Source organism: Candidatus Eisenbacteria bacterium (genome assembly GCA_035712145.1).
Taxonomy (GTDB): domain Bacteria; phylum Eisenbacteria; class RBG-16-71-46; order RBG-16-71-46; family RBG-16-71-46; genus DASTBI01.
This window is the reverse complement of the sequence record DASTBI010000190.1, coordinates 1-57,671: the sequence shown is the minus strand read 5'-3', so window position 1 is coordinate 57,671 and position 57,671 is coordinate 1. Positions and strand designations below refer to the sequence as shown.

The following is a 57,671-nucleotide window of genomic DNA, read 5'->3' as shown; positions in this document are numbered from 1 at the left end:
GTGCCACTTCGCGAGCGACGCCTCCTTGACGTGGTGGCGGTCCTGATCGCGAAGCCACGCGGCCTGGTACGTGAGGAGCCGCGCGGTATCGACCTCGACGGCCATGTCGGCCAGCATGTGGCGGATGGCGTCGAACTCGCCGATCGGACGATCGAACTGCCGGCGTTCGCCGGCATAGCGAACCGCGGCCTCGAACGCCGCCTGCGCGATGCCCAGCGCCTGCGCCGCGATTCCGATGCGGCCGCCGCCCAGCGTGGCCATGGCGACGCTGTAGCCCTTGTTGGGCTCGCGCAGCAGGTTCTCGTGCGGCACGCGCGCGCCGGCAAGCGCGATCTCCCGCGTGTCGGAGGCGTGGATGCCGAGCTTCTTCTCCTTCTTGCCCTTGGTCACTCCGGGAGTGTCGGCGTCGACGATGAATGCCGAGATTCCCTTCGAGCCGAGCGCAGGATCGGTGGAGGCGTACACCACCAGCACTTGCGACGGTCCGGCGTTGGTCACGAACAGCTTGGTTCCGTCCAGAATCCAGTGATCGCCATCACGGCGCGCGCGCGTCTGCTGGTTGGCCGCGTTGCTCCCGGCATTGGGCTCGGTGAGGCAATAAGCGCCGATCCACTCCCCCTTGGCGAGCCGCGTCAGGTACTTCTGCTTCTGCGCCTCGGTGCCGTAGGCGAGGATGGGATAGTTGACGAGCGAATTGTGCGCCGAGCAGATCACCCCATGGCTGGCGCACACGCGCGACAGCTCCTCGATCGCGATCACGTAGGAGACGTAGTCCATCCCCGCGCCACCGTAGACCTCGGGAACGAACAGGCCCATGAGTCCGAGCTCGCCCATCTTGCGGGTGGTCTCGGCGGGGAACTCGTGGGTCTCGTCGATCTCGGCCGCGATCGGGCGGATCTCGCTCTCGGCGAAGTCGCGGACCATCTCGCGGACCGCCTGCTGGTCTTCGCTGAGATCGAACGCAGGACTGGTGGATGTGACGAGCGTCTCGGAGCTCACGGTTTCAGCTCGTGTATTCGTAGAAGCCACGCCCGGTCTTGCGGCCCAGATACCCGGCGCGGACCATCTTGCGAAGCAGCGGGCAGGGCCGGTACTTGGAATCACCCAGCCCGTCGTGAAGCACTTCCATGATGCTCAGGCAGGTATCGAGGCCGATCAGGTCGGCAAGCGCCAGAGGCCCGATCGGGTGGTTCATGCCGAGCTTCATCACCGAGTCGATGGCCTCGCGGCTGGCAACGCCTTCCATCAGGCAAAAGACGGCCTCGTTGATCATCGGCATCAGCACGCGATTCGAGACGAAGCCGGGGTAGTCGTTGACCTCGACCGCAGTCTTGCCCAGCCGCTGGCACAGATCGGCGACGACCGCGTAGGTGTCATCGCTCGTGGCCAGCCCGCGAATCACCTCGACCAGCGGCATCACCGGGACCGGGTTCATGAAGTGCATGCCGATCACTCGGTCCGGCCGGCCGGTGGTGGCGGCGATCTCGGTGATCGAGATGCTGGACGTGTTGGTGGCGAGGATCGCGTCCTTCGCAGCGATTCCATCGAGCGACTGGAACACCTTGCGCTTGAGCCCGGCGTCCTCGCTCACCGCTTCGACCACCACACCGCAGCTCGCGGCGGCGTCGATCGCGGTGCCCCCGTGGATGTGCCGCAGGATCGCCGGGGCCTGATCGGTTCCCCAGCCCTGCTTCTTGGCCACGCGCTCGAGGCTCTTGGCGATGCTGGAGAGCGCGCGGTCGACCAGCTCCGGCTTCACGTCGATGAGCTCCACGTCGAACCCCGAGGTGGCGAACACCTGGGCGATGCCGTTCCCCATGACGCCGCCGCCGATCACGGCCACACGGCTCACTTGGCTCGAAGCTCCCGCTGCCACCGGCGCCGTCTGCGTGCTCAAGCGCGCTCCACCGCGAGCGCCACGGCGTTGCCACCCCCGAGGCAGAGCGTCGCCATGCCGGTCTTCTTGCCACGCTGCTCGAGTGCGTGGAGCAGCGTCACCAGCACGCGCGCCCCGGACGCGCCGATCGGATGGCCGAGCGCGACCGCGCCACCGTTCACGTTGACGCGATCCCAGTCCCAGCCCAGGGCCTTGCCGTCGGCGATCGCCTGGGCGGCGAAGGCTTCGTTGGCCTCGATGAGGTCGAAGTGTCCGATCTTGACGCCCATCTTCTTCAAGAGCTTCTCGACCGCATCGACCGGAGCGAAGAAGAGGTCCTTGGGCTCGCCGCCCCCGGTGGCATACGCGATCACGCGAGCGAGCGGCTTGGCTCCGCTCTGCTTCACGCGCTCGCCGCTCATCAGGATCACGGCGGCGCCGCCGTCGTTGAGTCCCGGCGCGTTGCCGGCGGTGATGGCGCCACCCTTGTCACGCGTCACCGCGGGCAGCTTGGCCAGCGTTTCTGGAGTGCTCTCCGGACGGATGGACTCATCCTTCCCGATCACCACCGGATCACCCTTCCGCTGCGGGATGGAGACGGGCACCACTTCCTTCGAGAAGTGACATTCCGCCCAGGCCCGAGCCGCCTTTTGGTGGCTCGAGGCCGAGAACTCGTCGATCTCGCCGCGCGAGAGGCCCGCTTTCTCGAAGGTGTACTGGGCAAGCTCGATCATGTGGCAGTCGTTGAACGAGCACCAGAGGCCGTCCATCACGACACCGTCCTTCATCACCGTGTCGCCGAGCTTCTGGCCGGTGCGGCCGCTGAACAAGTAATGCGGCGCCGTGCTCATGCTCTCCATGCCGCCGGCCACGATGCAGTGCGCATCGCCCGCCTTGATGGCCTGGGCGCCCATCATCACCGCCTTGAGCCCCGAGCCGCACACCTTGTTGATGGTGACGGCGCCCACCTTGGGGTCGATGCCGGCCTTGATCTGGGCCTGGCGCGCGGGCGCCTGGCCTTGACCGCCCTGCACCACGTGGCCCATCAGCACCTCGTCGACCTGGTCGCCGGCGACGGAAGCTCGCTTCATGGCCTCGCGGATCGCGATGGCGCCGAGATCCGAAGCCTTGAGAGGTGAAAGCCCGCCGAGAAAACGGCCGATCGGAGTGCGGGCTGCTCCGACGACGAAGACTTCCGGATAAGAGGTCATGGGAGCACTCGTGGATAGGATTGGGCGGAGCCGGGGCCTCCCGGGCACGGGTATCGAGCAACCGGCGAGAGAAACGCATACTACACCAAGCCCGAGGCACTGGGGAATCACGCGCCGAGCCTGTATGCTGTCCCGTCTTCCGCTCCCTCGAGCGCCCTTCGAACTCGACTCTCGGACCGGCGCTCGTTCCCGTCTCGATCTCCGAGGTCCGATTGTCATTGGCTCGCGGCGCGCGGCTCGCGTCGCTCGTGATCGTTGCGTCGCTCTGCAGCGCCTCCGCCCGCTCCGAGGAGTCCGTGCTCGTGTTCGAGCGGCTCTCGCGGACCTCCACCTTGAGACCACCTTCGCAGGGCGGTCCGGTCGTCGTCGATTCGACGAGGAGCGAGGTCATGGTGGCGCTCGGCGACCATCGGTTGGTCGCCTACGAGCCAACCTCGGTGTGGATCTACGACTTCGCGCGCAAGCGGGTTCAGCGGGTGAACACTCGCGATCAGGTCTACAGCGACTGGTCACTTCACTCCTTCGTCGCCTTCAAGGAAATGGAGCTCCAGGAGCGGCTCGCCACGCGACGGCGGATGGAGAAGGCCCGTCCGGGAACCGAGCCCTCGGTGCTCGAGATGGAGGCGTTGTTCTCGATTCAGGCGCCTCCCAAGAGCCGCGGCCGCCGCGAGACGCTCGCCGACTCCGTCCGGGACGGCCGTCTGACGGTCTGGATCAACGGCCGCGTGAGCCTCGAAGCGATGACGACCGACACCGCCTTCGCGCCCGGCCGCGCGCACATGTTCGATCGCTATCTGGCATTCCAGGCCAATATCCATCCGGACGCGCGCCGCGCCTTGATGCGTCTCGGGAAGGTCCCGCGGCAGATCATCTATCGCTATCGGGATTTCAACCAGGAGACCGTCGTGATGCTCCGCCTGGTGCGCATCGCCTCGGCTCCCGAAGCCAACGATCCGGCGGCGATGGCGAAACGACTGGACCTCGATGATCCGCGGTACCGCGAGCTCGACCAGCGGCTTGCCGGGTGCAAGAGCTGCAAGGGCCTCGGCGACTGGGTCCCGGAGTCGCAGCGGTTCGAAGCAGCCGCGCTCGATTCGGGGCGTTTCCTCGAAGCGGCGCTGGCGCGTGCGGAGCGCGTGATGGGGGCTTGCGAGCGGGACTCCGCTTGGTCGCGCGAGATCGAGCGGCGCGTCCGAGGCGACTCCGCCATTGCCGCATGCCGCGCGGGACTGGCATGGCGCGACTCCGCGAGCGCCGCCGCGGCGCTGCAAAGGCTCGATCGCGTGAACGGCTCGGGACTCGAGCGGGCCTACGTGCTCGATTACCTGCGTGGCCGGGCTCGCATCGCAACGCACCACTACGATCTCGCGGCCTATCTCATGATGGGGGCGCTGGGCGGCAATCCGTGCATGGCGGCCGGCTGGCTCGACCTGGCAGACCTCTACATGCGCTCATACCAGCCGGTGCTCGCCTGGATGTGCCTGGAGGCGGCGGAGGAAGTGGGCAGTCCCGGCCGGTGCGAGCCACGGCTCGCCCAGCGCGCGAAGCGTGAGCGCGAGCTGGAGAAGCGCTACCCCGAGCTCTTCGAGTAAGACTCGCGCGGACGAAAGATCGCGATGCTGGCGGTCTGACCATGCAGGTGGTTGTGGTCACCGATCGGCCCGATCTCTCCCGCGGCAAAGAACCCGGCGATCGGCACCGGCCCCCCGAGCGCCTCCTGCAGGGTGCCGATGTCGCGATGCGGCTCTCCGAAGAAAGCCTTGCCGCGTCCATTGCACGAGAACATCAGCGCCGCGTGCGCCTTGGAATCGAACGCCTGCGGCGAGAGCAGCATCTCGAGATCCTCGCGCGCGATCGCGGCGTCGCGCACGTGCAGGCGCACCTGCTCCTTCTCGGCGACCCGGTCGCCGACCGCGATCGCGCCGCGATCACGATCGGCGCCCAGCAGGTTGCGGATCAAGTAGTCGCCGCGGCCCGCGGCGGCGCCACGCGCGGGCCGTCCCATGTAGAGGCCGTGCTTCAGATGGGTGTGCTCGGACTCGGGCAGCGAGCGGAGCACCTGCTCCGTGCGCTCGAGCGCGGGCTGGCCGTCGAGCTCGAGGATGATGTTCTGCTCGGCGCGCGTGACCGCGAGCGGCGGACCGATCGGACGGCATCCCTGCGACACCACGACGTCCACCCGCAGCGCGCCCCGCAGCGCCACCGCGACGCCCCCCTCGTGCGCAGTCCAGTCGTTGAGCACCAGCACGTTGGAGTGCGGCCGCACGCCCGCGCTCGCCATGCCGCCCACCACGCGCACGCCGGGCGCGTGGCGGTTGAAGGCTCGCAATGCGCGCTCGATGTCGAGCGAGAAGGGGTCGCCCAGCAGGAGCACCACCTCGGCGCGCTCCAGCCCGCGCGTATGGCGCGCGAACTCGAGCGGATCTTCGATCGCTTCGCCCCACGTCGGGGCGTCCAGGATGAATGGATTCACCTCGACCCCGGGAAGCCGCGCGGCGATCAGCGTCAGCGCGGGCCCCTGCTCGATCTCGCGATCCGTGCTCACCACGGCCTTCGCACTCACCCCGATCCTGCACCGCGGCGACAGCGCGCGCAGCAGCGTGTCGGGGACCGCCTCGGGAGGCGTCGCCAGGTGGCGCGTGAAGAACACCATCGCCAGATCCACCGGTCCGGGTCCCAGGCCTTCGACCACCCGGGCAGCGGCCTGCTCCACGGCGGCCACCGGATCGGGTTCGAGAGAGTGGGAGGCCGCCCAGAGCACGGTGCCGTTCGACGGAGGCGGGACGATCAGGTCCCGGAAAGGATCTCGCGGGCGATCACCATGCGCTGGATCTCGCTGGTGCCCTCACCGATCTCCATCAGCTTCGCGTCGCGGTGCATGCGCTCGACCGGCACTTCGCGCATGTAGCCCATGCCGCCATGGATCTGGATCGCCTTGTCGGTGATCCAGTTCGCGGCCTCGCTCGCGAACAGCTTGGCGATCGAGGCTTCCTTCACGAAGCTCTTGCCGGCGTCCTTGAGCAGGGCGGCGTGATAGATGAGGAGCCGCGACGCCTCGATCTTGGTGGCCATGTCGGCGAGCATGAACTGCACCGCCTGGAAATTGGCGATCGGCTGGTTGAACTGGCGGCGCTGCTTGGCGTAGGCGACCGCGTGCTGGTGCGCCCCGCGGGCGATGCCGAGCGACATGGCGCCGATCGAGATGCGGCCCCCGGTCAGCGTGCGCATGAAGGCCTTGAAGCCGCCGCGCGGGTCGCCGAGCAGGTTCTCGTCGGGAATGAAACAGTCCTCGAAGTAGATCGCCACCGTGTCGGAGCCGCGGAGGCCCATCTTCTTCTCGCGCGGGCCCGCGCGATAACCCTTGGTCGAGGTATCGACGATGAACGCGGAGATCCCATCGGGCCCGATGCCCGGTTCGGTGACCGCGGTGAGGGTGACGTACTTCGCGACGCTGCCGTTGGTGATGTAGATCTTCTCGCCGTTCACCTTCCAGCCGCCGGGCACCTTCACGGCGGTGGTGCGGGTTCCGGCGGCGTCGGAGCCGGCGCCCGGCTCGGTGAGGCCGAAGGCGCCGATCACCTCGCCCTTTGCCATCGGGGTGAGGAACTTGATCTTCTGCTCCTCGGATCCGCTCCCGAAGACCGGTCCGCATCCGAGCGAGACGTGAGCGGCGAGCGTGATGCCGGTGGACGCGCAGACTCTCGAGATCTCCTCGACCGCGATGATGTAGGAGAGCGTGTCGAGTCCGGCGCCGCCGTAACGCTCGGGATACGGCAGGCCCATGAAACCCAGCTCGCCCATCTGCTTCACGATGTCGGCGGGAAATTCTTCCTTCTCGTCGATTTCCCGAGCGCGCGGCGCCAGGACTTCGTCCGCGAACTTGCGGGCCATCTCACGGACCTGATGATGCTCTTCTCGCAGGCAGATCATGGAACGGGCCGCCGAACTCCGGGGTGGAGGGAGCAAGAGTGGTCTGGACTTGGGCCGAAGACTATGACGGCAAAGCGCTCCCGAGACAAGCGCGCGATGTCGCGTGAACGGCCTCGGTTAGACTCCGCCGTCATGACTCGCACGCACCTGGCCCTCGCGATCTGCGCGGCCGCTTGGGGGATGCTCGCCGGCTGCGGAAGCTCGGAACGGCCGGTCACCGCAGTGACGATCGTGGCCGATCCCGGGCCCTTCGCCTCGGTGGAGGAAGCGGCTTCGCCCCTTGCGCATGTGAACTGGGCGGACACCGATCACCGCGACGACGACGCCAGCACTCTCGGCTTTGCCGCGCGAGAGCTGCAGGAGGCACTGCCTGGTTGTTTCGCGTTGCCTTTCAGCTCGGTCCGAGTGGCGCCGACGCTTCCCGATACGGGCGACGCGATCGTGTTGAAGGTGGATTCGACACGCGCGGAAGCCGGCTCATTCCGCACCCGGTCCACCGAGCAGCGAGGCCGGCGGCTGATCACGATCGTCGGCCAGGATCGCGCGGGCGTGTTGGCCGGCACCTATGACCTGCTCGAGCAGCTCGGAACGACGTTCCCGGGCCACTTCGAACGCGACGCCGCCCATCCCGTGGAGCAGCATGTCGTCCAGCCCGGGGCTGCAAGAGCATGGCCGCGAAAGCTGGAGCGGTCCGCGTCGCCGGCGGTGCCGATCCGCGGTTTCTGGGCATTCGAGCCGCGCGGGAATTTCGAATTCATCCTGTGGATGGCGCGCAATCGGATGAATCAATGGACATCCGCCGACACGGCGCTCATCCCATGGATGAAGAGGCTCGCGATCAAGCTCACCGGGGGCGGCCACACGATCCAATCCGACTTCCTCTCTCCCGCGCGGTATTTCTCCTCGCACCCCGAGTGGTACGGGCTCCACGGCGGGCGACGCAGTCCCGACATCCGTGGCGAGTCGGGCGACAATTTCTGCACCTCGAACGCCGAGGCGCGGCGGGCGCTGGCGGAGGCGATCGCCGGCTCGCTGATCGGCGGGTCTCTCCGGCACGTGGACGTTCTCGAGGTATGGCCACTCGACATGGGCCGGTGGTGTGAATGTGACCTGTGCGCCGCGCAGGGAGCACCGACCGATCGCTGGCTCACGGTGCTGGCCGACGTGGCCCGCGCGGTGCGTGACGCGAGGGCCCGTGGGGCGCTGACCCGCGCGGTCGAAGTATCGACCATCGCCTACCACGAGACCTTGCCTCCACCGACGCGATCCCCTGAAGGCGACCTCGCCGGTGTGCAGGTGACGTTCTGTCCTTACTTCCGCTGTTACGCGCACGCGCTGGCCGACTCCACGTGCACCGAGGTCAACCGCAGGCTCTACCGGGCATGGGTGGGCTGGACCCAGTGGGCCACGGGACCGCGCGGAGTGTCGCTGGGCGTCTGCGAGTACTTCAACGTGGGCGCCTTCAAGTCCCTCCCCCTGATCTTTCCGCACGTCATGGCGGCCGATCTCGCGACCTACACCCGCGAGACACGGCTCGAGCGATTCGAGTACATGCACGCGCCGACTCGCCTGTGGGGCGCCTGGACACTGAATCACCATCTGATCTCGCGGCTCGCGTGGAACTCCGACCAGAACGTGGACTCGCTGATCGCTCGCTTCGCCCGCGGCTACTTCCCGGCGTCGGCGGACGCGATGCTCGAGCACCTGCGCTGGCTCGAGATCGCGAGCGCCAACATCCTGGCCCTGCAGCATTGCGCCGGCGTCTATGGCACGAGCGCAGGAGGACGGCTGACTCATCCCGAGGCGCCTGTCTTTCCTCTGCGGCATCTCCAGTCGAAGGAGACGCGGTCCGCCACCAATGACGGCCCCGATCTCGATGAGATCGAGCGCGCGGTGACGAACGCACGGGCGGCGCTCGATCGCGCACGGTCGCTTGCCCGCGATCGCATCGAGCGCGCGCGCCTCGAGGATGAATCACGGCGTTTCATCTATGGAGAGGCGATGCTCACCTTCTATATCGGGTTGATCCGCACTGCCGAACGCGAGCGCGCGGGAGACGAGTCCGGCGCCAGGGCGGCCTTCGCCAGCGCCGATCGCGCCGCCACGACCCTGCGCGCGGTCAAAGACCTCGTGCAGGTTTCCGCGTCCCACGCCAACGCGGGAGACGGACTCGAGGCGAGCGGAGTCGTTACGACCTACGAGGCGCTCCGCCGCCGCTACGTCCAGTAACTCAACGCATCCACACCACTCGGCGAACCCGCTCGCCTTGCTCGGTCCACAGACGAACCAGGTAGACGCCGGCAGGCGCCAGGCCACCGGTCGTGCGCTCGCCCTTCCACACTCGCTGGTGTCGGCCTGCCTCGAGCGAACCCTCGTGCAGGGTGGTGACTCGCCGGCCCGCCAGATCGAGCACGTCGAGCCTCACCCGACCGGTGCGAGGCAGCGCGAAGCCGATGTTCGCCACACCGCGACTCGGCGTGGGCAGGATGGCAGCGAGCTCGAGCGCCGAGGGAATCTCGGGCACGCCCACCAGCGAAGTGATTTGGAACGCCTCGCTCACAGCGAGCACCCCGATGACTTCGGGATCCGCTTGGGAGCCCGATTCGACCTGCGCGATGGCGAGGCGCGCCGCTTGACTGACGGCGTTGGGTGCATGCCACAGGAGCGTGCCGTCGTTCTGCTGCTCGGTCGCGTCCAGCGTCCAGGTCGCTCCGTCGTCCATCGAGTGCAGCAGGGCGACCCAGTTGGCGCCCTCGAGGAGCTCGTACTCGACCACGATCTCGGTGCCCGCCACGACCGACGAGTTGCCGCGCGGCACATGGATCTTGGGACGTCTCACCGCGACGACGTCGCTTCCATGGAAGAGTCCACCGCCCGTGAACGCGCCGTTGATATGGACCGGAACCGCGTCTCCGGCAGGCAGGATGGGATCCAGGTCCTCGCGGCGGAATTGGACCTCGAGATCGGAGATGCCATTCCGATCGTGGTCTCCGATCACCGGCGTGAACGAGGGATCGATGCTCACCACGCCGTTGAGCCGAATGCTGGCGGCCACGATGTCGGCCGGCGTCTCGGGACCGGCCGGCTCGATGTAGGTTGGCACGGCGTGACCGAGATGGTTTCCGCCCAGGCGAATTCGATCAATTCCGAAATCCACTTCGACCAGCGTAGAGGCGATGAACGTCGCGTGAATCGTGTGGTCGGCGCTGACATCCTCGAACGTGTAGGAGCTGACCGCCCCGACCGAGACGCCGTCCACGAGCACGTCCAGGATGCCGAAGTTCTGGGCCGGCACGATCTGGAACTGCCGGTCGGCCCCCTCCGCGACGGGAACCGTGCCGGATGGGGTGATCGAGCCCCCGGCGGCGGCCGACGCCGTGATGGAGTGAACCGGAGTGACGTTGCGCAACACCGAGAACTCGGCAACGGTGAATCGGGTCGAGAAGAGGAGATCCAGCGTGGCGTCCTCGAGCGGCGCGAGCACGACTTCATCGGCAAAGCCGCGCAGGTACACACCTTCGAGTTCGAACGTTCCGTCGCCCAGCCCACGCGCCACCTCGAGCGGCGCACTGCACGCACCACCGCTGCGGCGAATGATCGCGTCGGGGATCCCGTCGTAATCGACGTCTCCGAACTCGTCGAGCAGGACATATTGAGAGGCGAAGGTGAGGACGGGCGGTCCCAGTGCGCCGCCGCCGAGGCCCTTCATCGAGACCAAGCCTGTTTCCGTCCCGATGCATACGTCCTCGACGCCGTCTCGGTCGAGGTCGCCTACCCCGATGACATCTCCGGTCGTGAGCGGACCGTTGAAGCTCACGGGATCGGCGAAGGTGCCATCGCCATTCCCATGCGCGGACGTGATCCCGCCATCGAGACCGGCAAGCACGAGATCGAGCGCGCCGTCCCGGTCGAGGTCCGCGAAACGAAGCCCACGGAAGAGATCGCCCAAGGCGCGGCTCCACGTCTCCGTGAGTGTCCCGTCCGCGTTGCCTTTCAACACCCGCACCATGTCCAAGTCGTCGACCAGGACATCGGCTCTTCCATCGCCGTTCGCGTCCCCGACTCCGAAGGCCCCGACGAGACTGGGCACCGGCGTGCTCACGGGTGTGCCAAAGGTGGTCCCGACTCCGTTGGGAACCACCACCACCCGGCTGTCGCTGCTGCTCTGGGCAAGGATGGCGACGAGATCGAGTCGCCCGTCGCCGTTGATATCCGCGAGGCGCAGCGGGCGCGGCATCGGGGTCGAGATCGGGATCAGGGTCGCTGACGAGAAAGTGCCGGCAGCCGATCCCGTGCGGAGCCATAGCGAGTCACCACGGACCAGCGCCGCATCGAGGTGAGCGTCCTCGTCCAGCTCTCCTACCACAAACGATGTGGATGGGGTCTTGAAAATGGGGAATTTGTAGCCGGCACCTCCTCCGCTCTCGATCGTGTAATCGCCGACGGGCGTCAGGAGTGACACGGACACGGCCTGGCAGCTGGCGCCCACCAGATCGGCCTTTCCATCGCCGTTCATGTCCGCCGCCGCGAGCCCCGGACCACCGAATGTGGGATTGCTGCTCCAGGCCCCGATTTGCGGAACGATGCAGTAGATGTCGGTGCCGATCACGAAGTCCCCGACGCCCTGTCCGTTCAGCTCCATGATTCGAAACGCGGAGCTGACCGGCAGACTGGAATGAAAACCGGCGACACCGCCAACGAAGCTTTGACCGTCCCAGCGCCAGGAAAAGTAGCGAGGGGCGCCGCGAAAGCCCCCCGGCCCGAGGATGGGACCGAGATCGAACAGGCACACCTCGGGCACTCCGAACTGGCCCCTCGGGTTGATGCGCATCGGTCCGGGTCCGCCGGGCTGGCCGCTCGGGAGCGCGATGAGGGGACTCAGGCCGCTCCCGGTGTCCAAACCCACCAGCACCGTGGGGAAAAGACCCGACATGGCGAGAACAGCGACGTCGAGGTCGCCGTCGGCATCGAAATCCGCCACTTCGACCTGGCGCGGCGTTCCCTGCGAGATCGATGAAAGCATGACGTAGGGTTGGAACGTGCCGTTGCCATTTCCCCGCAACCATCCGAGCTCGGCCGGCGACGTGAGGGCCACCAGGATGTCGCGGCTGCCGTCGTCGTCAAGATCCGTCAGCTGGGCCTGCGCCGGCACACCCGGAAGCGAAACCGGCTGTGACTGAAATCCCGCGGCGAGCGACAGCACGACCGACAGCGAGGCGGCGCCTCGGTTCGTAACGATTACGTCGGCGCGCCCATCGCCGTTCAGATCGCCCACGGCCAGGGGGCCGGGACTGGGACCCGTCGACGCCTCTCCCGCGAATTCGAGGTGCCCATTGCCCAGGCCGCGAAGGAGCTGGACCTTGGCCAGCGCGGCGTCATCGATGACCACATCGATGTGCCCGTCCCCATCGAGGTCACCGGTCGCCAGCTCGGTCACCGAGCCGGTGATGCGACTCAGGATCGCGCCGTTCTCGAAGACCCCCGCGTCGGCGCGCGACACGAGCAAGCCGGAAGCGAGAGCGAGGTAGCAGGAAGTGAGGAGGGGCACGGACCGCAGGAGCGCTCGTGGGGAGCAGGTCATGAGATGCCTCCTTGGGGATGGAGCTGGATGTCATGGAAATGATAGGCCCGTGGCGCAAGACCTCCAATCGCTGATTGGGACGCTCGAAGGGCTCGGCTGAGTACTTGGGGGTCTGCTTCAGCCTTCGGCGACGGGGGTCGGGATGAGTGGCGGGCTCTGGGCGAGTCGCCGGCCAAGGGCATGAGCGCGCTCGAGGAGCTCGGGCGCGCGAGCCGCGACGCTGCCAACGTCATTGTCCTCGTGAACGAACGCCAGCGTCTCCTCCCACTTCACCCCGATCCACTTGAAGAACCCGCGGACGCAGCGCTCCGCCATGTCGTAGCGCTGCCGCGGACCGCTGGTGGTCACGAACGCGCCGCGTCGCGTGCGCGCCCATCGCGGCCGGAAGGTCCCGTCGCGCATCAGCATCGTGATGCAGTTGCAGCGATCGATCACGAGCTTGAGCTGGGCGCTCACCGCGTCGAAGTAGATCGGGCTTCCCACGACGACGGCATGCGCACGCTCGAGCCTCGGAAAGATCAGGTCCATGTCGTCGTGGAAGATGCAATAGCCGCTCGTGGGCTCGGGGCCGCAGGACTGGCAGGGCTTGACCCACAGCTCGTTGCAGTAGACCTGCTCGGCCTCGCCTCCTCCTTCACGAAATCCTTCGCACACCTGTCCGAGCAACAGATCGATGCTGCTGCCACGAACCGGGCTTCCATTCAGCGCGACGAGATGGGCCACGGAGGCATGCTACCACCCATTTGAAACCGGCTCCGGACTGCAGGATGTACTTGAAACGCCGTTCGCCCGTCCGGATCATAATGGCGGCCGAAACAGGAGGACTCCCCCAATGAATCCGAGGCCAACTCTCCTCTTCGCTTCGATTCTCCTCTTGTCGTTTCCCGTGCATGTCAGCGCATCCGACTGGGGCATCTCGGGCGTCCCCATCGCCACGGGCCCCGGCGAGCGAACCACGGCCAATCTCTGGCGCTCTGGCGTTGCGGCCATCGACGCCGCCGGCGGCGCCTTCGTGGCATGGAAGGATTCGCGAACCGAGCCCTCGAGGATCTTCGTTCAACGGGTCACGGCTTCAGGAAGTCCTGCCGGGGGCTGGCCGGCCAGTGGGCTCGCGATCACGCCCGCGGTCGCCGTCGCTCAGTCGAGTCCGGCGCTGACTCACGGCCTCACCGGCGGCGCTTTTGTTTCATGGATCGAAGGGTCCACCGACTCCATTCTCGCTCGGGTCCGTCTGACTCGGCTGGACTCGGACGGGTCGCCCGCACCCGGCTGGCCCGCTTCCGGCGTCGTCCTCGGCGTGCAAGCCAATCCGTACAGCCCGACCACCGTGGTCTCCGACTTCTCGGATGGGGTCTTCGTCATGAGCATGACCGGGACCGTCGGGACGACCCCACTTCAGATCCGCCTTCACCACGTTCTGGCCAATGGCTCGATCGGAACGCCCAGCGAAGGGCTCATCGTCGGCCAGAGCTTCGCGTTCCCCACGCCGGCGATGGTTTCGGACAATGCGGGAGGCGTACTCCTGGTTTGGGACGAATACCGTGGGATTCTCGAGCCACCTTTTTCCGTCACCGATTACCGAGCACAACATTTTCTCGAGGATGGGAGCCTGGCACCCGGATGGAACCCGGATGGGATCCTGGTCCAGAGCACTGGCACACCGCTCACCACCTGGAGAGCGCCGAGTATTGGCAGCGACGGAATCGGCGGCGCAGTGGTGGCGTTTCGCGAGGCCAAGCCCGGTGAGAGCAACTACCAAGTCTATGCGCGCCACATTCTGAGCAGCGGCGAGTTCGACCCTGATTGGCCAGCGGGCGGAGCGCCTGCGACCAGCACGCAACTCGGCGTCGGAGACTTCCACATGGTCCCCGACTTCGCCGGTGGTGCACTGGTGGTGTTCATGAGCTTTGAACTGGGTTCGCCGCAAATGCGGATTCAACATTGGGGGCTGAACGGCTCGATCGCGCCAGGTTGGCCTGCCGATGGTCGAGTCCTCAGCCACCCCGGGGCGTACGCCGACCACCCGCTGACGAACTACGATGGCCAGAGTGGCGCTTTCGTCGTCTGGACGGAGCGACGGGATGGCGTGGAGCGACTCAACATCCACCACGTGCTGCCCAATGGAGCCGACTACCCTGGGTGGGGACCTCATGGAGTCGAGATCGCGCCCGGCAGTCCTGACGAATACAACCAGGACGGCTTGTCACTGGTCTTCGACTGGCCGGACGGAGTCTTCGCCTTCTGGTCGGACTACCGGATCCCTCCGCTCGGGGACAGCTTTCGTATCCTGGGCCAGCACATCGTTGGCGCTCCCACCGCGGATGTTCCCGAGCCTCCGGCGCCGGAGGTCGGACGCCTGAGTGTTCATCCAAATCCGGCGTTCGCCTCCGCCACCGTCCGTTTGCGCCTGCCCTCGGCGGCGGACGTTTCGATCGAGATCCTCGACGTGAATGGACGCCGCGTGCGCCGACTTGCGGACCACTCGTCTCAGGCTGCGGGAGAACCAGCATGGAGCTGGAATCTGCTCGATGATCAGGGACAGCGGGTGCGGCCAGGTGTCTACCGAGTCGTGACGCGCCGCGATGGTGAAGTGACGACCGCGCCGGTCGTCGTGATGCGCTGAGGAGCTAGCGAAGCGCCTTCTTGCGCGCGCCCTTCTTCTTCGAGGGGCGCGGCTTGGTCTGGGCTAGCTTCGATCTCGGCTTCGCCTTTCGAGCCGACGCGGCCTTTGGAGCCGACGCGGCCTTTCGAGCCGACGCGGCCTTCCGCGGCGCGTCATCGTGCTCGTTCACGAACCAGTCGCGGATGTAGACCGCGATGTCCTGCGTGGACGTGCCCGGACCGAACAGCCGGCCGACGCCCATCCTGGCGAGCGCATCCATGTCTTCCGGCGGAATGATTCCGCCACCGGTCAAGAGCCGGTCGCCGAGGCCACGCTTCTCCATCAGCTCGAGCACTTCCGGAAAGAGCGTCATGTGAGCCCCGGAGAGGATCGACAAGGCGACCACGTCGACGTCTTCCTGCAGCGCCGCCTCGACGATCTGCTCCGGGGACTGATGGAGTCCGGTGTAGATGACCTCCATGCCGGCGTCACGCAACGCGGCCGCGACCACCTTGGCGCCACGGTCGTGGCCATCGAGACCGGGCTTACCTACCAGCACACGAATCTTGCGCGCCATTGCGTTCGCCTCCGCCAAATCGAGAGGCGGGACCATAGCACCCTGACGGTTCTCTTCTCCAGACGCGGGGCTCGTGCGCCGGCGAGCCGGGGAGCTATCTTCTCCCTCATGCCTGGACCGCACGGGCTCGCCCATCCACGGCCGCCCGCTCTCCCATGGCTCGCGCCCTTACTCTTCCTCGGGATCGCGTTCCTGACGTATGCCCGCGCGCTGGGCAGCAGCTGGCTGTGGGATGACGACGCCAACGTCACCGCGTGTGCGCCGGTCCTCGCCTGGAGCGGGCTGTCCTCCATCTGGCTCGACCCGCACGCCATCCAGCAGTACTACCCCATCCTCCACACGGTCTTCTGGCTCGAGCACAAGCTCTGGGGCCTGAACCCCATCGGCTTTCACGCCGTCAACATCCTCCTCCATGCGCTGAACGCGTTCCTCTTCTGGCGACTGCTCGTGCAATTGCGGCTCCCGAACCGGGCCGCGTGGGTTGGGGCCCTGCTGTTCGTCGTCCACCCTGTTCATGTCGAATCCGTCGCGTGGATCACCGAGATGAAGAACACGCTCTCGCTCGCCTTCGCGCTGGCGAGCGCGCTGGCCTGGCTGCGCTGGGCTGGGCTGACCGAGGACGCGAGCCGGGCCGGTCGAACCGGGCAGCTGGTGATCTCCTATGTCTGGTTCGCGATGGCGCTGCTCTCCAAATCGGTGACGGTCACGGTGCCGGTCGCGCTGCTGATCATCAGCTGGTGGAAGCGCGGCCGCTGGGACCGTCGCGATTGGGCGCTGGCCCCGCTCATGGTCGCGGCGGCGTTCTTCGCGCTGCTCACCATCCACCTCGAGAGCGAGAACGTCGGCACCTCTCGGCTTCCGCTGGAGCTGACCCTTGCGCAGCGCGTGCTGCTCGCCGGCCGAGCATTGTGGTTCTACGCCTCGAAGCTCGCACTCCCGATCGACCTGAGCTTCGTGTATCCCCGCTGGCAGCTCGATCCGGGGTCGTGGTGGATGTGGCTCTTTCCACTGGGAGCGGTGGGGGTGCTCGCAGCCTTGCTCCTGCTCCACCGGCGCATCGGCCGTGGTCCGGCCGCGGCCGTGCTGATCTGGAGCGCGATGCTGGGGCCGATGCTGGGATTCTTCGACATCTTCTGGTTTCGCTATGGAGACGTCTCGGATCACTTCCAGTACCACGCCAGCCTCGCGCCGCTCGCCATGGCGGGACTCGGACTGGCGATGCTCGCCGTGACCCTCGAGCGGTTCTGGAAGCGCGCCGGCATCGTGCTGGTCGCTGCCATCCTGTCGACGCTGCTCGCCCTCTCGTGGGAGCGCGTGCGCGTCTTCCGCGACTCACGCACGCTGTGGACCGAAACCGTGCGCCGTAATCCGGAAGCGTGGCTCGCCTGGAACAATCTCGGCCGGATCACGCTCGACGACGGTCGTTATGAAGAAGCCGAACCGATGTTGCGCCGAGCGATCGCGATCGATGCGGGCCAGCACGAGGCGTGGAACAACCTCGGCATCTGTCTGGTCCATACCGGACGGCCTGCCGAAGCGCAGATCGCCTTTGCGCAGGCCATCGAGCTCCATCCCAACGACCTTGCGGCGCGCGGCAACCTGGGCCGCGCGCTCCTGCTCAGCGGCGATTACGCCGGGGCCATCGCGGCCCTCGAGCCCGTATTGGCGCACCCCGACCACGGCGCCGATGCCGAGGTGGATCTGATCGAGGCGTTGATTCGCGACAGGCAGATGGAAAGGGCGGAGGCCACGGGACGAAAGAGCCGCTTCGCCGGCGACCCGAGAGTCCAGGTGCTGGTGGCGATCACACTGCGCCATCGGGGCGCGCTGGAGCAGGCGATCACGCTTCTCGAGAAGGCCGCGGCTCAGGGTCAGCGTCGCGATCCGGTGGTGCTGGATGCGCTGGCGACCACGCTTGCATCCGCCAACCGTTTCGCCGAAGCGGTGGCCGTTCTCGAGGAGGCGCTGGCGCTCCAGGCGGGGCCCAGCGCGGACGCGGTCCTGCGCAAGCACCTCGACTTGGTGCGCGGCGGCCAGGTGCCGCGCTAACGGCGATCCGAGTAAGGCGGTCCCGGCTCGTCTCCGGGTTCCCGCTCCATGGCCAGTGCTTGCCAGCTTTCGTCGTAACGCCGCCTGGCTTCTTCGAAATCCTCGGGTGAAGGCGGAATCGGCCGGCCTTCTTCGTCGAGCGGACGGCGGACGATCTTGCGTCCTTCGAGCAGCGCCAGCGCCGCCCGCGCGCCGTCCTCGGTCTCGAACATGAACGGCATGTACTCCCCGTCGCGTCCCAGGGTCTCGAGCAGCCACGGGACGACATCGGCGGCGCCGCGCTTGATTCGCGCGCCTGTGAAGTCCCCCACCGAGAGGGCCTGGCCGGGCTTTCCGCGCTGCGCGGCGAGCTGGAGACGCTCGCGCGGACTGAGCGCAAACACTCCGGCTTCGATGTCTTCCTGGTGAGTCTGGACCTCGGCGGGATCGAGCGGGATCACTCGCACCGCGTATCCGTCCGGGATGAACACGACGCCGTCCGAGGTGATCGCCAGCTCCTCGATCTCTTCTTCTTCTTCTTCGCTGGCCTCGGAAGGATCCTCGGACGGCGACGCGGGTTCCGTGGCCCCCCCGCTCCCCGCGGGCTCCACCGAGCCGCGGCGCAGGAACCACGCGAGCGCGGCGACGGCGATGACCAGGAGGATGGCGACCAGACCGTTCATGGATCAGACCTCACGGACCAGGATCCGCTCGCCATGACGTTGCGAGCGCCGGATCTAGATCTCCGTGCCTTCGGTGTAGTCGCCGTAGACTTCGCGAATCGCGTTGCGAATCTCGCCCTCGGTCGCGTACGCGCGAGCGGCATCGAGAATGTGCTCGACCACGTTCTTCTCGCCCGGCTCGCTGGCGGCCGCGGTCGTGAGCGCCTTGAGCGCGGCATTCGTGGCCTTGTTGTCCCGAGTGCGGCGCACCTCGGCGATCGAGCGCTTCTGCTCTTCTTCGGCTTCCTCGCCGATGTAGAGGATCGGGATCTCGAGCTTCTCGTCGGGCTCGACGTAATCGTTGACGCCGACGATCACGCGCTGCTTCCTCTCCATTTCCTGCTGGTACTGGTATGCGGCGCGGCCGATCTCGCGCTGGAAGAAACCCTGCTCGATGCCCGCCACCACGCCGCCCAGCGCCCCGATGCGACGGAAGTAGTCCTCAGCCTCCTCCTCGAGCTTGTTCGTGAGCGATTCGAGGTAGTAGGACCCGGCCAGCGGGTCGACCGTCTCGGTCACCCCGATCTCGTGGGCGATGATCTGCTGGGTGCGGAGCGCGATCTTGACCGCCTTGTCGCTCGGCAGCGCGATGGTCTCGTCCATCGAGTTGGTGTGGAGCGACTGCGTGCCGCCCAGCACCGCCGCCAGCGCTTCGTAGGCGGTGCGCACGATGTTGTTCTCCGGCTGCTTGTCCCACAGCGAGCAACCGGCGGTCTGGGTGTGGAAGCGCATCAGCCACGATTCCTTCTTCTTCGCGCCGTAGCGCTCGCGCATGTGACGCGCCCAGATGCGGCGCGCGGCGCGCAGCTTGGCGATCTCCTCGAAGAAGTCGAGATGGCTGTTCCAGAAGAAGCTGAGGCGCGGGGCGAACTGATCGACGTCCAGCCCGCGCTTCAAGCACTCCTCGACATAGGTGAAGCCGTCGGCCAGCGTGAAGGCCAGCTCCTGCACCGCCGTCGATCCCGCCTCGCGGATGTGGTAGCCGGAGATCGAGATCGTGTTCCACTGCGGCACGTGCCTGGTGGCGAAGGCGATGCCATCGACGATGATCCGCAGCGAAGGGCGCGGTGGAAAGCACCAGCACTTCTGCGCGATGTACTCCTTGAGGATGTCGTTCTGGATCGTTCCTCGGAGTTTCGAGAACGGCACGCCCTTCTTCTCGGCGTTGGCCAGATAGAACGCCCACATGGTCGCCGCCGGGCCGTTGATCGTCATCGAGGTCGAGATCGTTCCAGGGTCGATGCCGTCGAGCAGGATCTCCATGTCCCGCAAGCTATCGACCGCCACGCCGCACTTGCCGACCTCGCCGTGCGCCTTGGGGTGGTCGCTGTCGTAACCCATGATGGTGGGGTTGTCGAAGGCGATCGAAAGACCGGTCTGTCCGTGCTCGGTCAGGTAGTGGTAGCGCTCGTTCGACTCGCGCGGGGTTCCGAAGCCGGCGAATTGCCGCATCGTGTACATGCGCCCGCGGTACATCGTGGTGTGGATCCCGCGCGTGTAGGGGTATTCGCCGGGAAACCCCAGGTCACGGCCCAGATCCATGCCGGCCAGATCCTCGGGCGTATAGAGCGGCTTGATCGGAATGCCCGAGATGGTGAACGGATAGAGCTCGGGCCGCTCCTTCGATTGGGCCTTCTTCGCGTCGTAGGCGGTGCGGGCAGCCTGCCAGCTGCCGCTCTTCGGGGCGCCGTTGGCGCTGGCGGGCGCGGCCTTGGAACGGGTCGGCCGCGAAGTATGAGTGGGCGTCTTCCGTCCGCGAGGACGGGTTCGCATCGCCATCGGAGGGCTCCTGACGGGGTCGGGTGGTGGCCCGAAGCCTCGAAAGCCTACGGCGCGCCTTCGCGAAGGGTCAAGGCAGCCGTAGCGTGATCAGCGCGCGACCACGACCTTCGCACTCCACGACACGCCGGGTCCTTCGAGGCGAGCGAAGTAGATGCCAGCAGGCACGCGACCCTTCGGGATCGACCACGATCGCTCGACGGGACCGCCCGGCAGCTCCTCGTCGACCAGCGTGGCGACCTTCGCGCCGTGGAGATCGTAGATGTCGAGCGTCACTCGCCCCGCACGAGGGAGCGAGAAGCGGAATGCGGTGCGTTCACGAGCGGGGTTCGGCCAAGCCGTGATGGAACCCGCGCGAACGGGCCCCGCCGCGGCTGCCGAAGTCCAGCGAGCCACCGCTTCCGCCTGCCCCCTACCGAGTCGCGTGAACCACCCGCCGACCCACAGATCTTTCCCGAGCGAAGCCATCGTCCCGATGGCCGACGCCGGACCGTCCGGGATCGCAGCCCATGTGTTGTTGAAGTAATCGTCATCCGGACCCGACCCGCCTCCCCATCGCGCGAGACTGCCGACCCCGTACAGCCATCCGCCCGCGTAGACATCGTTGTCGTGCTCGGCCAAGACGAACACGTCACCGGACAACCCACCCATATCCTTCCAGAAGCCGTCCCATCGCCATATCGAGCTGCGGGGGGAGCCCCCATAATTCGCGAAGCCTACCCACAAGCCGTCGGCGCGCGGCAGCAGGCACTTCACGATGCCCGCGGGCGTATGGAGCACCGGCGTCCATCGGTCGCCATCCCACCGCATCAGTGAGCCGACGCCAGCCTGAGCATTCAATGTCGCACCGGCCACGAACAGCTCACCGCGAAACACCGCGACGGCGGAGATCGAGGACTGATCCGCGACGAGCGGTTCGCCCAAGATCTCCCAGCCCGAAGTCCGGTGGACTGCAACCCCGGACCATGACTGCTGTCCCAAGAGGCGCAGGCCGCCTGCTGCAACCAGCGCGCCCTGCCACTCGGTGAGCCCGGTGACATAGCCCTGGAGCTCTCCGCCGAGAGCGCTCCAGTCGTCACCCTCCCGGGCCAGCACGGAAGACATGCGACCCTCCGCGAAGAAGCCAGTGCCGCCGATGACCAGTTGGTCATTCCAGCTCGCCAGCGCATGGACCCAGCCGCGAAGCCCCGCATCCACCGGTTCCCATCGATCGTTCGCCCAGCGGGCGAGCGGACCGGTGGAGGTCCAGCCAGGTGGCTCCGCGGCGTACTCGAAGTAGCCGCCCGCGTAGAGCTCACCGGCGTGGACGTGAAGCGCTTTGACTTCGGTCCACGAAGGACCCAGCAGACCGCGCATCTGGGGCTGCCATGGCGTGAGCGCTCGCCAAGTGGGATCGCGGACGATCACATCGCGGATGGGAGCGCGATCGAAGGCGGGTGGTCCGGACAACAGTGCCGACGTTTCGCCCACGGCCATGAGTTCGACGAAAGCCCCCACCACCGAGGTCGATGGGATCGGTGACGCTTGAACCGTCCCGTCCCAGCCCGCGATGTCCGTGATGCTCCAATCGGGGTAAGGCGTCGGCACGCTCCACGACTCACCATCGAACGTGGCGAAACCCGAAGCCCAGAGGTTCGGCACTTGAAGCACGCCGGCTGCATGGAGCAGGTTGCCCTCGACCAGGAGATCGCTGATCAGCGCATCTTGAGGGGTGTCGGGCAGCGCCTCCCACTCCTGGCCATTCCAAGCCCCAACCCCTTTGGCGGTCTCGCCACCGAGGGTGCTGAAGTAACCACCGGCGACGAGGCGCCCGTCGTAGACCACGAGCGAGTTCACCGCTGGGTTCCCCCCCGGTCCACCCGCTCCGCCGACCGGCTGCCAAAGGGTCCCATCCCAACGCGCGATTCGCGAGACGAACTGATCCTCGGCGAAGACGAACTCCCCACCCGCATAGAGTTCTCCGTCGTAGACCGCGAGCGCGAGAACTCGGCCATCGAATGCGCCACCTACCGGGTGCCATGCGCCGCCCTGCCAACGCATCACCCGTGACGCCTGTGGGAGACCCTCTTGAAGGAGATTGCCCGCGACATAGAGCTCACCCTGAGTCGCGAGCAGCGCCTCCGCGCTCCCCTGGAGAGCCGGCCCGAGGGCGCGCCAGGATCCGCCCGAGAAACGCATGACCGGCGAGCCCGCCCCAAACGATGTGGTCGCGGCCAGCAGGTCCGAACCCCAGTTGGTGAGACGTGCGACGGGTTGTGACAGCCCTTCACCCACGGAGGCCCACTGCGTGCCAGTCCAGCGAGCGACGTTGGAAGCATGGACTCCACCCGCCCACTGGAAGCTGCCGGCAACGACGTGCTGCCCGCCATGGAACGCGCACGCTCGCACCGAACCGTCGAAGGCTGGAATCGAGAAGTCGCCGGTCCATGATCCCGCGAAGGCGGGTGATGCGGCGAGGATGACGATCCACGCGATCAGAAGGGTTGACCGCGGCCGTGAATCGCGATTGGAAAAGGGGAGCTTCATCGAGAAGGCTCGATGCCTCGGGGAGCGAGACGAGCGGAGTCTACTCCTCCCGGATGAGCCTGTCAGCGGGTGACCGCGACCTTGCCAAACGCCCGTGTCGAACCCGAGATCAGCCGCGCGAAGTACACCCCGGAGGCCAGCGAGGCGGTGCCGGGAAGAGTCACTTCGAAGGATCCTGATCCCGAGATCGGCCGCGAGGCCAGACTCCGGCCACCGAGGTCGAACAGCTCGAGCCGCGATGCGTTTCCATCCAGCTGAACCCGGGCCGCGACCCCGACGCCGGCCGTGAAGCGCAGTCCGTAGAGCCCCGGCAGCCGGATGGTCGCGCCCACCCCCGTGACCTCGTTGGTCGGGTTGAAGCGCCGGGCGAAGAGACCCTGGAGCACGTTGCTCTGCGACCAGTAGTAGACGACTCCGCCATCGCCGGTCGAAGCCAGCGCGATGTCGCCGTACCAGGTGATCACGGGCTCCGTATGCACCTCGAAGTGCGAGGGCCAGTCGCCGTCGGGCTCGGCGTGGAGGCCGAGAAGCGCGGGCCAATCCCATTGGCTGGCCGGGCCGCAGCACTTGAAATCCCCGCCATAGAAGCCGCCGTTCGGCCGGACGACCACCTCATGGCCCACCGCCACCACCGAGCTGGGCCAGGCGAGGACTCCGCTGTTGCTCATCTGACTGACCCCGACGAGCGCGGGAGAGTCGGAGTAGGGATTCGGAAACTCGACGATCGCGCGATCCTGCTCTTGGTGGACGCGCAGCCCCACGTCCGCCGCGTACGGCTGATCCGGGTTGTAGTAGGTGGCGTCCGCCTTGACGAGAAAACCTTCCGCCGGCCAACCCGGATCGTGCTGGCCATCGCCCGAGATTCGATGGAGACGCGTGTCGATGAAAAGGTTCAGCTCCTGGATCACCCCGATGTGCGCGAAGAACCCACCGCGTCCATCCGGAGCGATGTCGAGCAGTGGGGCGCGCGGCGCCTGGCCCAGCGGCTCCGGACGGAAGGGGCCGAGCAGCAGGCCCTCGGGCTGCCAGCCTGGCGAGTTGGCTCCGGCGGGCGTCAGGCGCCGCGCACGGAGCGAGCTCTCGACCATCGTCGTGTCCGGGCTCCACGTCGCCCAGGAGAGGAAGACGCCGCCGTCCTCCGCGAGCGCGAGATCGGGCCACAACTGCGAGCTGAAGGCCCCATCGATGGGGACGACGATGCGGGGTGTGTCGGGCCACCCTCCAGCACCCAGGCCGTCGGGACCGAGATGGTGCGCCCGAACCAGCGTCCCCGTCGTCCACGCGAGATAGATGCCGTGACTCTCGTCCTCGATCACGCTCGGTCGATAGGTCGCGCTCCACTGGGAGCCGAGGCTCAAGCCATCGACCGGCCATCCACTCGGAGCACTTCCGCCCGCCTCGAGCCGGGCGACGTACAGCTTCGGGCCGCCATCCATCTCGATCCACCAGGCATAGACGCCACCCAGCCGATCCGGCGCCAGGCCGAGCGTCGGTCGCGCCAGGAGTCTCGCGCACACCACAACGCCGTCGGTCGGCCATCCCGGATCCGGATCCCCGGTCGGCAGCAGGTGCTGGATCCTGATCTGGCCGGATCCCGGTGAGCTCTCTTCCTGCCACCCGACGAAAGTTCCGTAGCCACCGTCGTTGCAGGCGGCCACCACAGGGATCGCCGAGGAGGTCGGGCGTACGGGGACGGGGGACGTGCTCCACCCCGCCCATGCCGGGGCGACGAGCATGGCTGCCGGAACGAGGACGAAGAGCGCGCGGGGAACGGCCGGGAAGAGCAAGATGAGCCTCGTAGTTCCAGGCAAGGCTAAGAGACTCGATCGGAGCCGTCAACGATTCGAGTACGGAAGCCGAGATCCGAAGCGGCCATGGATGGGCAACCTGGGCGCCCTCTGCGGCGTAACCTCCAGCGTCTCTTTCGAGAATGGAGGCAGGCCTATGCACCGACTCCTCCTCACGGTCGCCGCGCTCCTCGCGAGCCTCGTCCCAGGGGCAGTGGGCGCCGCCGAGAATCAAACCTGGGATCGCGACTTCGCGGTCGGCCGGCAGCCCACCGTGCGGATCGAGACGGACGACGCGCAGGTGACCGTGCGTTCGTGGAAGGAGTCGAAGGTGAAGGTCCGCGTCTCGCACCGCGGTCCCACACAAGGGTTCACGCTGGGGATCCAGCGGCCCCGGGTCCAGCTGCAGCAGGAAGGCAACCAGGTGAGAGTCATGGCGCGCATGGAGAGCGCAGTGAGCGTCAACTTCTTCAGCAACGCACATCTCGACGTCGACGTCTGGCTCCCGCGCGAGAGCGACTTGATCGTGAATGCCGAGGACGGCCCGGTGAAGATCGAGGACGTCGCGGGGAAGATCGACCTTCGCTCCCAGGATGGTCCGCTGGTCGCCGACCGGCTCCGTGGCGACATCCGGGTGCGATCGCAGGATGGAAGCGTCCGCCTCGACGACGTCGACGGCTCTCTGCAGCTCGTGACGCAGGATGGCGAAAGCTCCGTCCGTGGGCGCTTCGATCGCATGGAGGTCGAGAGCGGCGACGGAGGTGTCGAGATCGAAGCACGGACCGGCTCGAGACTGAGCGAGGAATGGTCGGTGCGCTCTCAGGACGGTGGGATCCGGCTGCACATTCCCAACGACCTCGCGGCCACCATCGACGCCCGCAGCAGTGATGGAAGTCTCTCGTTCGATCTGCCGCTGCAGGTGCAAGGCCGCGTGCGAGAGAACCTGCTGGTGGGCGAGCTCAACGGCGGGGGACCGGTCCTTCGGCTGCGCACCCGGGACGGCTCGATCCGGGTGATGCCGATCGACTGAAGTTCAGTCGGCGCGCAGGTGGGCGACCTGGCTCAGCTGCCGCGCCGCCTCGTTCGGCGTGATCTTGTGCGCCGCCAGCTCGTCCACGCTCCGGTTCCACCTCGCGTCAGGCACGCGTGAACGGAACTGGCTCCACAGGTGGTCGCCGACCAGGTCGTGCAGCCGCTGCTCGAGCCGGCGCCGGCGCCGGCGCTCGAGCCCGCCGCGCTGCGCCAGGTGCTCGTAGTGCTCCTGCAGACCGTCCACCAGGTCGCCGAGACCCTCGCCGCGCGAGGCCACCGTGAGCAGCACCGGGGCGGTCCACTCGGAGGAGGTCGTGCGCAGCTCGAGTGCTGTGCGGATCGCGAAGGCCGCGCGTTCGGCGCCCTCACGGTCCGCCTTGTTGATGACGAAGAGATCCCCGATCTCCATCAGCCCGGCCTTCATCGCCTGCACCGTGTCGCCGGATTCGGGCACGAGCACCACCACGGTGCTGTCGGCGGTCTGCGCGACCTCGAGCTCGCTCTGTCCCACACCCACGGTCTCGATCAGGATGCGCCCGAAACCCGCGGCATCGAGCACGTCGCACACCTGCGCGGTGTGGACCGCCAGCCCTCCCATGCCGCCGCGCGTGGCCATCGAGCGAATGAACACCTTGGGATCGCCCGCCAGCTCCGCCATGCGCACGCGATCGCCGAGCAGCGCGCCGCCGGTGAAGGGACTGGTGGGATCCACCGCCACCACCGCGACCGACTCGCCCCGCTTTCGATATTCCTGCGCGAGGCGCGCGACCAGCGTGCTCTTCCCCGCTCCCGGGGGTCCCGTGATCCCGATCCGGTATGCCTGGCCGGTCTTGCGAAAGCTGGCGTCGAGGATGGCCGCGGCGCCGTCGCTCTCGTTCTCGACCACCGAGATGGCGCGCGCGAGCGCCGCGCGGTCGCCGTGAAAGGCGCGCTCGAGCAGGGCCGGCGCCGGCCTCCGGGTCACGCGAGTCTCCCGGCGACTTCGGGCACCGCCTCCAGCACGCGGCGAGCGATGGTCTCCGCGGCATGGGGTCGTCCCAGAGCGCGAGCCGCCTGACGGCGGCGATCGAGCTCGGAGCCATCCTTCAGCCAGTGGCTCACCGTCATCTCCACCTCCCCGACCGTGTCGGCGTGGACCGCCGCGCCGTGGCGCTCGAGGAACTCCGCGTTGCGCACTTCCTGTCCCGGCGTGGGCTTGAAGATGACGAGCGGGGTGCCCTTGATCATCGCTTCGGAGCAGGTCAGCCCTCCCGCCTTGCCGACCAGCAGGTCGCTGGCTTCGAGCAGGGTGTCGACCTCCTGCGTGAAACCGAGCGCGCGCAGGTCGCCCGGGCCGGCCCGGCTCGCACGCGCGACCTGCTCGATGCGGGCCACCAGCCGCGGGTTGTTGCCGCACACCACCACGACCTGGGGACGCATGGGAAGCCGCGCGACCCGCTCGGCGAGCTCCGCCAGCGGTCCGACGCCGCTCCCTCCACCCATCATCAGCACCACGGGACGCGCGCGATCGAGTCCGAAGTGCTCGCGCGCGACATCGCGGCCCACCGGCTCGGCGAAGCGCGGATGAACGGGAATTCCGCTCACTTCGATGCGATCGCGCGCCACGCCGTGCCGATGGAGCTCGTCGGCCACCTCGTCGCTGGCGACGAAGTAACGGTCGACGTGCGGGTAGACCCAGAACGGATGGGCGGTGAAGTCGGTGATGACGCAGAAGAGCGGGACGCGCAGCGATCCGCGGCCACGGCGCGGCGACAGCGCTTCGACCGGCAGGAAGTGCGTGCACACGATCGCGTCGGGATGCTCGCGCTCGACCACGCGGACCAGTCGGCGCAGGTTCAGGCGATCGACGGCAAGACGCACCGGCGCCGTCCCCTTGTTGACCGGCGCGAGCGCCCACGAGCGGTAGAGCGCCCCCCACAGCCCCGGCGCGCGGGCGGCCATCGCGTTGTACGACGCCGCGTAGGTCGACCGATAGAGTCGGGACGCGAACACCAGCGTGTCCACTTCGCGAACCGTGGCGCCGCGATGGCCGGCGGCGATCGCGGCGGCCAGCGCCTGCGCCGCGCTCTTGTGACCCGAGCCGGCGGTGGCGTGGAGGATGGCGACCCGCGGTCCATTCGCTTCGTGCGAGCCTTCGAGCTCGTGCACGGCCACCATGCCCTGCCCGACGGTCGGGAACAGCACCTCTCCGGGATCGTTCCGCAGGCGCGCGCGCCACCACCGGCGCTGCGCCCGCAGTCGCGCGCGCCAGCGCTGGGTGAGACGCGTCGGGATGCGAAGCCGCCCGATGCGGAGGTCGCGCGCCATCAGGCGTCGACCGCGGCGCGCACGTGGCGCAGCTCCGCTCCGTCCGCCGAGAGCTCGACCGAGACCACGTCGATCCGTACCTCGGAGCAGCCGCGCGCCACCAGCACCGATGCGGCGCGCAGCAGTCGATGGCGCTTGCCGGCATCGACGGCGCCGAAACCACCGCCGTAGTCCGAGCGCGAGCGGTACTTCACCTCGACCACCACCTGAACCTGTTGCTCGAGAGCAAGAAGATCGATCTCCACGCCCCCGAGCCGAACGTTGCGCTCCAGGATCTCGAAGCCCGCGATCTCGAGATACGCCGCGGCCATCGTCTCCGCGGCCCGCCCTCGCCTTCCCGTGCTGCCCATGGCGCTGCTCCGCGGGGGCGCGACCTCCGGAGGCCTGTCATGGGCCCGAGACTACACTTCGAGGGGTAGCTCCAGCACGCAGACCGGAGTGAACGAATAGCGGTGGATCGGGCAGGGCCCCATCCGCCGCAGCGCTTCAAGGTGCTCGGGCGTGCTGTAGCCCTTGTGCCGGGCGAAGCCGTACTCCGGCCATACGCGGTCGAGGCCCTCCATGATGCGGTCGCGGACCACCTTGGCGAGAATCGACGCGGCGGCGACCGACAGCAGCTTGGCGTCGCCGTCGATCACCGCATGCTGCGCGCAGGCGACGCCGGGCACCGGATCGCGGCCGTCGACCAGAACCACCTCGGGCGTCAGGCGCAGCCGATGCACGGCACGCCGCATGGCCTCGAGGCTGGCGCCTCGGATGTTGTAACGGTCCACCGCCTTGGGCCCCACGACCGACCATGAAAATGCCCGAGCCCCTGCGAGGACTCGGGCGAAGATCTCGGCCCGCCGCTCCGGCGGGACCAACTTGCTGTCGTCGACGCCTTCCCAGCGAGCGCCGCGATCGAGGATGACCGCGGCAGCGACGACCGGCCCGGCGAGCGGGCCACGGCCCGCTTCGTCGACACCCGCCGCGACGGCCTCTCCAACCAGCCGCGCTTCCGTGCGCGCGAGGCGCCGCCAGGCGGGCCTTGCGGTCACGACGTCCCGGCCTCCTCCTTCTGGCGCGAGTCGGCCAGTCGGGCGGCCTTGCCTGCCTTGCGGCGGAGATAGAACAGCTTCGCGCGGCGGACCTTGGCGTGCTTCATGACCTTGATGTCGGCCACCGAAGGTCCGTTCAGCGGGAACGTGCGCTCCACACCGACGCCTTCGGTCACCTTGCGCACGGTGAAGGTCTTGCGCATGCCGGAGCCACGCACGTTGATGATCTCGCCGCGAAACTTCTGCTGGCGTTCCTTGTCGCCTTCGATCACGCGGACCGACACCTCGACGGTGTCGCCGGGACGAAGATCGGGACGGCCGCTCTTGAGGTGCGCGGCTTCAACCTTCTCGATCAGGCCCATACGGGGTTCCTTTCCAGACACACGCTCGGCGAGAGGCCGGCGAGTCCAAAGCGGCGAGGCAGTATAGGGGAGCCCGCCCTCCGGGAAAAGCCTGGAATCAGCCGGTTTTTCCGCTTCGCCAGCGCGCGTCCCGCGCATCCATGGCCGCCGGCGCGACGATCGGAACCTGGATCTCGGTCACCAGCTCTTTCGCCTCTTCGGTGAGGTAGGCGGGCGGAAGCCGCAGCTCGAATGCGGCGCTCGCGTGGAATTGAAGGTATGCCTCGCGCCAGGGCGCGATCATCCGCAGTCCCTGGATCGCGAGCCAGTCCCGGACCCCGCGCAGTCGCTTGCGGAGCTGCTCGTAAGGTCCTGAGTACACCAGGCACGCGGCGCTGCTCACGGCGGGCAGCACGCGCACGACGGCTCCCGAGCCACGGCGTGACCTCGTGCGCGCCGAATCCAGCCGCGAGGTCACGGGGACCGCGGCCTCGATGTCGGCCTCACGCTCGCGATAGTCGGCGTCGTGATAGAGGAGCAGCGGCGCTCCGGCCGCGCGGATGCCCAAGGCCGCCGCATCGGCTTCGACCGCCTCGAAGAGCTCGCGCGCGCCATCATCGAGCGAGCTCACGCGCCCGCGCCGCGTGACGACCGCCTGGGCGGGCAGCGCGCGGATCACGACGTCGAGCGCCCGCGTCCCGGGCCGATCCAGCTCGCGCAGCCGAGCCTCCAGCGCCGTCAGCCGCCGGCTCTCGGAGGTCAGTCGTTGCTCGGTCTCCGCACGCTGCCGAAGGAGACGCCGCCGCATCCCCGCGGGCCCCAGTTTCTCGTCGAGCAGCGTCGCGATCTCCTCGAGCGTGAACCCGAGATCGCGCATGGCGAGAATGCGCTGGAGACGCACCAGCTGCTGCGCCGTGTAGGAACGGTACCGCGTCCTGGGATCGACCGCCGCGGGGCGCAGCAGTCCGAGACGATCGTAGTGGCGCAGCGCCTTGGCGGAGACTCCGGAGAGCCTCGAGAAGTCCTGGATGCGAAACACCGCTTCCTCCGCGCGACCGTTCGACGGCCCGCGGCATGGGCGGGCCTAGCGGAAGCTCTGGTCGAGCCATTCCAGGATACGCTGCAACACCGCCTCGTCGAACCGCCCATTGCGGCCCGCCTGCGCGTCCGCGCGGGAATCGAAGCGGTCGAGGTTGTGGGTGGTGCGCGGCAGGATGACCAGCGTGGCCCGTCCGGGATGCGCGGCGTTCACCAGCGCCGCGGCACGCTCATGGTCGTCGCGACTCATGATCCAGTCGTACTCGCCGTAGAGCACCAGCGTGGGCGAGGTGATCTGCGACCAGGCCGCTTCGACGTTGAGTCGCGCGACCTGGTGGTAGAACGATGCCGGACGGCCGAATTGCCCGTCGGCTTCGTCGTACCAGAGCGGGGCGAGATCGGGCCGACGCTTCATGACTTCTCCCGGCGACTTTCGCTCGCCCAGGTAGGCGGCGTAGAACTGCGCGAAGCCGGTCATCGCGGCGTTCACCTCGCTCGCGGGACGGTCCCGCCACAGGAGCCGCGCGCGCTCGAACTCGAGCATGTGCTCGTACCAGGTCTTGGTGAATCCGCCGGAGACGATCAGTCCGGCCACCGGCTGCTCTCGCGCGAGCAGCGGCGCCAGCGCTCCACCCAGGCTCGAGCCGATGAGGACGATGCGCGCGGAGTCCACGAACGGCAGCCGGCGCAGCGCCGCGAGGCCCGCCCGGTAGGCGCCGAGATCGGTCTCGAGGTCGTTCTGCGAGCAGTCGGGCCCCTCGCTGTCGCCGACACCGGGCTTCTCGACCCGCATGATGACCCAGCCGCTCTTCTCGGCCAGCCCGCGCAAGAGATGCGACCAGCCGTCGTCCGCGCCATGAGGCGTCTCGACCGGATCGCACGAGAGCCAGGGCACGAGCATCATCGCGGGCAGGGGGCCGGTCGCTCCCTTTGGCCTCGTCACGATGGTGCGCACTCGAATGCCCCGGTCGGTCGTGACGTGGCCATAGTGGACTTCGGCATTCTGGAAGGTTTCCCGCGGAACCGGGGGAAGCTCGAAGCGCACCGTGCGGACTCTTCCCTGGTGCCGTGTCTCGAGGCTCACGGTCTTGCCCGCCAGGAGCGTCCGCAGCCGGTCCTGCAGCGTCCGGCCATCCGGAAGCGCTTTGCCGTCGATCCGGAGCACGACGTCCCCCGCGACCAGACCCACGCGCTCCGCGGCGGAGCCGCGGCGCACTCGCGCGACTTTGGCCCCTCCCCCTTCCTGCGCTTCGAGGGTGAGTCCGAGCTCAGGCCGCCTGGGTAGCTCGCTTTCCGCTCGCTCCGAGGACGAGACCGGCCGAGCGGGCCAGAGCGCATCGGAAACCGCCAAAGAGATCACGGTGGGAATCATCAGCCACGCCATGGTGAGTGCTCCTGGTTGAGGTTGGATTCGCGGCGGTCCGCGTTTCCACGATCACCAACCTTCCCCCGTGGGGAAGGTCAAGGGCCCCCATGGGATGGCGGGATGGCTTGCCCGCGCGCCTGCCGGAGTCTTAGCCTCGCGCCGCATGCTCGCTCGCCACCGACAGGTCTTCGCCTCGGGCGTCTTCGCGCTCGACGCGCTGCTCATCGCCAGCTCGTGGCTCGGCGCCTACTGGCTGCGTTTCGTGGCTCTTCCGGCGCCGCTCGGCGTTCCGGCGTTGCCGTTCTACCTGTGGTTCGGGGCGGTGATCACGCCGATCGCGCTGCTGGTCCTGCGAACGTTCAAGATCTATCGCTCGGCCCGCACGGCGAGGCTCTCGCAGGAGCTGCTGGCGCTGGTCCAGGGCATGCTGATCGTGACCGCGCTCGCGGCATTGGCGTCGTATTTCACGAAGGGCGAGCTGTCCCGCGGATTCCTGGCGGTGTTCAGTGCACTCGCCACGCTGGCCCTGTGCGGAAGCCGCATCGTGATCCGCACCGTGCTGCGCCGCCTGCGCCGCGCGGGCCGCAACTTGCGCCACACCATCATCGTGGGGACGGGCGACCTGGCCGCCTCGCTGATCGAGAAGATCCATCGGCACGGCGACTTCGGACTCGAGCTCAGGGGACTGGTCGCGACGCACAAAGGAGCGGTGGGCTCGGTCGTCGCAGGTCATCCGGTGCTGGGCGTGATCGCCGACCTGCCGAAGATCGTGGAGCAGCACGGCATCGACATCGTCTATCTGACCCTGTCGCGCCAGGAGTGGCAGTCCGAGGAGGAAGCGCTGCGTCTCCTCGCCGACAGCACGGCCGCGGTGCGGCTGGTCCCCGATCTGCGGCACGCCTTCCGCCTGAATCCCAGCGTCGAGGATTTCGATGGGATGCCCGTGGTGCTGGTGACCGACAGTCCGGAGCAGGGTTGGAACGCCGTCCTCAAGCGCAGCTTCGACCTGGTGTTCTCGGTGATCGGGCTGGTCGTGCTGTCTCCGCTCCTGCTGCTGCTGGCGCTGCTCGTGAAGCTCGACTCTCCGGGTCCGGTGTTCTACTCGCAGGAGCGCGTGGGCCTCAACGGGCGGCGCTTTCGCATGATCAAGTTCCGCAGCATGCGGGTGGACGCCGAGGCCCAGGGTGCCGGGTGGACCACCAAGGACGATCCGCGGCGCACCCGCTTCGGAGAGGTGTTGCGCCGCCTCTCGCTCGACGAGCTGCCGCAGCTCTGGAACGTGCTGGTCGGCGACATGAGCCTGGTGGGACCTCGCCCGGAGCGCCCGGTCTACGTGGATCAGTTCCGCGCCTCGATCCCGCGCTACATGCTGCGCCATCACGTGCGCGCGGGTCTGACCGGCTGGGCGCAGGTGAACGGCTTGCGAGGCGACACGCCGCTCGAGCGCCGCATCGAGTACGACCTCTATTACGTCAAGAACTGGTCGCTGGCGTTCGACGTGCGCATCATCCTGATGACGTTCGCGCGCGTCTTCCGCGACGCCAGCGCTTACTGAGCGGCCTCCGCTCCCGCGAACCGCCGCTTCATCTCGGTGACGAGCGCTTCCATCTGCGCTTCGCGGGTGAACTCGGCCTCGATCATCCGTCGCGCCCTCGCGCTCCGCTCCAGCGCTCGTTGCGGGTCGGCGAGCACTCGCCGGATCCCCGCCGCCAGCGCGGGCGGATCGTTCGGGGGCACGATCTCCGCGAGATCGCGCTCGCCGAGGAAGCTCGCGGCGAATCCGTGGCCGGCGTAGACGACGGGCCGCCCCGTGGCGAAGTACTCGAACATCTTGGCCGGGTTCACGATGCGGTTCAGGATGGGCGCGTCCTGGGTGTGGTTGACGAGCACGTCGCTGGCCCGGTAGTGGCGATCGAGCTCGGCGGGGTCGGTGACGTAGCCGGCGAGCGTGAGGTTAGAGACCGGCTCGCGCCGCAGCCGCTCCTCGATGCGCGGCCGCTCGGGTCCATCGCCGACCAGGACCACGTCCATTTCCGGCAGCAGGCGTGCGACGTCGAGCAGGATCCCGATGCCGTGGTTGTAGCCCATCAAGCCCACGTAGGTGACGCGCGGACGAGCGCCCGTGGAACGGGGCTCAGCCGCCGTCCAGCGCTCCAGGACCGAGCGCGCCACGCCGTTCGGAATGGTGACCATCCGCTCCGGCGGCACGCCCTGCTCGAGCAGCACCTGGCCGAGTCCCGGCGTGGCGGCGACGACCAGGTCGGCGCGACGCATCACCGCGAGCATCACCCGCTCGAGCTGCCCGAGGAGACGTCGCTTGAGCCCGGTCGAGGGCACGCTCTCCTGCGCGTAGCGCCAGGTCAGATCGCGGACGTCCCACACGAAGCGGGCGTGTGCCGCGCGCGCCTTCAGAAACCCCAGCGGAGCCAGGAACATGCTGGGCGTGCTCACGACCAGCACGTCGGCGGCTCCGACCCTGCGGATCAAGCCGAGGCTCATGCCGATCTCTCGCAGCGCGCGGCGTGGAAGCGAAGCGTCGTGCGGCTTGAACGCGGCGGCGCGGACCACCGGGACTCCACGCGCGCGATCGGCGGATTGCCACGACGCGCGCTCGAAGAGCCCGGGGTCGGGATAGCTCGGCTCGACGGTGACGATCCGCAGATCGAAGGCCCTGGCGAACGCGTCGGCCATCGCTCCCGTCCGGAGCGCGCCCGCCGCGCTCTCGGGCGGGAACATCTGGCAGACGAGGACGACCTTCATCGGCCGTCTCCGCCCGCAGGGCCCGCGACCCGCTCGTAGAGCCGGAGGAGCGTACGCGCCTCGTGCTCCCAATGGAGCTCGCCGGCTACCGCGGCTCGACCGACGCGCCCCATGCGCTCTCCTTCTTCGGGATGGGTGAGCAGCCACTCGACGGCGCCGGCGATCGCGTCGGCATCGAGCGGATCCACGTAAAGGCCCCCCTCCCCCAGAACGGCGCGCCATGCGGGAAAATCCGACGCCACCACGGGGAGCCCGGCGCCCATGTACTCGAACAGCTTGATGGGCAGCGAGTCGAGGTGATTCGGCGCCGGATGCAGCACCAGGAGCCCGACGCGCGCCTCCTCGAGCGCCGCGCGGACCTGCTCACGCGTCTGCCATCCGAGGCGCACGGTGTGAGCCCAGCCCGGATCCGACGCGAGCGCCGCTTCCAGCCGCGGCGGATCGAATCGGCCGGCCAGCCAAAGCTCGGCGCCGAGGTCGCCATGGACCCGTCCGATCGCGCGCACCATCTCGCGCGCGCCGCGGATCTCGCTGAGACCCCCGAGATAGACCGCGATCGGACGGCGCTGCGCGTGAGGCCGGGAGTCGGCCCCGGTGAACTCCTCGAGCCGCGGATAGTTCCGCACCACCACGGTCCGGCGCTCGGAGAAACGCTCGGCGATTCCCGGCGTGACCGTGACGACGCCGTCGAAGCATGCGCAGAACGCCCGCTCGATGGCGTCCGCCGCAAAGGCGAACGCACTCCGCAGCCAGGTCGGGAGATAGTGCTTGGTGCGTATGTCCTTGGGGAGGTTCTCGTGGGCGTCGTAGATCACCTTCCGGCCACAGAGCTTGAGCAGGAGCCCCCAGGGCAAGAGCTCGGGATCGTGCAGATGGACGACCCGGGCGCGCCACCGCAGTGCTTCGAGGGCCACCTGCGGCGTGGTGCGCACCACGCGCTCGAAGCGGCTGGCCGGTGCGGCGACCGCTCGGATTCTCACGCCGTTCAGGGTCTCGTCGTGGTCGTGCGGGGCGATCAGCACGAGGTCGTAGCCCGCCTCCGCCAGCGAGCGGCACTCCTTGTGGAAGATACGCACGTCGTGAGCGTCGTGGACCGAGGTCACATGAGCCACGGTCACCGTGTCGCCGCTCACGAGAACTCGGCGCCGGTGCGCGCCGCCCACTCGATCAGATTGATCCAGCGCCAGACGCGAAAATCGCGGCGCGTTCGCCGCGCCTGGAAGGCGCGCCACTCGGACCGCAGCGCCTCGAAGTGGAGCGCCGGCATGCGCGCGGCCGCCTCGCCGCTCAGCCAGCGCTCCACCTGCGGGCCGAGCTCGATCATCCATTCGTGCTCCGGCGTCGCGAATCCGATCTTGTCCCGGCGTTCCAGGATCGCGTCCGGAACCAGTCCGCGCATGGCCCGGCGGAACACGGCCTTCGTTCGTCCCCCGGCGTCGATCAGGTACTCCTCGGGAAGCGACAGCATGAAATCGGCGAGCGTCGTGGTCAGGAACGGCACGCGGCTCTCGATCGAGTGCGCCATCGAGTTGCGATCCTCGTAGCGCAGCAGCATCGGCAGGTTGGTGCGGGTCAGCAGCCGGAGCATCTGCTCGCGCAGGACTTCCGGCGAGCTCCGGGACGCGTACTTGGATGGAGCGGCTCGAACCTCATGGGCGGCGAACCAGTCGCGGTTCATCCAGCGCGGCACGAGCTCCTGACCGACCAGCGCGCGAAGCGGCGCCTGCAGCCCTCCAGGGACCAGGAACTCGCCGGCCCACAGCGCGAGCCCCCTCCGGCCCGGGGTCCGCGACGCACGCCAGGCGAAGCGCAACGCTTCGTCGATCCGCCGCTGGCGGACCAGCGAAGCCAGGCGCGCGGCCACCAGACCGTGGTACCCGCCCAACAGCTCGTCGGCGCCCTGCCCGTCGAGCATCACTTTGATCCCGTGCTCGGCCGCCAATCGGAAGACCCGGTACTGGGCATAGATGCTGGTGCTGCCGAACGGCTCGTCCTGCGCCCACAAGAGGCGGTCGAGGTCGGCGACCAGATCGCTCGCGCAAGCGCGCGTCTTGTGCACGGTCGCGCGCGCGGCCGTGACCGCCAGGTCGAGCCACCGCTCTTCGCCGACCACCGGGTCGTCGGTGACGTACCCGAACGCGTGCAGCTCGAGATCAGGCTCCAGGTGTCGCATCGCGCAGACGATGGCGCTCGAGTCGATGCCGCCCGAGAGCGCGGCCCCGACCGGCACGTCGCTGCGCAGGTGCAGGCGCACGCTGTCGAGGAACAGCTCGCGCAGCTGATCGGCCGCCTGAGTCATGGAACCCGAGAAGCGCCGCTCCGGCTCGGGCGCCCAGTAGCGGGTCGGGCGCGATGGGGTCGCGGTCTCGAGCCCGACCTCCATCCAGTGCGCGGGCGGACAGGAACGGATGCCCTCGAGCATGGTCGAGGGCCCGTGATCGGTGAGCCCGAACCTCAGATAGTCATAGACCGATTGCGCGTCGACGCGCCGGGAGACCTGCGGAAGGTCGAGCAGCGCCTTCTGCTCGGATGCGAAGGCAAAACCTCCCGGCCATGCGGCATAGTGGAGCGGTTTGATCCCGAAGGGATCGCGCGCCAGCACCAGACGTCGCGACTCGAGGTCGAGAATGGCGAAGGCGTACATGCCGACGAGCCGGGGGAATGAATCGACGCCCCAGCAGCGAAATGCCTGGAGCGCGACCTCGGTGTCGGTCTGCGAGTGAAACGTGCAGCCGAGCGACTCGAGCTCCGCGCGCAGCTCGCGATAGTTGTAGACCTCTCCGTTGTAGACGATCCAGTGGCGCCCATCGGCGCTCCGCATCGGCTGCCAGCCCGCCTTGGACAGATCGATGATCGCGAGCCGCCAGTTCCACAAGACCGTCGAGCTCTCGGGCGTGATCGATTCGAGATCCTGTCCGACGCGGAAGCCGGAAGGACCCAGAACCCCGATGCCACGATCGTCGGGTCCGCGGTGCGCGAGCTTGTCGCCCCAGCGGCGAACCCTGGCGGCGTCCTCCCCGAGCGCATGACTGACGTATCCCGCGATCCCGCACATCAGTCGCTCCCGACGGCTTCGGCGTAGAGATCGGCGTAGCGCCTGGACACGATGCGTGAGGAGAAGCGGCTCTCGAAGTCCGCGCGGATCGCCGCGGCGTCGTAGCGCGAGGCGCCCTCGATCATGGTGTCCAGGGCGCGGGCGATGCCCTCCACGTCGCCCACCGGGACGAGCAGGCCGTTCACGTCGCGCACGATGTCCTCGGGTCCGCCGCAGCGCGTGGCGATGACCGGCTTGCCGCACGCGATCGCCTCCGCGAACACCATGCCGAAGCTCTCGCGACGGCTGGTCAGCACGAAGGCATCGCAGTCCCGCATCGCGTTCCGCACCGCTTCCCGCCCGAGCTGCCCGAGCCAATCCACGCGACCTTCGATGCCGAGCCGTGCGGCGAGCGCGTGGTAGGCATGCTCCTGCGTGCCGAGGCCGCTGATCCGGAAGCGCACCCCCGAGCGCGGGCCGAGCGCATGAATGGCGCGCAGCAGCTCCTCGATCCCCTTGCGCGGCTCGAGCGTGGCCACGGTGAGGAAGGTGAAGCCCGCCCTGTTCCGGACTGCTCCGGGTGTGAAGAAGCGCTCGTCGACGCCGTTCGGGATCACGACCGGCGTCACGCCGGTCTTCTCACGGATCTGAGTCGCCAGCTCCCGGCCCACGGCCGTCACCCGGCGGGCGCGGCGCAACGGCTCGGCGACCTCGGGAACGACGCTGCCGTCTCTCACGAATTGTGGGAATGGAAAGCGGCTCATGTGCTCGGTGATGACGTGCGGCACTCCCGTCTCGGCGCCCAGCCGATCGGCGAGATATCCGGCCGGGAAGCTCACCTGAGCGTGGATGAGGTCGATCGATCCGCACTCGGCGCGGGCCTCCATGTACATCCGGCGGTTGGCGAGAAAGATCGCCTCGACGTTGCCGCGCCCCGTGAGGTATCGCCACGACCACGTCGGACGACAGAGCTCCACCAGGTTCGGAAGCACCTGTGCCCGCGCCGGCCGCGACCGCAAGCGCACCCACGGATGACGCGCCAGGAATCGCAGCCGCGCCAGCGACAGGTTCCGCTCGGTCTGTCCCCAGAGACTGACGAATATCCGCAGCTCGGGGTGATGACCCGCCAGCGCCCGCACCATCTCCTGGAAGAAGATCCCGTCGAGCACCCGGCCGTCCCGGTCGGGATACCAGGAAGGGATGTAGAAGACGTTCACGTCGGCCGCGCCGCCGGCTGCGGGAGGTCCTCGGGCCTCGGCACGAGCTCGCCGGGGCGTACGCGCTCCCGCCGGGCGAGGCTCCAGATCAGACAGGCGGCCGTGGCCAGGTACGAGGCGTTCATGGCGATCGTGGCGCCTTTCGGGCCGAGCCCTGGCACCAGCACCCACATGCCGAGCAGGGTCGGCACCAGGCCGGCCAGTGCGGCGATCAGGTTCGCTCGATAGAGTCCGTGGCCCGCATGGTAGGCGCTGGCGATGACCGAGATGCCGATCGCCATCACTCCAGGCAGCAGGCCCAGCAGCTGCCCGCGCACCGCGCCGAAGTCCGGGCCGAGCAGCCCCGTGATCCAGCCGCGCGGGACGAGCGCGATCAGCAATGCGGCGCCCGCGGTGGCGACCAGCGCCAGCCGCGCCATGCGCAGCACGAAAGGCCGGGTCTTCTGCGCGGCGCCTTCGCGACTGACGCGATTGAGGGTCACCGCGGCCAGGCTGTTGGCCGGGATCCACAGAATCTCCGCGAACGACACGGCGGTCGAGAAGACACCCACCGCGGTCACCGACACGTGACGCTCGAGCGCGAAGAACAGGCCGCGATAGTTGAGGAACTGGGTGAAGTTCGATGCCTGCGCCAGGAACCCGTAGCCGAGGAGATCTCGCAACACCCGGCGAGGCGAAGGGGTGGCGCCGGCGCCCTGCGGCGGGAGCCGCCTAACATGGGCCACGAGGAGCGGGAGCGAGAGCAGGAAGGCCAGCGTCGCCGCCACCGCCCAGACGACGAAGAACTCGCCCGGCGCGCGGAAGCCACGCATCGAGGCGACCAGCAGGGCCAGCGCCACCAGGGTGAACGGGCGAAGGAACTCGAGCAGGGTGGCCTGCCACACCGCATGCCCCGACATCATCACGCACACATGAACCACCTGGAGCGCGTTCATCACCGCGACCCATACCACGAGCGGCATCTCGAGGCTCACGGGCCGGCCCATCCAGGTGGCGGCCGCGGCCAGCACCACCGGAACCACGACGCAAAATGCGTAGCTCCAAGCGAGGATCCTGCCGAGCAGAGCCCGGCTCGGATCCCGGCTCGCCAGATAGACGATCGACGAGCCTCCGGTGAAGCCGACGAGGAGGACGAAGAGATTGACCGCGGCGCTGAACAACGCGATCTCGCCCCGCACGGCGACGCCGAACCAGCGGGCGGTGAGCACGAGGAGCAGGAACTGGAGCGGCGGCGCCGCCCCCTTGAGCAGCAGCACCACCAGCGCGTTAGACGCGGCTCTCATGCTGGGCGAAGACGGTCGCCGAGGTCACCGGCGCGTCGTCCGGAATGGACGTGACCCGCCCGAAAGGATCCACGGCGGACAGCGTATAGCCTCCATCGCGGAGGTCGCGACGCAGGCTGGGTGCGCCCGGGGTCTCGGCGGGCTCGTTCCACTCCAGGATCAGGCTGGGGCGAAAGCGCTCGAGTGTCCGCCTGGCGCCCTGGAGGACGGCGCGCTCGGCGCCCTCCACGTCGATTTTGATCAGGTCGACACGGCTCAGCCCCTCCCGCTCCACGTAGAGATCGAGAGGCAGAGCTCGGACGCGGCCGACGGAAACGTCCCGTAGCTCCCTGCGATGAAACGAAGACAGTCCCTCGTTGGCGCCCTGAGCGCCCGCGTCGCTGGACGTGAACATCTCGACTTCGGTTTCCTGGTCGGACAGGGCGCGGTTGACCGCGACGACGTGGTCCAGGCCATTGCGACGGAGGTTCTCTTCGAGCGCCGCGAACCAGCGCGGCACCGGCTCGAACGCCACCACGCGTCCCCTGCGGGCATGACGCGCGGCGATGAGCGTGAGCTCTCCCTGGTTGGCGCCCACGTCGAGGAACACGCCTTCGGCCGGCAAGTGCCGCCGAATCAGGCACGCTTCCGCGTACGAGTGGATGCCGCGCCAGTAGATCGCGCTGCCGATGTAGGCGGAGCGGTCCACGCCGATCCTCAGGTCCCCCTGGAAGTCGTCGATCACGATCCATCGGTCCGGCCGGTCGCGATAGACCCTGGCATAGTGGCGGCGCAGCGGCTCGAGCAGCCGGTGCCAGCCACGAAATCGAGGCACGCGCCGCGTGAGACGCGCCAGCGGAACGTCGAGGCTCACGGCTGTTCCCATCGTCGCGACGCCCAGGCAATGCCGACCAGCGTGTAGAGCGGATACAGCAGCTCCTCGTCGCCGAAGTTCCATTCGAAGAGGCCCGCGACCAGGAACCCGAGCAGCGCGGCGGTCACCCCCAGCCTCACCCCGGCCGCGAGTCCTTCGTCGCGCCAACGCTGGCGCTGCGCCCGGCCGAAGCCGATGCCGGCCGAGGCGGCGCGCAGCAGCGCGCCGTAGAGCCACGCGAAGGCGGCCAGGCCGACGATGCCCATCGTCGCCGCGATCTGGACATAGACGTTGTGCAGATGGCCCACCACCTCGGTCGAGCCCGCCGTGCGATAGGCCAGGTAGAGCGGCTTCAAATCCTGAAGCCCGACGCCGGTGATCGGACGGTCGAGGAACATCTGCCAGCCGGCGTGCCACATGATCACCCGCTCGCGATTCCATGGATTGTCCGGATCCGCGATGCTGTGAAGGCGCGCGTGCCACGCTCCGGGCGCGAAGAACCAAGCCGCCGCCGCCGCGGCCGCAAGCCCCGCCAGTCCCCAAGGCATCCGTGCCGCGAGCAGCGCGCCCGACGACACGAGCACGCCGACCCACGCGCTGCGCGTGAAGGTGACCGCGAGTGCCGCGAGCGACAGCCCCGCGGCCAGCCCGGCCAGCAGGCGCCAGCGCGGCTCGCGGGCGGTGAGCGCGATGCCGAGAGCGAGCGGGATCTCGAGCAGGAGCTGCCCCGCGAAGGTCATGTAGTGCCCCGAGAATCCACGTGCGCGGGCCGAGAACGTGTGCCCCTGCGCCACCCATACCGCGAAGCCGATCAGCGCCACCAGCGTCGCCATGCCGAGATAGACGGCGAGGGCCCGGCGTCCGCGCGCACGGTCCGCCGCGTGGTACGCCGCGAGCCCGACCAGCGCGGGCATCAGTCCCTTGGTGAGGCGCGGAAGACTGCCGGCCCGATCGATGGCGAAGACCGCCGCGATCGAAAGCGCCAGGAGCCACATCAGCGCCGCTCGATCCACCGGAGTCCTTCCCCACGGCGGCCATGGCTTCCGCTCGACGACCCAAGCGGCCACGCTCAAGGTGGCGCAGATGCCGGCGCCGATCGACATGGTCGCGATCGACCAGGGAAGGCAGGCCACGAACAGCAGGAAGGAAGCGGCGGCCACGCGGCCGAGCGTCGTGGTCTCCTCCGCGGCATCCACTCGGTGGTTCACGACCGGTCGCGCCGCTCGCGCTCGAGCTCGGCCAGGAAGCGGCGATCCTCCTCGGTGAGCGTGGCACTCTCGAGCAAATCGGGCCGCCGCTCGAAGGTTCGCCGCAGCGATTCCCGGCGGCGGTGACGGGCGATGGCGGCGTGGTTCCCCGACAGCAGCACGTCGGGGACCTTCCAGCCCCGGTAGTCGGCGGGGCGGGTGTAGTAGGCCGCGTCGAGCAGTCCCGAGTGGAACGAGTCACTCTCCACCGAGTCGAAGGCGCCCACCACGTCGGGGAGCAGCCGCGCCACCGCATCCACCACGCACAACGCGGCCGGCTCACCGCCCGAGAGCACGAAGTCCCCGATCGACAGCTCCTCGTCTGCCAGATGATCGAAGACGCGCTCGTCGACTCCCTTGTAGCGGCCACACACGAGGACCAGCCGCTCGAGCCGCGCGTACTCGAGCGCCACGCTCTGCGCGAAGGGACGGCCCTGGGGAGACAGGAGAACGACCCGGGTCTCCGGGCCTCGCTTCCCTCGCTCACCGAGGCTCATCTCCCGCAGCGCCCGGTCGAGGGGCTCGACTTTCATGATCATTCCCGGGCCGCCGCCGAAGGGGTAATCGTCGGTGGTGCGATGCGTGTCGTCGGTGAAGTCACGGAGCCCGACGACGTCCACTTCCAGGCGTCCCTTCTCCCGGGCCGCCCGGATCATGCCTTCTTCGAGAGCGGGCCCGAAGAAGTCGGGAAAGATGGTGAGGATCGAGATCTTCACAGGTCTTCGAGGCCTGGCGGAAGGATGACCGTGATCACGCGGGCTTCGAGGTCGACGTTCTGGATGATCGGCTCCGCGGCCGGAATCAGCAGCTCCCGCTCGCCGCGCACCACCCATATCGGATGGGCTCCGGTACGCATGACGTCGGTGATCTCCCCGAGCGCACGGCCCGTCGTGTCCTCGACGCGCATGCCGACCAGCTCGAAGGTGTAGGCCTCCCCGGGCCCCGTGGCCGGTAGTTTCGAGCGCTCGATCAGCAGCGCGCCGAGCGTCAGCTCGGCGGCGCGGTCACGGTCGGTGACTCCGGCGAAGTGGACGAGGACTCGTCCCTGAGTCGGCCGGGCCCCCAGAAGGACGAGCGTGCGGCGGACGCCGGCCTTGGTCCAGGTGAAGGTCTTCACCTGCTCGAGCTCCTCGGCCGTCAGCGACGTCCCATCGAGAGCGATCTCTCCGTGGACGCCATGGGCCCGCCCCAACTGCCCGATACGGACCAGGTCCTTGGTCATGGGCTAGGTTTCCCAGAGAGGCCAACGACCGCTTTCAGTCAGCGATTTCCAGCCCTGCGTCCCGCCCGCGCCGTGCGGCCGCGGCTCCCAAGGTGAGGCGAAGCGAGCGAGCGGTGCGTCCCTGCTTGCCGATGACGTGTCCGAGGTCGTCCGGGTTGACGTGCAGCTCGAACTCCGGCTCCTCGCCGGCGCGCAGGATCTCGACGCTCACGTCGTCGGGATGGTCGACGATCCCTCGCGCCATGTGCACCACGAGGTCGCGGAGGAACAAGTCGGATTCGTCGGGGTCTCGGCTGGGCGCCGGTGCCGGTGCCGGTGCGGCGGTCAGGGGCTCCGGTGTTCCACGGATGATAGTCGCAGCCCCGCCATCAGGAAGAACATCGCCCACAGGCCCGACAGCAGGAGCGTCGGAAGGGCCGAGTTGAGGCTTTGGACCACGAGCGCGCTTGCGGAGAGGGCGGCCCCAACGAGCCAGGTCAGGATCACGGTTCGCTTCTGACATTGAATGATTCTCGCGAGTCGGTGGTTGCTGTGGTCTTTCCCGCCCTGGGAGATCGGTCGGCCTTCGCGCAGGCGGTTGACCACCACGAAGATGATGTCGAACATCGGGTACGCGAGCGCCAGGAAAGGCGCTGCGAGTCCCCAGCCACTGGGGATTCCGACGTAGGCCATCACGGCCGAAGCGCCGAGACTATAGCCCAGAAACAAACTCCCTGCGTCCCCCAGAAAGATTCGCGCCTGGGGGAAGTTGTATCGGAGGAAGCCCGCGCAGGCGCCCGCGAGGGCGAGCTGGGCGGTCGCCACGCCGAACGCGCCTCTCAGGATGGATCCCCAGGCGAACCCCACCAGCGCGATGGCCGCGTAGCCGGCGACCATTCCGTTCATGTTGTCCAGGAAGTTGACCGCGTTCATGAGAGCGACCAGCGCCAACAGCGTGAGGGAGACGTTCAGCACCGGCCCCAGTCCCAGGTCGGGGACGAGCCCGGACGCCAGCAGGAGCGCCGAAGCGCTGAACTGACCGAGGAGCTTGATCTGAACCCCGAGCCCGAAACGATCGTCCCAGAGCCCGACCACGAGAATGACCGCGGCCCCGCCGAGAACGCACAGAACGTCCCGAGCCGGTGTCGACGTGCCGCCGAGCGATATCAGCCACGACAGCAGCGCCGACACGAACACGACGGTGCCGCCCAGCAGGGCGGTCGCCGAGGTGTGGAGCTTGCGCGCCTCGGGATGGTCGAGATAACCCGAGACCCAAGCCAGACGCACTCCCAGCGGCGTGAGCAGCAAAGACAGGACGAGGGCCAGGGCAAAGGCCGCGAGGAGAGCCATGGGGGATTAGATGTCGTCCGGGTTCACCCGGAAATGCATGTTTAGGCGGTGGCCATTCCCGAAGGCACCGGCCTTCCCAGGCGCTCGCACATATCCCGGATGGTCATCTCGAGCAGGCAGTCGAGGCTGATCCCTGGCCTGTAACCCACCACGCGGTGGATCTTGCGGAGGTCGGGAACCCGACGGCGCATGTCTTCGAACGACCGGCCGTAGATTTGCTCGTACTCGACAAATTCGATCGGGGAATCGCTGCCGCACAGCTGCCGGATGCGCTCGGCGAGCCCGAGGACCGTGATCTCTTCATCCGTGCCGATATTGAAAATCTCGCCGATGGTCTTCGGGCTATCGGCGAGCATCATGACGCCGCGAACGACGTCGTGAACGGCGGAGAAGCATCGGGATTGCTGCCCGTCCCCGTATACCAGGATCGGCTCCCCGCGCAGAGCACGCATCACCATGTTGGGGATGACCATGCCGTAAGCCCCGGTCTGACGGGGCCCGCAGGTGTTGAAACATCGGACGACGGTCACCGGAAGCTGCTGCTGCTGCCAGTAGGCCTGGGCCAGGCATTCGTCGACGGCCTTGCCACACGCGTAGGACCATCGAAGCTTATGGGTCGGTCCCAGCACGCGATCGTCATCCTCGGAGAACGGAACCGAAATGCCTTTGCCATACACTTCGCTGCTGGAGAACAGGATGACCCGGCGCTGATGGGCAGCACAGGCTTCAAGGACGACCTCCGACCCACGGATGTTCGTGATCAGTGAGCGAAGAGGGTTCTCGAGCACGTACTTGACGCCAACAGCGGCCGCAAGATGGTAGACCCGGTCACACTGAGCCACCAAACCCGCAACCAAGGCCGAGTTGGTGACGTCTTCCTCGAGAAAGCGGAAGCGGGAGTTCCGCTCGAAGGTCTTCAGGTTCTCGATTCGACCGGTGGAAAGATCATCCAGTGCCCAGACTTCGTCGCCGCGTTCAAGAAGCGCTTCCGAGACATGCGAACCAATAAAGCCGGCGCCACCCGTGACGAGCACTCTCATGAGCTGACCTCTTCAAGCTGGGAGATACGGGGACTCCTCGGACAGGATGTGGAGCAAGATGTCTGGCCTACACAAGCTCGTGGCAGGCGGTCACGCTCCATCAAGGGATCAGGAGTCTAGATGACTAAGCCCTGCAAAGTCAAGGTTTTGTCTAGAACTGGGTGCTCGTATGTGTGATTTCACCCATTTTGTGGCCTAAAGGGACAATCGTTCAATCCCTTAAGGGGATTTACACTTCTCTGTCGCAGAAACCATTCCAGCACGGCGGATCTACTCGTTAAGGCTATCGACCGCAATCACCACCGTGGCGACCTGGGCCAGGGCGACCAGAATCGGGGTCGCATAATCCCAGAAGCCCCTGTCGGGCTTTTCCGGGACCCATACGAAATCCCCGGGGTCTAGGACCTGAACGTTCCGCGCAGGAAGGGTTTGACCTGTCACCGCCCGCGTGACCCGGATGTTCCCGCCCCAAGCCCTATCGGTCAGTCCTCCCGCCTGCTTCACGTAATCATTGACCTTGAGCCCTGGGCGAAAGCTCAGGATGCCCGGCCTCTTCACCTCGCCGTCGATACGGATCGACGAGACCAGGCGCTCGACACGGACGATATCGCCGTCTCGGAGCAGGAGATCCTGCTGATCGGAGTTGGCATTGAGCCGGGTCCAGTCGACCCGATAGTCCTCGCGCATTCCCGCCAACTTGGTGCTCAGCTTGTCGTACTCGGAGTCGGTGAGCTCCGATCGCGGGAGCTGGAGGAGCCGGTCGAGCTCCGGGTCCTTTTCACCGGTGCTCGAATTCCTACGATGGACACGGATCGACGTGAGATCCGCCGTCGGAAGGAAGCCCTCGGCGGCTCGGACCAGATCGGTCAGCCGATGCTTGCCTTCCGCGATCGGATACGTGCCTGGGCGGGAAACCTCTCCCTGGATGACCACCTCGTGCTGGAGGTGATACTGAGGGATGTAATAGACGTAGAGTCGATCACCGTCCCGAAGCGCCGGATTCATGCGCCGGTCGTACACATCGTCGAGGCGGACCCACAACGACTCCGCGCGGGTCGGATCCTGCCATCGGATGAAGAGAACCTTGTCGATCACCGCGGATGGAATCGGTTCTCCGGCGAGGTGGAACAGGGTGAGCAGGCTGTCGGCGAGGCCCAGCTCGTACCTGCCCGGCCGCCCCAACGCTCCCTGCGCGGAGATCCACTCGCTCGCGACGGGCACGTTGATCACGTCGCCGTCTCTCAGCTCCGGATTCGCTTCACTGTTCCCGGTGCGTGTGAAGACGACGAGGTCAGCGTTCTCACGAGTACCGTCGGCGTGGACCACCTCGATTCGTCGCCGTGAGGCGTCGTCCAGGAAGGCTCCGTCCTGGAGGACGTCGGCCACACGATGCGAGCCCATCGCCTGGAGCGGCCCTGGTGACCTCACCTGTCCCGTGACGTAAACCTGGAAGACGCGAGGACGTGCCAGCCGAAGATCGATTCCGACACCGCGGTAGTTCTGGCTCAGCTTCTTCACGACGTCGTTCCGGACCTCGGCGAGGGTGCGGCCGCTGACGGCCATGCTCCCCGCTCCGGGAACGAGGATGTAACCCTCGGGTCCAACCGTGACGGACCAGTTTCGGGACGTGCGCCCCCAGATCTGGATCTGGAGAAGATCGCCGGGACCCACTCGATAGACCTTCGGGTCCACCGGACCCGACAGGGCCGGCAGCGGGGCTTTGGTCGGATCTTCGACGGGGCGGATGATGGTGGTCGGTAGTTGCGGGCCCTCCTGGCCCAGGCTACCCACCTCCGGGACATCCGTGGTTCCTTGCGGCATCGACTGCGCCGCGGCGAGCGATGCCCAGGCGGCGAGCGCCAGCAAGATCAGGACGGCGCGGCCCATCACGCGCGGACCTCCTTCAACGTCTTTCGCTGCCCGTACATCCGCTCGTAGTAGCTTCGAAACTCCCCGGCCTTGATCGGTCTCCACCAGCTTTCGTTGGACTTGTACCACTCCACGGTCTCCTGGATCCCGTCCTGGAAGTCGATCTCGGGCGTCCAGCCCGTGACTCGGGTGAGCTTGCTCGAATCCACCGCGTAGCGCCGGTCATGCCCCGGCCGATCCTCGATGTGGCGAATCAGGGTTCGGGGCCTGTCCAGCAGCTTGAGGATCGCCTCGGTGACCGCCAGCACGTCGAGCTCGGCTTGCCCGCCGATATTGAAGGTCTCGCCTTCGACATTCGGGGCCTCGAGCAGCATGAGCAGCGCCCGGCAGTGGTCTTCGACGTGTAGCCAATCCCGCCGATTGAGTCCGGTGCCATAGACCGGGAGCGGCTCGTGGTCCATGGCATTGGTGACGAACAACGGCACCAGCTTCTCCGGATACTGCCGCGGCCCATAGTTGTTGGAGCAACGCGTCACGATCACCGGCAGCCCATAGGTGCAGAAGTAGGCGTCGGCCAGCCGGTCACCGCCAGCCTTGCTCGCGGCATACGGGCTGCGCGGCTTGAGCGGCCACTCCTCGGTCGCCTGTCCCTCCAGGACCTCGCCGTAGACTTCGTCGGTCGACACCTGGATGAACCGGCGCGCCTTCTGGCGCCGGGCCTCCTCGGCCAGCACGAAGACTCCATAGACGTCGGTCTGGATGAACTCACCCGGGGCCTCGATCGACCGGTCGACGTGCGACTCGGCAGCGAAGTTGATCACCGCGTCGCAGTCGCTCATGGCCCGGCGGACTGCGTCAGGATCCCTGATGTCGCCGTGAATGAAGGTCAGCGACCCCGAAGGGATCCCTTCGAGGTTCTCCCTCCGGCCCGCGTACGTCAGGGCGTCGAGCACCACCACGTGGCATTCCGGATAGCGGCCCAGGAGATGGTGCACGAAGTTCGAGCCGATGAACCCCGCCCCACCGGTGACCAGCACCCGCGCACGATGGAGATCGGGACCTTCAGCCATCCTGCTTCACCCGTCTCAGGCCCCGTCCGACCCCGATGTACTTCAGGCCGGCCGCCTCGACGTCTTCGGGCTTGTAGATGTTGCGCAGGTCACAGAGGACGGGGCGGCGCATCAGCTTCTTGAGTCGCGGAAGATCGAGTCCGCGGAATTCGTTCCACTCGGTGATGATGGCCAGCGCGTCGGCGCCGCGCGCGACCTGGTACACGTCGTCCGCGAACGTCACGCCGCGCAGGAGGCGCTTCGCATGCGGCATCGCGGCGGGATCGAAGGCCGTGATCTGCACGCCGCGCCGGCGCAGACCCGCGATGATCGTCAACGCGGGAGCTTCGCGAAGATCGTCGGTGTTGGGCTTGAAGGAGAGGCCCAAGATGCCGACCCGCTTGCCGCGCGGAGCCCCGACCACGCCCAGGATCTTGCTCACCATCCGCTGCATCTGGTGGTGGTTGGCTTCGATGGTCCCCTCCACGATGCGGGCCCGGGTCCCCGCGGCGCGGGCGAAGGAGGCGAGGGCCAGCGTGTCCTTGGGGAAGCACGACCCCCCGTAGCCTGGGCCGGCATGAAGGAACTTGGATCCGATCCGGCGGTCCATGCCCATGGCCTTGGCGACGACCTGGACGTCCGCGCCCAGCTCCTCGCAGAGGTTGGCCATCTCGTTGATGAAGGACACCTTGGTGGCGAGGAAGGTATTCGCCGCGTACTTGATGAGCTCGGCGGTCTCCAGGTTGGTCACCACCATCGGGGTCTCGAGCAGGAACAGGGGGTTGTGGATCTTGCGGAGGATGTTCTCCGCCTTCTTGGACTCGACGCCGATCACGACCCGGTCGGGACGCATGAAGGTCTCGATCGCCGAGCCCTCGCGCAGGAATTCCGGGTTGGACGCCACGTCGAAGCTGGTGCCGCGACGAGCCCGGCGCTTCATGGCCTTGGCCACCGCCCGCGCCGTCCCCACGGGGGCGGTGCTCTTCTGCACCACCAGCCCATACCCCTTGAGATTACGGGCGATCTCCTCGGCCACGGCGAAGATCGCGCGGGTGTCCGCGCTTCCGTCCTTGCGGGGTGGCGTGCCGACCGTGATGAAGCTCACCTCGGACGACTTCACCGCAGCCGGAAGGTCCTGGCTGAAACGAAGGCGGCCCTCCTGCACGTTGCGACTCACGATCTCGGGCAGCCCGGGCTCGAAGAAGGGGATGTCCAACCGCGCGAGCCGCTCCACCTTGGACGCGTCGGAATCCACGCAGACCACGCGGTTCCCGAAGTCGGCGAGACATGCGCCCGTCACGAGGCCGACGTATCCGGTTCCGACGACCGTGATGGATTGCAGTGGGAACCTCAGGGGATTGCGGAGAACCGGCTCGCATCGAACGTGCACCGATGTCGTGAGCGCGGCGAAACGAGCGAAAGAGTCTAGGGGCTTCCCCGTGCCCGGTCAACCGAGCGCCGCGGGTGACGTTCGGGCCGCGGATGATGTAGACTTCCGCCCTGTTTTTCGCGGCGCTCCTGCCGAGCCTCCTGGATCCATGCTCCACGAGGCAGAAGGAGCGAGGGCTTCAGGAAGGGATGGCTCCGCTCGAGCCCGTAGGGAATCCGCGCACCCCAGGTAATCCATGAATTTCGCGGGCGCCAGGGTCCAGCCCGCCGGTCCCCATCCGCCTCTGGCGGAGGAACTCGAAGGAGCCTCGACGTGAAGGACGGCCTCGTTTTGGTGGCGGGTGCGGGCGGGTTCATCGGCGGTCACCTCGTGGCGGAGTTCCGCCGCCAGGGGCGCCCGGTCCGCGCGGTCGACATCAAGCCCCTCGACGAGTGGTATCAGGTCTTCCCCGATGCGGACAACGTCATCGCGGACCTCAAGCTCATCGACCAGTGCCACCGCGTCTCCAAGGACGCGCAAGAGGTCTACCAGCTCGCCGCCGACATGGGAGGCATGGGTTTCATCGAGAACAACAAGGCCTTGTGCATGCTCTCAGTCCTCACCAACACCCACATGCTCCAGGCCGCGCAGGGCGCGGGCGTGCAGCGGTTCTTCTATTCCTCATCGGCCTGCGTCTACAACGCCGACAAGCAGGTTTCGGCCGACGTCGTGCCGCTCAAGGAATCGGATGCCTACCCGGCGATGCCCGAAGACGGTTACGGCTGGGAGAAGCTCTTCTCCGAGCGGATGTGCCGGCACTTCCGCGAGGACTTCGGGCTCACCACGCGGGTCGCGCGGTTCCACAACGTCTATGGCCCTCACGGGACCTGGGAAGGCGGCCGCGAGAAAGCGCCGGCGGCGATCTGCCGCAAGGTCATTCAGGCCAAGGTCACCGGCAAGAACGCCATCGAGATCTGGGGCGACGGTCATCAGACCCGGTCGTTCATGTACATCGATGACTGCATCAAGGGAGTGCTCGCCATCACCGGCAGCGACATCCTGGAGCCCATCAATCTGGGTTCCAGCGAGCTCGTCACGATCAATCAGTTGGTCGACATGGTCGAGGAGATCGCCGACGTCAAGCTGCAGCGCAACTACAAGCTCGACGCTCCGAAGGGCGTCAACGGCCGCAACTCCGACAACACGATGATCCAGCAGGCGCTGGGCTGGGAGCCGTCGATCCGCCTGCGCGACGGCATGGAGCGGACGTACCGCTGGATCTACGACGAGTACACGAGCAAGTACGGAGATTGAGGCCGTCGACCGTCCGGTGAGCTCCGCAGCGCCGGGAAACGAGCGTCGGCGCACCATGCTCGTTCTCTCCCAGGTCTACGTTCCCGATCCCACCAGTGTCGGCCAGCATCTGGCCGACGCGTGCGCCGAGATGGTGCGCCGCGGCTGGCGGGTGGTGGTCGTCACCGCGCGCGACGGCTACGACGACCCTTCGGTCCACTACCCGAGCCGCGACACGATCCACGGCGTGGAGGTCGTGCGCCTTCGCTGGTGCTCGTTCGGCAAGAGCAGCACGGCCATCCGCATGCTGGCCGGCTTGTCCTTCGTGGTCCAGTCCGTGCTTCGCAGTCTCCTGGTCGGGCGCGTGGATCTGGTGCTGGTGAGCACGGTCCCTCCCATCGCCCCGCTGGCGGGGATCGGAGCGAGCATCCTGCGCCGGGCGCCGGTCAAGTACTGGGTGATGGATCTCAATCCCGACCAGATGGTGGAGCTCGGCAAGCTGCCCGCCACTTCTCCCTGGGTGCGGCTCTTCGACTGGATGAACCGGAGGATCCTCGGGCGCGCCACCGAGGTGATCGTGCTGGATCGCTTCATGGCGAAGCGCGTGCTCAAGAAGCGAGACGTCAGGGACAAGCTCACCGTGTTGCCGCCATGGCCTCACGAGGATCATCTCGAGCCGGTGGCGCACGAAAGCAACCCGTTCCGCACCCAGCATGGACTCCAGGGCAAGCTGGTGGTGATGTACAGCGGCAACCACGGCCACAGCACGCCGCTCACCACGGTTCTCAAAGCCGCCGCCCATCTACAGGACGAGGATCGCCTGGTGTTCATGTTCATCGGCGGCGGGGTGGGCAAGAAGGAAGTCGAGGCGACGCGGTTGCCCAACGTGAGGTCGCTTCCCTACCAGCCGCTCGAGACCCTGCGCTACTCGCTCTCGGCGGCCGACGTCCACCTCGTGAGCCTGGGAGACGAGGTGGTGGGTGTCGTGCATCCCTGCAAGGTGTACGGCGCGATGGCGGTGGCGCGGCCGATCGTGCTGCTCGGTCCCGAGGAGTCTCACATCGGCGACCTGCTGCATCGCGACGCCTTCGGATGGGCGATCCGTCACGGAGACGTCGAAGGCGCGACGGCTTTCTTCCGCAAGCTGCTGACCCTGCCTCGCGAGGAGCTGGTCTCGCGCGGCCTCAAGGCACGCGCGATCATCACCCGCGAGTTGTCGAAAGCGGCCCTGTGCGCCGCATTCTGCGATGTGCTCGATCGTGACGGCGTGGCGGCCGTGCGCGAGACCGCCTTCGCGTCACGCTCCTAGGAGCGGCGCGCGAACGACGCCAGATAACCGAAGGTGGAGTCCGCGCAGGCTCGCCAGCTGTACTTCCGGGAGATTTCCGCGGCTCTCGCCGCGAGTCGATCGCGCTCCGCGGGCCTCTCGATGAGGTCCTTCAGGGCCCGGCGCATGGACTCGATGTCCTCCGGATCGAGGTAGACGCCTCCGTCCTCGAGCACCTCGGGCATCGGGCCACGATCCGAGCAGGCGATCGGCAGGGTGGAGGCCATGGCCTCGAGCAGGATGTTCGGCAGGTTCTCGCACGAGGACGGGAACGCGAAGAGATCGGCCTGCCGGTAGACATCGGGCAAGGCGCGATGCGGCACCGGCCCCACCACGTCCACCGCGGCGCCGCGGGCATCGACCGCGCGCAGCAACCGATCCAGGTCCGCACGCTCGGGAGCATAGTCCGGACCGACGAGTCGGAGACGCACCGGCATGCCGTCGCGACGCAGCCGCAGGACGGCGTGCACCAGCTTTCGCTGGTGCTTGTAGAGGTCGATGATCGACACGTAGAGGATCTGGAACGGCCGCTCGTCCGAATAGGCCGTGATCGGCTCGGCCGGCTTCCCCGGCTGGCGAAAGGCTTCCGTGATCCCGTGCGGCACCACGGCGTGGCTCTTCGGCGGGCGCGGGAGCTGCCGGGTGATCACGTCACGCGCGTAGCGGGTGAGGAAGATCACGCCGTCGGCGCCGGCGAACACCTTCTTCTGCTTGCGTCCCAGCAGCCACAGCCGCAGCCGGTCGTACCGGAGTCCGTAGCGCCGGCTCTCCTTCGGCTCGAACGGCAGCATGTTGTGCGACATGGTGACGAGCGGGCGGAAACGGAGGTCGTGGAGCCCGCCCGGCACGAACAGCACGTCGATCCCCGCCCTCTGGATCGCTGAGGCGGCGAGGAAGCGCTGCCACAGCAGTCGAAAGACGACATTGCGATCGAGGAAAGGGTGGCTGCGCTTGTCGAGCCACGGCGCGTCCGGGAGCTGGTCGAGCACGTACTTTCCCGACCAGACGACGATCCGGCTGAAGCCGTGCACTGCGGGATCGTGCGCGGCGAGCAGCTCCTTGAGATAGGTGATGCCCCCGCCGCTCCGGACGTTCGCCGCCTCGATCCCCAGGATCATGGGCTCTCGGAACGCGGCTCGCCCGGCGGCGCGCGCCGGGACGAGCTTGTCGCGAATCCGCGATGCGTGAGGGTCAGAGCTTCGCCGTGATCATGTTCATCACACGAATGGACTCCTTGCCCTGACTCGGCGGCACCGGGGAGTCCGTGTCGTTGACGATCGCGTCGAAGAACGCTCGCATCATCTCCTGGTGGGTCTGCGTGTAGCGGCCCGTCAGGAGATCCATCCCGGTCTCGAGTCCGCTGCCCAGGGTCTGCGCGACCTCGCCCAGAGAGCCGAGCGCGACCGGCACCATCTTGAGCTCCTCGCGCTTGATCTTGAGGAGCTTCTGGGTCTCGAGATCCATGTGGAGCGTGCCCTCGGTGCCCCACACCGCCACCTCGGCCTGCCACTGTTTGGTGGTGTAGATCATGCTGATGGTGCACGTGCCCTGATCGCCGATCAGATTCAGCCGGTAGTCCTCGTAAGGCGACCACGGGTATTCCGGCAGCATCTTGCGGCCGACGATCTGAACGTCGCGAATCGGGCTGATGTACGCAAGCGTCATGTAGACCACGTGAGGGCCGCTCTCGCCGAAGACACCGCCCGGCAGCTTATGGGCCCAGTGATCGGGCTTCGAGGTGATGTAGTCGACCGGCGTCGAGAGGTGGATGCGCATGCCGCGGAAGGCGCCGATCTCGCCTTTCTCGAACAGCTCGCGGCCCTTGTTGAAGCTCGGGTAGAAGAGATCCGAGTGTCCCACGCAGATCTTGCGCTTCGCCTTCTCCGCCGCCGCCATCACGGTGTCGCACTCGGCCTCGGTCTGGCACATCGGCTTCTCGATCAGGACATGGGCGCCGCCCTCGATGCACTGGAGCGCGATCGGCGTGTGGGTCTTCGGCGGCGTGCAGATGTCGACCACGTCCGGCTTCTCGGTGCGCAGCATCTCGCCGACGTCTTTGTAGACCTTGGGCACGCCGAACTTGCCCGCCAGGTCCCTGGCCTGAGCTTCGTTGAGGTCGACGATCGCCACCGTCTCCGACCGCCCCTTCAGGTTCTTGAGAGCCGGAAGGTGCTTCACCCCTGCGATGTATCCACTTCCCACCAATGCGGTCTTGAGCGTTCGCACGTTGAGCGGTCTCCGAATGAGGCCTTGTGGGCCGGTCCGTTAGCGGATGGATTTCTCGATTTGTCCGTTCGCCACCGTCGAGACGACGAATCGGAGTTTCCCCCGTGACGTCCTGGGGATGGCGTCGGTGTATTCGATTTCGAAAGCGACTTCGTCGCCGACGCGCTTCAGCACTTCACGGCGCAGGGCCTGCTCGTCCTGCTCACCGTAGCCGTCGGCTTTCACGATCCATACGGTCATCTTGCCCGGCTCCGCCTGTCGGATCTGGGCCTCGCGGACCCGGGTGAGGTCCTTGAAGACGTGGTCGAGACGCCCGAGGCGGGCGCCCCGCCGGGTGAGCACGTAATCTTCCTTGCGGCCGTCGATGCGATCGACGATCCGCCCCGGACGCCCGCAGTCGCACGACCGTCCGCTCACGGTCGCGATGTCCCCCACCTCGTAGCGAAACAGTCCGAAGGCGGGGTTCGAGAAGTTGGTTCCGACGATCTTGAACTGATCGTCCTCCAGCGGAACGAACTCGACGGCGGCGAAATCCTCGTCGACGTGAAGATTGCCTCTGCGGCAGAGCGAGATGTTGGCCGCGGCTTCGGCCATCCCGTAATGCTGGACAGGCTCCACGCCGAACGCCGCGCGAATCGCCTCGACCTGATGGGGGAGCACGTTCTCGGCACCCAGCGTCACCCAGCGAAGGTCGAGCTTCACGCCTCGTTCGAGCGCGTAGCGCGCCAGGAGCGACACCATCGACGGGTATCCGTGCATCCACGGGGCGCGCGAGCGCTTCATTTCCTCGAGATAGACCGGCGCCGTCTGGTCGTTGAGGTGGTAGGAGCTGAACAGGATCTGGCGCCCGGCGTGGTTGTAGCGCCAGTAGGGCGGCTTCTGCTGCTGCAGCGGCACCACGGATCGGCCCGCGACCTGGAGGCAGAGCGTGCCGAGGCTCAGGCCGTGATCCATCCAGCAGCGCCACCAAAGCGCCCACTGCTCTCGGTTCGAGCGCGTCGTCGCCGGAAAGTGGAGTCCCGTGCCGGTGGAGCCGCTGGTGTGGCACATCATGGTGTCGCTCTTGGGGACGGCGTGCGAGATGAAGCCGTTCACCGCCGCCTGGACTTCGGGCCTGGTCAGGACCGGTAAGCGCTGGAGGTCCTCCAGCGTGCGAATGTCACGCGGGTCGAGACCGAGGCGGCGAAACAGCTCGCGGTAGTGCGACATGGTCGCGACCGCGTTCGCCACGGCATCCCGCAGCCTTTGATCGCGAAACTCGCGCATGCGCTCGTCGCTCCACGCGCTGCGCTCACGATAGGCGGTGAGGAGCTCGTGGAACTCCGGAGCATACCGGCGGCGGCGAATGCGCCAGCCCTCGAGCGTGGTGACCCAGTTCTGCATCACCGGGGGCAGCCGAAGGTAAAGAGCCTCCCGATCCACCCGTCAGGCGCTCCTTCGCAGCGAGGTCCAGCCGAAGTGCGGCTCGAAGCCCCCAGGGATCGCGGGCTCGATTTCGGCCAGTGGAATCTCGCGGCCGTCGCGGCGTCCATCGGCGACCACGATCTCATCCATGGAGCGATCGGCGATCGGCCAGCGATGCGAGGCGAAAGCGCCGGAGATGATGGGAAGCGAATCCGGATCGAAGTCCATCAACCGCGCGGCCACGGCATCGATCGTCGCGGGATTGCGCCCCCCAAACAGCACCTTCGACGGCGCCGGATCGGGACACAAGGGACCGTTTCCCTGTCCACCCACGATGCCATCCACCATGGCCAGGTATCGCTTGGCTGAACCGGACGGTTCGCGCCAGGTTCCGTCGGGGTTGCCGAAGAGCAACGCGCGATTCAGATCGAGCGCCATGCGCCAGCAGGTATCGTTGCCCTGCCAGTTCCCGTTGCGGATCACGGTCTCGCTGTCACCCAGCGCCATCTGGCCGACCTTGCGCGCCTTGCGATACATCCACGGACCGATGACCGGCACCGACACCGCGACGTTGCGCCCCGCCTTCTTGAGGACGGTCTCCATCCGCCGCGCCAGCGGATAGTCGGGGAACTCGTCGCCGCCCTGGGCCGGAGCCTGCTCGGTGTGATGGGGCAGCCAGTTCTTGTCGCCGTTGATCCCCACCAGGTTCTTGAGGCAGCAGGTGAGCCCGGTCTTCTTGTGCGTCTTGAGCTTGGGCAGGTTGACGAACAGGTCGCAGACCATCGGAGATCCGGCCAGGAGATACTCGTGGACGTCACCCCGATGGTGCTCGTTGACCACGCGCGCGTCGTAGTCCGCCCCGTAGTAGCGTCCTTCGCCGCGATGACCATGGAACAGGCTGTCCCTTCCCAGATTCAGCCGCACGTACCCGCGCGGGTCTTCGGGATTCGGCCGGCGCTCCACCACCACCTGTTCCTTCCGGATCCAGACCTCGCGACGCAGATCGAGAACTTCCACCTGGAGGCTGGGCCACTGGCGGCGCACGCGGTCGATCCCGGCGAGCAGGGATCCGCGGGCCACAATGGCCGCAAAATCGGAATAGGTGTGCGGCGCGTCACAAACGCAGATCACGCCACGCCCCCCCATGGTCTCCGCCAGCGACTCGACGACCGCGATCACCACGCGAGGGTTCGTGATCAGGGGCTCCCAGACGTCCGGGCGGGTTTCGTGGGACTCCTGGATCCAGTTGGGTTTCACCACGACCAGCCGCGAGGGACCGGAGGCCCGGAGCAGCTCGGCGGTCTCCGGATCGGAATCGACCAGGCGGGTGAAGAACTCGCGGATCGGGCGTGGATCCTCGTAGTCATTCACCGTCTCGATCCGTGCGTCGACCATTCCGATTTCGTCCG

The 57,671-nt window shown here is 67.5% G+C and carries 45 protein-coding genes and 1 pseudogene (1 of these 46 running past the window's edge); 8 read left to right on the top strand and 38 right to left on the bottom strand.

Translation table 11 applies throughout. The features are described 5' to 3' along the window. The 3 genes in view from VFQ05_13580 to VFQ05_13570 are tightly spaced (at most 4 nt apart) and all read right to left on the bottom strand, a layout consistent with a single transcriptional unit that may run on beyond the window. Window positions 1-999 carry the 5' portion of an acyl-CoA dehydrogenase gene (locus VFQ05_13580; protein HET9327791.1) on the bottom strand. Its footprint begins 198 nt before the window's first position, so only the first 999 of its 1,197 coding nucleotides appear in the window; the start codon lies at window positions 997-999; its stop codon lies off the left edge, out of view. A 4-nt stretch (window positions 1,000-1,003) separates the two neighbouring features. After that, complete coding sequence (locus VFQ05_13575) at window positions 1,004-1,897, bottom strand: 3-hydroxybutyryl-CoA dehydrogenase (GenBank protein HET9327790.1); 894 nt, start codon at window positions 1,895-1,897, stop codon at window positions 1,004-1,006. Then, window positions 1,894-3,087: an acetyl-CoA C-acetyltransferase gene (locus VFQ05_13570; protein ID HET9327789.1), complete on the bottom strand. Its 1,194-nt coding sequence runs from the start codon at window positions 3,085-3,087 to the stop codon at window positions 1,894-1,896. The genes VFQ05_13575 and VFQ05_13570 overlap by 4 nt, the downstream gene beginning before the upstream one ends. A 212-nt stretch (window positions 3,088-3,299) precedes the next feature. Here VFQ05_13570 and VFQ05_13565 point away from each other — a divergent pair, with 212 nt between their 5' ends. Continuing rightward, window positions 3,300-4,679 carry a hypothetical protein gene (locus VFQ05_13565; protein ID HET9327788.1) on the top strand — a complete coding sequence of 460 codons (1,380 nt, stop codon included), beginning with the start codon at window positions 3,300-3,302 and terminating at the stop codon, window positions 4,677-4,679. Here the strand turns inward: VFQ05_13565 and VFQ05_13560 are convergent. Both VFQ05_13560 and VFQ05_13555 read right to left on the bottom strand, forming a co-directional pair. After that, window positions 4,658-5,848, bottom strand: coding sequence for an FIST N-terminal domain-containing protein (locus tag VFQ05_13560; protein HET9327787.1), 1,191 nt, complete (start codon window positions 5,846-5,848; stop codon window positions 4,658-4,660). The two genes, VFQ05_13565 and VFQ05_13560, sit on opposite strands and share 22 nt — an antisense overlap. 26 nt (window positions 5,849-5,874) lie before the next feature. After that, the gene (locus VFQ05_13555) at window positions 5,875-7,017 is read right to left on the bottom strand and encodes an acyl-CoA dehydrogenase family protein (GenBank protein ID HET9327786.1); all 1,143 of its coding nucleotides are present in this window, start codon (window positions 7,015-7,017) and stop codon (window positions 5,875-5,877) included. Window positions 7,018-7,149: 132 nt separating this feature from the next. Here VFQ05_13555 and VFQ05_13550 point away from each other — a divergent pair, with 132 nt between their 5' ends. Further along, window positions 7,150-9,246 carry a DUF4838 domain-containing protein gene (locus VFQ05_13550; protein ID HET9327785.1) on the top strand — a complete coding sequence of 699 codons (2,097 nt, stop codon included), beginning with the start codon at window positions 7,150-7,152 and terminating at the stop codon, window positions 9,244-9,246. A 1-nt stretch (window position 9,247) separates the two neighbouring features. Here the strand turns inward: VFQ05_13550 and VFQ05_13545 are convergent, their stop codons facing one another. Both VFQ05_13545 and VFQ05_13540 read right to left on the bottom strand, forming a co-directional pair. Beyond that, window positions 9,248-12,598: an FG-GAP-like repeat-containing protein gene (locus VFQ05_13545; protein ID HET9327784.1), complete on the bottom strand. Its 3,351-nt coding sequence runs from the start codon at window positions 12,596-12,598 to the stop codon at window positions 9,248-9,250. A 117-nt stretch (window positions 12,599-12,715) separates the two neighbouring features. Next, window positions 12,716-13,321, bottom strand: a complete 606-nt coding sequence (locus VFQ05_13540; protein HET9327783.1) for a flavodoxin family protein — start codon at window positions 13,319-13,321, stop codon at window positions 12,716-12,718. A 109-nt stretch (window positions 13,322-13,430) separates the two neighbouring features. On the opposite strand from VFQ05_13540, the gene VFQ05_13535 reads away from it, so the two are divergent. Beyond that, complete coding sequence (locus VFQ05_13535) at window positions 13,431-15,221, top strand: FlgD immunoglobulin-like domain containing protein (protein HET9327782.1); 1,791 nt, start codon at window positions 13,431-13,433, stop codon at window positions 15,219-15,221. A gap of 172 nt (window positions 15,222-15,393) precedes the next feature. On the opposite strand, the pseudogene VFQ05_13530 reads toward VFQ05_13535, so the two are convergent. Further along, window positions 15,394-15,777 (bottom strand): annotated as a pseudogene (locus VFQ05_13530) (cobalamin B12-binding domain-containing protein). Between the two features lie 108 nt (window positions 15,778-15,885). Between VFQ05_13530 and VFQ05_13525 the strand changes: the two are divergent. After that, window positions 15,886-17,826 (top strand): tetratricopeptide repeat protein, encoded by a 1,941-nt coding sequence (locus tag VFQ05_13525; GenBank protein ID HET9327781.1) that lies wholly within the window; start codon window positions 15,886-15,888, stop codon window positions 17,824-17,826. On the opposite strand, the gene VFQ05_13520 is transcribed toward VFQ05_13525, so the two are convergent. The 4 genes from VFQ05_13520 to VFQ05_13505 all read right to left on the bottom strand — a co-directional run bounded on the left by VFQ05_13520 (window position 17,823) and on the right by VFQ05_13505 (window position 24,619). Next, window positions 17,823-18,488 (bottom strand): hypothetical protein, encoded by a 666-nt coding sequence (locus VFQ05_13520; protein HET9327780.1) that lies wholly within the window; start codon window positions 18,486-18,488, stop codon window positions 17,823-17,825. The genes VFQ05_13525 and VFQ05_13520 overlap by 4 nt on opposite strands. A gap of 54 nt (window positions 18,489-18,542) precedes the next feature. Next, window positions 18,543-20,306 (bottom strand): methylmalonyl-CoA mutase family protein, encoded by a 1,764-nt coding sequence (locus VFQ05_13515; GenBank protein ID HET9327779.1) that lies wholly within the window; start codon window positions 20,304-20,306, stop codon window positions 18,543-18,545. 90 nt (window positions 20,307-20,396) lie between these two features. Beyond that, window positions 20,397-22,832, bottom strand: coding sequence for a T9SS type A sorting domain-containing protein (locus VFQ05_13510; protein ID HET9327778.1), 2,436 nt, complete (start codon window positions 22,830-22,832; stop codon window positions 20,397-20,399). Window positions 22,833-22,894: 62 nt separating this feature from the next. Beyond that, complete coding sequence (locus VFQ05_13505; protein HET9327777.1) at window positions 22,895-24,619, bottom strand: hypothetical protein; 1,725 nt, start codon at window positions 24,617-24,619, stop codon at window positions 22,895-22,897. 157 nt (window positions 24,620-24,776) lie between these two features. On the opposite strand from VFQ05_13505, the gene VFQ05_13500 reads away from it, so the two are divergent. Next, entirely contained in the window at window positions 24,777-25,649 is an 873-nt protein-coding gene (locus tag VFQ05_13500; protein ID HET9327776.1) for a DUF4097 family beta strand repeat-containing protein, read from the top strand. A 3-nt stretch (window positions 25,650-25,652) separates the two neighbouring features. Here the strand turns inward: VFQ05_13500 and meaB are convergent, their stop codons facing one another. The 7 genes from meaB to VFQ05_13465 form a co-directional block, all read right to left on the bottom strand. Beyond that, the gene (meaB, locus tag VFQ05_13495) at window positions 25,653-26,615 is read right to left on the bottom strand and encodes a methylmalonyl Co-A mutase-associated GTPase MeaB (protein ID HET9327775.1); all 963 of its coding nucleotides are present in this window, start codon (window positions 26,613-26,615) and stop codon (window positions 25,653-25,655) included. Then, entirely contained in the window at window positions 26,612-27,958 is a 1,347-nt protein-coding gene (locus VFQ05_13490; GenBank protein HET9327774.1) for a glycosyltransferase, read from the bottom strand. Before VFQ05_13490 ends, meaB begins: the two co-directional genes overlap by 4 nt. After that, window positions 27,958-28,308: a YraN family protein gene (locus VFQ05_13485; protein HET9327773.1), complete on the bottom strand. Its 351-nt coding sequence runs from the start codon at window positions 28,306-28,308 to the stop codon at window positions 27,958-27,960. The genes VFQ05_13490 and VFQ05_13485 overlap by 1 nt, the downstream gene beginning before the upstream one ends. Before the next feature lie 51 nt (window positions 28,309-28,359). Continuing rightward, window positions 28,360-28,995 (bottom strand): ribonuclease HII, encoded by a 636-nt coding sequence (locus tag VFQ05_13480; protein ID HET9327772.1) that lies wholly within the window; start codon window positions 28,993-28,995, stop codon window positions 28,360-28,362. Further along, the gene (gene rplS, locus VFQ05_13475) at window positions 28,992-29,357 is read right to left on the bottom strand and encodes a 50S ribosomal protein L19 (GenBank protein ID HET9327771.1); all 366 of its coding nucleotides are present in this window, start codon (window positions 29,355-29,357) and stop codon (window positions 28,992-28,994) included. The genes VFQ05_13480 and rplS overlap by 4 nt, the downstream gene beginning before the upstream one ends. Before the next feature lie 97 nt (window positions 29,358-29,454). Continuing rightward, window positions 29,455-30,375 (bottom strand): MerR family transcriptional regulator, encoded by a 921-nt coding sequence (locus tag VFQ05_13470; protein HET9327770.1) that lies wholly within the window; start codon window positions 30,373-30,375, stop codon window positions 29,455-29,457. 45 nt (window positions 30,376-30,420) lie between these two features. Then, entirely contained in the window at window positions 30,421-31,758 is a 1,338-nt protein-coding gene (locus VFQ05_13465) for an alpha/beta fold hydrolase (protein ID HET9327769.1), read from the bottom strand. Between the two features lie 145 nt (window positions 31,759-31,903). On the opposite strand from VFQ05_13465, the gene VFQ05_13460 reads away from it, so the two are divergent. Next, window positions 31,904-33,295 (top strand): undecaprenyl-phosphate glucose phosphotransferase, encoded by a 1,392-nt coding sequence (locus VFQ05_13460; GenBank protein ID HET9327768.1) that lies wholly within the window; start codon window positions 31,904-31,906, stop codon window positions 33,293-33,295. Here VFQ05_13460 and VFQ05_13455 read toward each other — a convergent pair. The 15 genes from VFQ05_13455 to VFQ05_13385 form a co-directional block, all read right to left on the bottom strand. Next, on the bottom strand, window positions 33,289-34,500 hold the full coding sequence (locus VFQ05_13455) for a glycosyltransferase family 4 protein (protein HET9327767.1): 1,212 nt from the start codon (window positions 34,498-34,500) through the stop codon (window positions 33,289-33,291). The two genes, VFQ05_13460 and VFQ05_13455, sit on opposite strands and share 7 nt — an antisense overlap. Next, window positions 34,497-35,633, bottom strand: a complete 1,137-nt coding sequence (locus VFQ05_13450; protein ID HET9327766.1) for a glycosyltransferase family 4 protein — start codon at window positions 35,631-35,633, stop codon at window positions 34,497-34,499. The genes VFQ05_13455 and VFQ05_13450 overlap by 4 nt, the downstream gene beginning before the upstream one ends. Then, window positions 35,630-37,555, bottom strand: a complete 1,926-nt coding sequence (gene asnB / locus VFQ05_13445; GenBank protein HET9327765.1) for an asparagine synthase (glutamine-hydrolyzing) — start codon at window positions 37,553-37,555, stop codon at window positions 35,630-35,632. The genes VFQ05_13450 and asnB overlap by 4 nt, the downstream gene beginning before the upstream one ends. Further along, window positions 37,555-38,751: a glycosyltransferase gene (locus VFQ05_13440; protein HET9327764.1), complete on the bottom strand. Its 1,197-nt coding sequence runs from the start codon at window positions 38,749-38,751 to the stop codon at window positions 37,555-37,557. The genes asnB and VFQ05_13440 overlap by 1 nt, the downstream gene beginning before the upstream one ends. Further along, window positions 38,748-40,034, bottom strand: a complete 1,287-nt coding sequence (locus VFQ05_13435; GenBank protein ID HET9327763.1) for a polysaccharide biosynthesis C-terminal domain-containing protein — start codon at window positions 40,032-40,034, stop codon at window positions 38,748-38,750. Before VFQ05_13435 ends, VFQ05_13440 begins: the two co-directional genes overlap by 4 nt. Then, window positions 40,018-40,887 carry an FkbM family methyltransferase gene (locus tag VFQ05_13430; protein HET9327762.1) on the bottom strand — a complete coding sequence of 290 codons (870 nt, stop codon included), beginning with the start codon at window positions 40,885-40,887 and terminating at the stop codon, window positions 40,018-40,020. Before VFQ05_13430 ends, VFQ05_13435 begins: the two co-directional genes overlap by 17 nt. Further along, window positions 40,884-42,095 carry an O-antigen ligase family protein gene (locus VFQ05_13425; protein HET9327761.1) on the bottom strand — a complete coding sequence of 404 codons (1,212 nt, stop codon included), beginning with the start codon at window positions 42,093-42,095 and terminating at the stop codon, window positions 40,884-40,886. The genes VFQ05_13430 and VFQ05_13425 overlap by 4 nt, the downstream gene beginning before the upstream one ends. Then, a complete protein-coding gene (gene trmD, locus VFQ05_13420; GenBank protein HET9327760.1) occupies window positions 42,092-42,850 on the bottom strand; it encodes a tRNA (guanosine(37)-N1)-methyltransferase TrmD in 759 nt (252 codons plus the stop codon). Before trmD ends, VFQ05_13425 begins: the two co-directional genes overlap by 4 nt. Next, window positions 42,847-43,356, bottom strand: coding sequence for a ribosome maturation factor RimM (rimM, locus tag VFQ05_13415; GenBank protein HET9327759.1), 510 nt, complete (start codon window positions 43,354-43,356; stop codon window positions 42,847-42,849). Before rimM ends, trmD begins: the two co-directional genes overlap by 4 nt. Window positions 43,357-43,390: 34 nt before the next feature. Further along, window positions 43,391-43,627 (bottom strand): KH domain-containing protein, encoded by a 237-nt coding sequence (locus tag VFQ05_13410; GenBank protein HET9327758.1) that lies wholly within the window; start codon window positions 43,625-43,627, stop codon window positions 43,391-43,393. A 53-nt stretch (window positions 43,628-43,680) separates the two neighbouring features. Next, window positions 43,681-44,685 carry an MraY family glycosyltransferase gene (locus tag VFQ05_13405; protein HET9327757.1) on the bottom strand — a complete coding sequence of 335 codons (1,005 nt, stop codon included), beginning with the start codon at window positions 44,683-44,685 and terminating at the stop codon, window positions 43,681-43,683. Between the two features lie 41 nt (window positions 44,686-44,726). Then, window positions 44,727-45,725, bottom strand: coding sequence for a GDP-mannose 4,6-dehydratase (locus VFQ05_13400; protein ID HET9327756.1), 999 nt, complete (start codon window positions 45,723-45,725; stop codon window positions 44,727-44,729). A gap of 270 nt (window positions 45,726-45,995) precedes the next feature. After that, entirely contained in the window at window positions 45,996-47,612 is a 1,617-nt protein-coding gene (locus tag VFQ05_13395; protein ID HET9327755.1) for an SLBB domain-containing protein, read from the bottom strand. Then, window positions 47,612-48,664, bottom strand: coding sequence for a dTDP-glucose 4,6-dehydratase (rfbB, locus tag VFQ05_13390; protein ID HET9327754.1), 1,053 nt, complete (start codon window positions 48,662-48,664; stop codon window positions 47,612-47,614). The genes VFQ05_13395 and rfbB overlap by 1 nt, the downstream gene beginning before the upstream one ends. Next, window positions 48,657-50,033: a UDP-glucose/GDP-mannose dehydrogenase family protein gene (locus tag VFQ05_13385; GenBank protein ID HET9327753.1), complete on the bottom strand. Its 1,377-nt coding sequence runs from the start codon at window positions 50,031-50,033 to the stop codon at window positions 48,657-48,659. Before VFQ05_13385 ends, rfbB begins: the two co-directional genes overlap by 8 nt. 312 nt (window positions 50,034-50,345) lie before the next feature. Here VFQ05_13385 and VFQ05_13380 point away from each other — a divergent pair, with 312 nt between their 5' ends. Both VFQ05_13380 and VFQ05_13375 read left to right on the top strand, forming a co-directional pair. Continuing rightward, window positions 50,346-51,326: an NAD-dependent epimerase/dehydratase family protein gene (locus VFQ05_13380; protein HET9327752.1), complete on the top strand. Its 981-nt coding sequence runs from the start codon at window positions 50,346-50,348 to the stop codon at window positions 51,324-51,326. A 55-nt stretch (window positions 51,327-51,381) separates the two neighbouring features. Continuing rightward, on the top strand, window positions 51,382-52,614 hold the full coding sequence (locus VFQ05_13375) for a glycosyltransferase family 4 protein (GenBank protein ID HET9327751.1): 1,233 nt from the start codon (window positions 51,382-51,384) through the stop codon (window positions 52,612-52,614). Here VFQ05_13375 and VFQ05_13370 read toward each other — a convergent pair. The 4 genes from VFQ05_13370 to VFQ05_13355 all read right to left on the bottom strand — a co-directional run. Continuing rightward, window positions 52,611-53,750 (bottom strand): glycosyltransferase family 1 protein, encoded by a 1,140-nt coding sequence (locus VFQ05_13370; GenBank protein HET9327750.1) that lies wholly within the window; start codon window positions 53,748-53,750, stop codon window positions 52,611-52,613. The genes VFQ05_13375 and VFQ05_13370 overlap by 4 nt on opposite strands. A 73-nt stretch (window positions 53,751-53,823) precedes the next feature. Further along, on the bottom strand, window positions 53,824-54,858 hold the full coding sequence (locus VFQ05_13365; protein HET9327749.1) for a Gfo/Idh/MocA family oxidoreductase: 1,035 nt from the start codon (window positions 54,856-54,858) through the stop codon (window positions 53,824-53,826). 39 nt (window positions 54,859-54,897) lie between these two features. After that, complete coding sequence (locus tag VFQ05_13360; protein ID HET9327748.1) at window positions 54,898-56,244, bottom strand: hypothetical protein; 1,347 nt, start codon at window positions 56,242-56,244, stop codon at window positions 54,898-54,900. Between the two features lie 39 nt (window positions 56,245-56,283). Next, window positions 56,284-57,671: DUF362 domain-containing protein (locus VFQ05_13355; protein ID HET9327747.1), on the bottom strand; the 1,388-nt coding region annotated here is incomplete at its 5' end.

Bases quoted from the DNA above. Each gene is read 5' to 3' on its own strand.
- VFQ05_13370 (HET9327750.1), bottom strand. From the start codon at position 53,750: ATGATCCTGGGGATCGAGGCGGCGAACGTCCGGAGCGGCGGGGGCATC.
- VFQ05_13435 (HET9327763.1), bottom strand. From the start codon at position 40,034: ATGAGAGCCGCGTCTAACGCGCTGGTGGTGCTGCTGCTCAAGGGGGCG.
- VFQ05_13400 (HET9327756.1), bottom strand. From the start codon at position 45,725: ATGAGAGTGCTCGTCACGGGTGGCGCCGGCTTTATTGGTTCGCATGTC.
- VFQ05_13525 (HET9327781.1), top strand. From the start codon at position 15,886: ATGCCTGGACCGCACGGGCTCGCCCATCCACGGCCGCCCGCTCTCCCA.
- VFQ05_13535 (HET9327782.1), top strand. From the start codon at position 13,431: ATGAATCCGAGGCCAACTCTCCTCTTCGCTTCGATTCTCCTCTTGTCG.
- VFQ05_13555 (HET9327786.1), bottom strand. From the start codon at position 7,017: ATGATCTGCCTGCGAGAAGAGCATCATCAGGTCCGTGAGATGGCCCGC.
- VFQ05_13465 (HET9327769.1), bottom strand. From the start codon at position 31,758: ATGGCGTGGCTGATGATTCCCACCGTGATCTCTTTGGCGGTTTCCGAT.
- VFQ05_13500 (HET9327776.1), top strand. From the start codon at position 24,777: ATGCACCGACTCCTCCTCACGGTCGCCGCGCTCCTCGCGAGCCTCGTC.
- VFQ05_13485 (HET9327773.1), bottom strand. From the start codon at position 28,308: ATGGGCAGCACGGGAAGGCGAGGGCGGGCCGCGGAGACGATGGCCGCG.
- VFQ05_13515 (HET9327779.1), bottom strand. From the start codon at position 20,306: ATGGCGATGCGAACCCGTCCTCGCGGACGGAAGACGCCCACTCATACT.
- VFQ05_13460 (HET9327768.1), top strand. From the start codon at position 31,904: ATGCTCGCTCGCCACCGACAGGTCTTCGCCTCGGGCGTCTTCGCGCTC.
- VFQ05_13510 (HET9327778.1), bottom strand. From the start codon at position 22,832: ATGAAGCTCCCCTTTTCCAATCGCGATTCACGGCCGCGGTCAACCCTT.
- rimM (HET9327759.1), bottom strand. From the start codon at position 43,356: ATGACCAAGGACCTGGTCCGTATCGGGCAGTTGGGGCGGGCCCATGGC.
- VFQ05_13490 (HET9327774.1), bottom strand. From the start codon at position 27,958: ATGGCGCGCGACCTCCGCATCGGGCGGCTTCGCATCCCGACGCGTCTC.
- VFQ05_13570 (HET9327789.1), bottom strand. From the start codon at position 3,087: ATGACCTCTTATCCGGAAGTCTTCGTCGTCGGAGCAGCCCGCACTCCG.
- rfbB (HET9327754.1), bottom strand. From the start codon at position 48,664: ATGGCTGAAGGTCCCGATCTCCATCGTGCGCGGGTGCTGGTCACCGGT.
- VFQ05_13395 (HET9327755.1), bottom strand. From the start codon at position 47,612: ATGGGCCGCGCCGTCCTGATCTTGCTGGCGCTCGCCGCCTGGGCATCG.
- VFQ05_13405 (HET9327757.1), bottom strand. From the start codon at position 44,685: ATGGCTCTCCTCGCGGCCTTTGCCCTGGCCCTCGTCCTGTCTTTGCTG.
- VFQ05_13375 (HET9327751.1), top strand. From the start codon at position 51,382: ATGCTCGTTCTCTCCCAGGTCTACGTTCCCGATCCCACCAGTGTCGGC.
- rplS (HET9327771.1), bottom strand. From the start codon at position 29,357: ATGGGCCTGATCGAGAAGGTTGAAGCCGCGCACCTCAAGAGCGGCCGT.
- asnB (HET9327765.1), bottom strand. From the start codon at position 37,555: ATGTGCGGGATCGCGGGATACGTCAGTCATGCGCTCGGGGAGGACGCC.
- VFQ05_13455 (HET9327767.1), bottom strand. From the start codon at position 34,500: ATGAAGGTCGTCCTCGTCTGCCAGATGTTCCCGCCCGAGAGCGCGGCG.
- VFQ05_13545 (HET9327784.1), bottom strand. From the start codon at position 12,598: ATGACCTGCTCCCCACGAGCGCTCCTGCGGTCCGTGCCCCTCCTCACT.
- VFQ05_13520 (HET9327780.1), bottom strand. From the start codon at position 18,488: ATGAACGGTCTGGTCGCCATCCTCCTGGTCATCGCCGTCGCCGCGCTC.
- VFQ05_13550 (HET9327785.1), top strand. From the start codon at position 7,150: ATGACTCGCACGCACCTGGCCCTCGCGATCTGCGCGGCCGCTTGGGGG.